The organism is Bacillus sp. M5A3_1b (assembly GCF_053345335.1).
Window position 1 is genome coordinate 57,672 of record NZ_JBKEZY010000007.1, and the last position, 55,299, is coordinate 112,970.

The 55,299-nt window shown below is 33.6% G+C and carries 68 protein-coding genes and 5 pseudogenes (2 of these 73 running past the window's edge); 28 read left to right on the forward strand and 45 right to left on the reverse strand.

The window, feature by feature from the left end:
• Together ACLBWW_RS19830 and ACLBWW_RS19835 are read left to right on the forward strand one after the other, a co-directional pair.
• Positions 1–993 carry the 3' portion of an ATP-binding protein gene (locus ACLBWW_RS19830; protein ID WP_098222841.1) on the forward strand. The gene continues 1,698 nt to the left of window position 1, outside the view, so 993 of the gene's 2,691 nt are visible here — the last part of the coding sequence; the start codon falls outside the window, past its left edge; the stop codon is at positions 991–993.
• 16 nt (positions 994–1,009) lie between these two features.
• A complete protein-coding gene (locus tag ACLBWW_RS19835) occupies positions 1,010–1,867 on the forward strand; it encodes a CheR family methyltransferase (protein ID WP_048545431.1) in 858 nt (285 codons plus the stop codon).
• Between the two features lie 38 nt (positions 1,868–1,905).
• Here the strand turns inward: ACLBWW_RS19835 and ACLBWW_RS19840 are convergent, their stop codons facing one another.
• From ACLBWW_RS19840 to ACLBWW_RS19860, 5 genes are all read right to left on the reverse strand, one after another.
• Positions 1,906–3,048, reverse strand: coding sequence for a fused response regulator/phosphatase (locus ACLBWW_RS19840; protein WP_048545433.1), 1,143 nt, complete (start codon positions 3,046–3,048; stop codon positions 1,906–1,908).
• 164 nt (positions 3,049–3,212) lie between these two features.
• Positions 3,213–3,653 (reverse strand): ferritin-like domain-containing protein, encoded by a 441-nt coding sequence (locus ACLBWW_RS19845; RefSeq protein WP_048545435.1) that lies wholly within the window; start codon positions 3,651–3,653, stop codon positions 3,213–3,215.
• A 70-nt stretch (positions 3,654–3,723) separates the two neighbouring features.
• Entirely contained in the window at positions 3,724–4,500 is a 777-nt protein-coding gene (gene sigB / locus ACLBWW_RS19850; RefSeq protein ID WP_098080712.1) for an RNA polymerase sigma factor SigB, read from the reverse strand.
• A complete protein-coding gene (gene rsbW, locus ACLBWW_RS19855; RefSeq protein WP_048545439.1) occupies positions 4,463–4,945 on the reverse strand; it encodes an anti-sigma B factor RsbW in 483 nt (160 codons plus the stop codon). Before rsbW ends, sigB begins: the two co-directional genes overlap by 38 nt.
• Positions 4,946–4,951: 6 nt before the next feature.
• On the reverse strand, positions 4,952–5,290 hold the full coding sequence (locus tag ACLBWW_RS19860) for an STAS domain-containing protein (protein WP_048545441.1): 339 nt from the start codon (positions 5,288–5,290) through the stop codon (positions 4,952–4,954).
• Positions 5,291–5,638: 348 nt separating this feature from the next.
• Here ACLBWW_RS19860 and ACLBWW_RS19865 point away from each other — a divergent pair, with 348 nt between their 5' ends.
• Entirely contained in the window at positions 5,639–5,839 is a 201-nt protein-coding gene (locus ACLBWW_RS19865) for a hypothetical protein (protein ID WP_064469173.1), read from the forward strand.
• Between the two features lie 181 nt (positions 5,840–6,020).
• On the opposite strand, the gene ACLBWW_RS19870 is transcribed toward ACLBWW_RS19865, so the two are convergent.
• From ACLBWW_RS19870 to ACLBWW_RS19880, 3 genes are all read right to left on the reverse strand, one after another.
• Entirely contained in the window at positions 6,021–6,272 is a 252-nt protein-coding gene (locus ACLBWW_RS19870; RefSeq protein WP_000522902.1) for a GlsB/YeaQ/YmgE family stress response membrane protein, read from the reverse strand.
• 75 nt (positions 6,273–6,347) lie between these two features.
• On the reverse strand, positions 6,348–6,548 hold the full coding sequence (locus ACLBWW_RS19875) for a CsbD family protein (protein WP_064469172.1): 201 nt from the start codon (positions 6,546–6,548) through the stop codon (positions 6,348–6,350).
• A 42-nt stretch (positions 6,549–6,590) separates the two neighbouring features.
• Entirely contained in the window at positions 6,591–6,980 is a 390-nt protein-coding gene (locus ACLBWW_RS19880) for a general stress protein (RefSeq protein WP_000448802.1), read from the reverse strand.
• 212 nt (positions 6,981–7,192) lie between these two features.
• Here ACLBWW_RS19880 and ACLBWW_RS19885 point away from each other — a divergent pair, with 212 nt between their 5' ends.
• Entirely contained in the window at positions 7,193–7,660 is a 468-nt protein-coding gene (locus ACLBWW_RS19885) for a hypothetical protein (protein ID WP_098801978.1), read from the forward strand.
• Between the two features lie 260 nt (positions 7,661–7,920).
• On the opposite strand, the gene ACLBWW_RS19890 is transcribed toward ACLBWW_RS19885, so the two are convergent.
• The 11 genes and pseudogenes from ACLBWW_RS19890 to ACLBWW_RS19940 form a co-directional block, all read right to left on the reverse strand.
• Positions 7,921–8,532, reverse strand: coding sequence for a DUF2812 domain-containing protein (locus tag ACLBWW_RS19890; RefSeq protein WP_098068738.1), 612 nt, complete (start codon positions 8,530–8,532; stop codon positions 7,921–7,923).
• A gap of 13 nt (positions 8,533–8,545) precedes the next feature.
• Positions 8,546–8,860, reverse strand: coding sequence for a PadR family transcriptional regulator (locus tag ACLBWW_RS19895; protein ID WP_048545456.1), 315 nt, complete (start codon positions 8,858–8,860; stop codon positions 8,546–8,548).
• A 142-nt stretch (positions 8,861–9,002) separates the two neighbouring features.
• Positions 9,003–9,941: pseudogene (locus ACLBWW_RS19900) on the reverse strand (transglutaminase domain-containing protein); the annotation flags it as partial.
• A 96-nt stretch (positions 9,942–10,037) separates the two neighbouring features.
• A pseudogene (locus ACLBWW_RS19905) lies at positions 10,038–10,470 on the reverse strand (hypothetical protein); the annotation flags it as partial.
• 98 nt (positions 10,471–10,568) lie between these two features.
• On the reverse strand, positions 10,569–10,712 hold the full coding sequence (locus ACLBWW_RS19910) for a hypothetical protein (RefSeq protein ID WP_000481197.1): 144 nt from the start codon (positions 10,710–10,712) through the stop codon (positions 10,569–10,571).
• Positions 10,713–10,749: 37 nt separating this feature from the next.
• The gene (locus tag ACLBWW_RS19915; protein ID WP_048545460.1) at positions 10,750–12,117 is read right to left on the reverse strand and encodes an HlyD family efflux transporter periplasmic adaptor subunit; all 1,368 of its coding nucleotides are present in this window, start codon (positions 12,115–12,117) and stop codon (positions 10,750–10,752) included.
• Positions 12,118–12,144: 27 nt separating this feature from the next.
• Positions 12,145–14,337 (reverse strand): peptidase domain-containing ABC transporter, encoded by a 2,193-nt coding sequence (locus ACLBWW_RS19920; protein ID WP_000051679.1) that lies wholly within the window; start codon positions 14,335–14,337, stop codon positions 12,145–12,147.
• A gap of 207 nt (positions 14,338–14,544) precedes the next feature.
• The gene (locus tag ACLBWW_RS19925) at positions 14,545–14,721 is read right to left on the reverse strand and encodes a class IIb bacteriocin, lactobin A/cerein 7B family (RefSeq protein WP_000849668.1); all 177 of its coding nucleotides are present in this window, start codon (positions 14,719–14,721) and stop codon (positions 14,545–14,547) included.
• 22 nt (positions 14,722–14,743) lie between these two features.
• Positions 14,744–14,950 carry a class IIb bacteriocin, lactobin A/cerein 7B family gene (locus ACLBWW_RS19930; protein ID WP_001089632.1) on the reverse strand — a complete coding sequence of 69 codons (207 nt, stop codon included), beginning with the start codon at positions 14,948–14,950 and terminating at the stop codon, positions 14,744–14,746.
• Positions 14,951–15,084: 134 nt separating this feature from the next.
• The gene (locus ACLBWW_RS19935) at positions 15,085–15,225 is read right to left on the reverse strand and encodes a hypothetical protein (RefSeq protein ID WP_000069043.1); all 141 of its coding nucleotides are present in this window, start codon (positions 15,223–15,225) and stop codon (positions 15,085–15,087) included.
• A gap of 530 nt (positions 15,226–15,755) precedes the next feature.
• Positions 15,756–16,037 carry an LCI fold-containing protein gene (locus tag ACLBWW_RS19940; RefSeq protein WP_048545461.1) on the reverse strand — a complete coding sequence of 94 codons (282 nt, stop codon included), beginning with the start codon at positions 16,035–16,037 and terminating at the stop codon, positions 15,756–15,758.
• A gap of 403 nt (positions 16,038–16,440) precedes the next feature.
• On the opposite strand from ACLBWW_RS19940, the gene ACLBWW_RS19945 reads away from it, so the two are divergent.
• The gene (locus tag ACLBWW_RS19945) at positions 16,441–16,551 is read left to right on the forward strand and encodes a YjcZ family sporulation protein (RefSeq protein ID WP_000540371.1); all 111 of its coding nucleotides are present in this window, start codon (positions 16,441–16,443) and stop codon (positions 16,549–16,551) included.
• Between the two features lie 460 nt (positions 16,552–17,011).
• On the opposite strand, the gene ACLBWW_RS19950 is transcribed toward ACLBWW_RS19945, so the two are convergent.
• A complete protein-coding gene (locus ACLBWW_RS19950) occupies positions 17,012–17,401 on the reverse strand; it encodes a hypothetical protein (protein ID WP_048545462.1) in 390 nt (129 codons plus the stop codon).
• Positions 17,402–17,693: 292 nt separating this feature from the next.
• Between ACLBWW_RS19950 and ACLBWW_RS19955 the strand changes: the two genes are divergently transcribed.
• Positions 17,694–18,245 carry a DUF4352 domain-containing protein gene (locus ACLBWW_RS19955; protein WP_098706460.1) on the forward strand — a complete coding sequence of 184 codons (552 nt, stop codon included), beginning with the start codon at positions 17,694–17,696 and terminating at the stop codon, positions 18,243–18,245.
• Between the two features lie 98 nt (positions 18,246–18,343).
• Here the strand turns inward: ACLBWW_RS19955 and ACLBWW_RS19960 are convergent, their stop codons facing one another.
• Both ACLBWW_RS19960 and ACLBWW_RS19965 read right to left on the reverse strand, forming a co-directional pair.
• Positions 18,344–18,514, reverse strand: coding sequence for a DAK2 domain-containing protein (locus tag ACLBWW_RS19960; protein WP_371411555.1), 171 nt, complete (start codon positions 18,512–18,514; stop codon positions 18,344–18,346).
• A gap of 191 nt (positions 18,515–18,705) precedes the next feature.
• A complete protein-coding gene (locus tag ACLBWW_RS19965; RefSeq protein ID WP_447614189.1) occupies positions 18,706–19,212 on the reverse strand; it encodes an RrF2 family transcriptional regulator in 507 nt (168 codons plus the stop codon).
• A 210-nt stretch (positions 19,213–19,422) separates the two neighbouring features.
• Here ACLBWW_RS19965 and ACLBWW_RS19970 point away from each other — a divergent pair, with 210 nt between their 5' ends.
• Positions 19,423–20,064, forward strand: coding sequence for an FMN-dependent NADH-azoreductase (locus tag ACLBWW_RS19970; RefSeq protein WP_098706459.1), 642 nt, complete (start codon positions 19,423–19,425; stop codon positions 20,062–20,064).
• Positions 20,065–20,138: 74 nt separating this feature from the next.
• On the opposite strand, the gene dhaK is transcribed toward ACLBWW_RS19970, so the two are convergent.
• On the reverse strand, positions 20,139–21,890 hold the full coding sequence (gene dhaK, locus ACLBWW_RS19975) for a dihydroxyacetone kinase subunit DhaK (RefSeq protein WP_098706458.1): 1,752 nt from the start codon (positions 21,888–21,890) through the stop codon (positions 20,139–20,141).
• Between the two features lie 178 nt (positions 21,891–22,068).
• On the opposite strand from dhaK, the gene dhaS reads away from it, so the two are divergent.
• The gene (gene dhaS, locus ACLBWW_RS19980; protein ID WP_000204220.1) at positions 22,069–22,635 is read left to right on the forward strand and encodes a dihydroxyacetone kinase transcriptional activator DhaS; all 567 of its coding nucleotides are present in this window, start codon (positions 22,069–22,071) and stop codon (positions 22,633–22,635) included.
• Between the two features lie 19 nt (positions 22,636–22,654).
• Positions 22,655–23,653: a DhaKLM operon coactivator DhaQ gene (gene dhaQ / locus ACLBWW_RS19985; RefSeq protein WP_048545465.1), complete on the forward strand. Its 999-nt coding sequence runs from the start codon at positions 22,655–22,657 to the stop codon at positions 23,651–23,653.
• A 313-nt stretch (positions 23,654–23,966) separates the two neighbouring features.
• Here dhaQ and ACLBWW_RS19990 read toward each other — a convergent pair whose 3' ends face one another.
• From ACLBWW_RS19990 to ACLBWW_RS20005, 4 genes are all read right to left on the reverse strand, one after another.
• Positions 23,967–24,596: a LysE family translocator gene (locus ACLBWW_RS19990; protein ID WP_098631432.1), complete on the reverse strand. Its 630-nt coding sequence runs from the start codon at positions 24,594–24,596 to the stop codon at positions 23,967–23,969.
• 181 nt (positions 24,597–24,777) lie between these two features.
• Entirely contained in the window at positions 24,778–25,431 is a 654-nt protein-coding gene (locus ACLBWW_RS19995) for a DUF2306 domain-containing protein (RefSeq protein ID WP_098633530.1), read from the reverse strand.
• A gap of 219 nt (positions 25,432–25,650) precedes the next feature.
• Complete coding sequence (locus ACLBWW_RS20000) at positions 25,651–26,274, reverse strand: hypothetical protein (protein ID WP_048545474.1); 624 nt, start codon at positions 26,272–26,274, stop codon at positions 25,651–25,653.
• 140 nt (positions 26,275–26,414) lie between these two features.
• Positions 26,415–27,065 carry a VanZ family protein gene (locus ACLBWW_RS20005; protein WP_098641936.1) on the reverse strand — a complete coding sequence of 217 codons (651 nt, stop codon included), beginning with the start codon at positions 27,063–27,065 and terminating at the stop codon, positions 26,415–26,417.
• A gap of 261 nt (positions 27,066–27,326) precedes the next feature.
• Between ACLBWW_RS20005 and ACLBWW_RS20010 the strand changes: the two genes are divergently transcribed.
• The 7 genes and pseudogenes from ACLBWW_RS20010 to ACLBWW_RS20040 all read left to right on the forward strand — a co-directional run bounded on the left by ACLBWW_RS20010 (position 27,327) and on the right by ACLBWW_RS20040 (position 32,030).
• The gene (locus tag ACLBWW_RS20010; RefSeq protein ID WP_048545477.1) at positions 27,327–27,767 is read left to right on the forward strand and encodes a hypothetical protein; all 441 of its coding nucleotides are present in this window, start codon (positions 27,327–27,329) and stop codon (positions 27,765–27,767) included.
• 5 nt (positions 27,768–27,772) lie between these two features.
• Positions 27,773–27,925: pseudogene (locus ACLBWW_RS20015) on the forward strand (DhaKLM operon coactivator DhaQ); the annotation flags it as partial.
• 362 nt (positions 27,926–28,287) lie between these two features.
• The gene (locus ACLBWW_RS20020) at positions 28,288–28,788 is read left to right on the forward strand and encodes a hypothetical protein (RefSeq protein WP_048545478.1); all 501 of its coding nucleotides are present in this window, start codon (positions 28,288–28,290) and stop codon (positions 28,786–28,788) included.
• 3 nt (positions 28,789–28,791) lie between these two features.
• Positions 28,792–29,271, forward strand: coding sequence for a hypothetical protein (locus tag ACLBWW_RS20025; RefSeq protein ID WP_002064076.1), 480 nt, complete (start codon positions 28,792–28,794; stop codon positions 29,269–29,271).
• Between the two features lie 286 nt (positions 29,272–29,557).
• Positions 29,558–29,869: an ArsR/SmtB family transcription factor gene (locus ACLBWW_RS20030; RefSeq protein WP_002140623.1), complete on the forward strand. Its 312-nt coding sequence runs from the start codon at positions 29,558–29,560 to the stop codon at positions 29,867–29,869.
• Between the two features lie 286 nt (positions 29,870–30,155).
• Positions 30,156–31,331, forward strand: coding sequence for an MFS transporter (locus ACLBWW_RS20035; protein ID WP_048545482.1), 1,176 nt, complete (start codon positions 30,156–30,158; stop codon positions 31,329–31,331).
• Between the two features lie 594 nt (positions 31,332–31,925).
• Entirely contained in the window at positions 31,926–32,030 is a 105-nt protein-coding gene (locus ACLBWW_RS20040; RefSeq protein WP_000505689.1) for a YjcZ family sporulation protein, read from the forward strand.
• Positions 32,031–32,135: 105 nt separating this feature from the next.
• Here the strand turns inward: ACLBWW_RS20040 and ACLBWW_RS20045 are convergent, their stop codons facing one another.
• The 6 genes from ACLBWW_RS20045 to licT form a co-directional block, all read right to left on the reverse strand.
• Positions 32,136–32,507 carry an ATP synthase subunit I gene (locus ACLBWW_RS20045; RefSeq protein ID WP_048545484.1) on the reverse strand — a complete coding sequence of 124 codons (372 nt, stop codon included), beginning with the start codon at positions 32,505–32,507 and terminating at the stop codon, positions 32,136–32,138.
• 22 nt (positions 32,508–32,529) lie between these two features.
• The gene (pssA, locus tag ACLBWW_RS20050; RefSeq protein ID WP_116442975.1) at positions 32,530–33,114 is read right to left on the reverse strand and encodes a CDP-diacylglycerol--serine O-phosphatidyltransferase; all 585 of its coding nucleotides are present in this window, start codon (positions 33,112–33,114) and stop codon (positions 32,530–32,532) included.
• Positions 33,107–33,565, reverse strand: a complete 459-nt coding sequence (locus ACLBWW_RS20055) for a MarR family winged helix-turn-helix transcriptional regulator (RefSeq protein WP_000167608.1) — start codon at positions 33,563–33,565, stop codon at positions 33,107–33,109. Before ACLBWW_RS20055 ends, pssA begins: the two co-directional genes overlap by 8 nt.
• A 156-nt stretch (positions 33,566–33,721) precedes the next feature.
• Positions 33,722–35,161, reverse strand: a complete 1,440-nt coding sequence (locus ACLBWW_RS20060) for a 6-phospho-beta-glucosidase (protein ID WP_098801913.1) — start codon at positions 35,159–35,161, stop codon at positions 33,722–33,724.
• 95 nt (positions 35,162–35,256) lie between these two features.
• On the reverse strand, positions 35,257–37,149 hold the full coding sequence (locus tag ACLBWW_RS20065) for a beta-glucoside-specific PTS transporter subunit IIABC (protein WP_098801912.1): 1,893 nt from the start codon (positions 37,147–37,149) through the stop codon (positions 35,257–35,259).
• A gap of 147 nt (positions 37,150–37,296) precedes the next feature.
• Positions 37,297–38,145 carry a BglG family transcription antiterminator LicT gene (gene licT, locus ACLBWW_RS20070; protein WP_447614190.1) on the reverse strand — a complete coding sequence of 283 codons (849 nt, stop codon included), beginning with the start codon at positions 38,143–38,145 and terminating at the stop codon, positions 37,297–37,299.
• A gap of 557 nt (positions 38,146–38,702) precedes the next feature.
• Here licT and ACLBWW_RS20075 point away from each other — a divergent pair.
• Positions 38,703–38,972, forward strand: a complete 270-nt coding sequence (locus ACLBWW_RS20075; RefSeq protein WP_048545492.1) for a YmzC family protein — start codon at positions 38,703–38,705, stop codon at positions 38,970–38,972.
• A gap of 149 nt (positions 38,973–39,121) precedes the next feature.
• Positions 39,122–39,232 carry a YjcZ family sporulation protein gene (locus tag ACLBWW_RS20080; protein WP_000505686.1) on the forward strand — a complete coding sequence of 37 codons (111 nt, stop codon included), beginning with the start codon at positions 39,122–39,124 and terminating at the stop codon, positions 39,230–39,232.
• A 67-nt stretch (positions 39,233–39,299) separates the two neighbouring features.
• On the opposite strand, the gene ACLBWW_RS20085 is transcribed toward ACLBWW_RS20080, so the two are convergent.
• The gene (locus tag ACLBWW_RS20085; RefSeq protein WP_131706354.1) at positions 39,300–39,677 is read right to left on the reverse strand and encodes a hypothetical protein; all 378 of its coding nucleotides are present in this window, start codon (positions 39,675–39,677) and stop codon (positions 39,300–39,302) included.
• A gap of 235 nt (positions 39,678–39,912) precedes the next feature.
• On the opposite strand from ACLBWW_RS20085, the pseudogene ACLBWW_RS20090 reads away from it, so the two are divergent.
• Both ACLBWW_RS20090 and ACLBWW_RS20095 read left to right on the forward strand, forming a co-directional pair.
• A pseudogene (locus ACLBWW_RS20090) lies at positions 39,913–40,092 on the forward strand (WXG100 family type VII secretion target); the annotation flags it as partial.
• A 21-nt stretch (positions 40,093–40,113) separates the two neighbouring features.
• Positions 40,114–40,329, forward strand: a complete 216-nt coding sequence (locus ACLBWW_RS20095) for a bacteriocin immunity protein (RefSeq protein WP_001086227.1) — start codon at positions 40,114–40,116, stop codon at positions 40,327–40,329.
• Positions 40,330–41,046: 717 nt separating this feature from the next.
• On the opposite strand, the gene ACLBWW_RS20100 is transcribed toward ACLBWW_RS20095, so the two are convergent.
• Positions 41,047–41,313, reverse strand: a complete 267-nt coding sequence (locus ACLBWW_RS20100) for a hypothetical protein (protein WP_048545499.1) — start codon at positions 41,311–41,313, stop codon at positions 41,047–41,049.
• Between the two features lie 200 nt (positions 41,314–41,513).
• Here ACLBWW_RS20100 and ACLBWW_RS20105 point away from each other — a divergent pair, with 200 nt between their 5' ends.
• Both ACLBWW_RS20105 and ACLBWW_RS20110 read left to right on the forward strand, forming a co-directional pair.
• On the forward strand, positions 41,514–41,639 hold the full coding sequence (locus tag ACLBWW_RS20105; protein WP_000540377.1) for a YjcZ family sporulation protein: 126 nt from the start codon (positions 41,514–41,516) through the stop codon (positions 41,637–41,639).
• A gap of 226 nt (positions 41,640–41,865) precedes the next feature.
• On the forward strand, positions 41,866–42,339 hold the full coding sequence (locus ACLBWW_RS20110) for a hypothetical protein (protein ID WP_098801911.1): 474 nt from the start codon (positions 41,866–41,868) through the stop codon (positions 42,337–42,339).
• 63 nt (positions 42,340–42,402) lie between these two features.
• On the opposite strand, the gene ACLBWW_RS20115 is transcribed toward ACLBWW_RS20110, so the two are convergent.
• Positions 42,403–42,570 (reverse strand): hypothetical protein, encoded by a 168-nt coding sequence (locus ACLBWW_RS20115; protein WP_016089077.1) that lies wholly within the window; start codon positions 42,568–42,570, stop codon positions 42,403–42,405.
• Between the two features lie 233 nt (positions 42,571–42,803).
• Here ACLBWW_RS20115 and ACLBWW_RS20120 point away from each other — a divergent pair, with 233 nt between their 5' ends.
• The 3 genes from ACLBWW_RS20120 to ACLBWW_RS20130 are packed head-to-tail and all read left to right on the forward strand — an operon-like array spanning position 42,804 to position 44,144.
• On the forward strand, positions 42,804–43,145 hold the full coding sequence (locus tag ACLBWW_RS20120) for a PadR family transcriptional regulator (RefSeq protein ID WP_098820650.1): 342 nt from the start codon (positions 42,804–42,806) through the stop codon (positions 43,143–43,145).
• A complete protein-coding gene (locus ACLBWW_RS20125; protein ID WP_262721070.1) occupies positions 43,138–43,620 on the forward strand; it encodes a hypothetical protein in 483 nt (160 codons plus the stop codon). Before ACLBWW_RS20120 ends, ACLBWW_RS20125 begins: the two co-directional genes overlap by 8 nt.
• Complete coding sequence (locus tag ACLBWW_RS20130; protein WP_048545509.1) at positions 43,617–44,144, forward strand: permease; 528 nt, start codon at positions 43,617–43,619, stop codon at positions 44,142–44,144. The genes ACLBWW_RS20125 and ACLBWW_RS20130 overlap by 4 nt, the downstream gene beginning before the upstream one ends.
• Positions 44,145–44,292: 148 nt before the next feature.
• Here the strand turns inward: ACLBWW_RS20130 and ACLBWW_RS20135 are convergent, their stop codons facing one another.
• Positions 44,293–44,448, reverse strand: coding sequence for a hypothetical protein (locus ACLBWW_RS20135; RefSeq protein ID WP_016136571.1), 156 nt, complete (start codon positions 44,446–44,448; stop codon positions 44,293–44,295).
• Between the two features lie 297 nt (positions 44,449–44,745).
• On the opposite strand from ACLBWW_RS20135, the gene ACLBWW_RS20140 reads away from it, so the two are divergent.
• The gene (locus ACLBWW_RS20140; RefSeq protein ID WP_098977585.1) at positions 44,746–45,633 is read left to right on the forward strand and encodes a DMT family transporter; all 888 of its coding nucleotides are present in this window, start codon (positions 44,746–44,748) and stop codon (positions 45,631–45,633) included.
• Between the two features lie 169 nt (positions 45,634–45,802).
• Here the strand turns inward: ACLBWW_RS20140 and ACLBWW_RS20145 are convergent, their stop codons facing one another.
• Positions 45,803–46,570 carry a TSUP family transporter gene (locus ACLBWW_RS20145; RefSeq protein WP_447614191.1) on the reverse strand — a complete coding sequence of 256 codons (768 nt, stop codon included), beginning with the start codon at positions 46,568–46,570 and terminating at the stop codon, positions 45,803–45,805.
• Positions 46,571–46,802: 232 nt separating this feature from the next.
• Between ACLBWW_RS20145 and ACLBWW_RS20150 the strand changes: the two genes are divergently transcribed.
• On the forward strand, positions 46,803–47,588 hold the full coding sequence (locus ACLBWW_RS20150; protein ID WP_098222595.1) for a TrmB family transcriptional regulator: 786 nt from the start codon (positions 46,803–46,805) through the stop codon (positions 47,586–47,588).
• Positions 47,589–47,684: 96 nt separating this feature from the next.
• On the opposite strand, the gene dnaB is transcribed toward ACLBWW_RS20150, so the two are convergent.
• The 7 genes from dnaB to ACLBWW_RS20185 form a co-directional block, all read right to left on the reverse strand.
• Positions 47,685–48,971, reverse strand: a complete 1,287-nt coding sequence (gene dnaB, locus ACLBWW_RS20155) for a replicative DNA helicase (protein ID WP_141538780.1) — start codon at positions 48,969–48,971, stop codon at positions 47,685–47,687.
• Positions 48,968–49,831: a DnaD domain-containing protein gene (locus tag ACLBWW_RS20160; protein WP_447614192.1), complete on the reverse strand. Its 864-nt coding sequence runs from the start codon at positions 49,829–49,831 to the stop codon at positions 48,968–48,970. Before ACLBWW_RS20160 ends, dnaB begins: the two co-directional genes overlap by 4 nt.
• A 196-nt stretch (positions 49,832–50,027) precedes the next feature.
• Positions 50,028–50,354: a nucleoside triphosphate pyrophosphohydrolase gene (locus ACLBWW_RS20165; protein WP_447614193.1), complete on the reverse strand. Its 327-nt coding sequence runs from the start codon at positions 50,352–50,354 to the stop codon at positions 50,028–50,030.
• A 52-nt stretch (positions 50,355–50,406) separates the two neighbouring features.
• Positions 50,407–51,150: a MerR family transcriptional regulator gene (locus ACLBWW_RS20170; RefSeq protein ID WP_447614194.1), complete on the reverse strand. Its 744-nt coding sequence runs from the start codon at positions 51,148–51,150 to the stop codon at positions 50,407–50,409.
• Positions 51,151–51,158: 8 nt separating this feature from the next.
• Positions 51,159–51,410 (reverse strand): hypothetical protein, encoded by a 252-nt coding sequence (locus tag ACLBWW_RS20175; RefSeq protein ID WP_447614195.1) that lies wholly within the window; start codon positions 51,408–51,410, stop codon positions 51,159–51,161.
• Positions 51,411–51,413: 3 nt separating this feature from the next.
• Positions 51,414–51,752 carry a DUF4870 domain-containing protein gene (locus ACLBWW_RS20180; protein WP_447614196.1) on the reverse strand — a complete coding sequence of 113 codons (339 nt, stop codon included), beginning with the start codon at positions 51,750–51,752 and terminating at the stop codon, positions 51,414–51,416.
• A gap of 569 nt (positions 51,753–52,321) precedes the next feature.
• A complete protein-coding gene (locus ACLBWW_RS20185; protein WP_447614197.1) occupies positions 52,322–54,637 on the reverse strand; it encodes an AAA family ATPase in 2,316 nt (771 codons plus the stop codon).
• 409 nt (positions 54,638–55,046) lie between these two features.
• Here ACLBWW_RS20185 and ACLBWW_RS20190 point away from each other — a divergent pair.
• Positions 55,047–55,299: pseudogene (locus ACLBWW_RS20190) on the forward strand (IS1182 family transposase); it runs 1,157 nt beyond the window's last position.

The window sequence follows — 55,299 nt, forward strand, 5'->3', positions numbered from 1 at the left end:
GTTATTTTTGAAGCAACGAATATAAGTGACATGGCAGCAAATATGCAGCAAAACTTTTTACATATAGCTGCACAAAAAAATGTCGAATTTACTATTGAAGACAGTGATGCTATTCCTGATCTGTTTTATACAGATGCAAAACGGATTGAACAAATTATTAAAAACTTATTATCCAATGCATTTAAATTCACAGAAAAAGGATCCGTTTCTTTACATTTCGATTCGATAGAAATAACCAATTTGAGTCATGAAATGCATTCTATAAGTAAAGATTGGATTACAATTTCAGTAAAAGATACTGGTATTGGTATCGCTACAGAACAGCATCAACTTATTTTCGAGGCCTTTCAACAGGCAGATGGCGCAACGATTCGAAAATATGGTGGTACAGGCTTAGGGTTATCGATTTGTAAAGAGTTTGCTAGATTGTTAGGTGGTTGGATTACGTTAGAGAGTCATGTAGGAGAAGGCAGTACTTTCACTGTATATATTCCTAATCTTCCAAATGGATTAACTGATATACAAGTATCCAATTTAGAAGTTGCAGCAACGATAGAAGATGTTATTCCTGCTGAAGTTGTGGAGGAAACTATCGTGACTCCTGAAACAAATAACGTCTTCCAAGAGAAAACCATTTTAATTGTCGATGATGATCACCGAAATATATTTGCATTACAAAATGCATTAAAAAAACAACATGCCAACATTATTACTGCACAAAACGGCATAGAGTGTTTAGACATACTAAAAAACAATACAAATATTGACCTTATTTTAATGGATATTATGATGCCGAATATGGACGGTTATGAAACGATGGAACATATTCGAATGAACTTAAGGTTACATGAAATACCTATTATCGCATTAACTGCGAAAGCAATGCCAAATGATAAGGAAAAATGTTTATCTGCTGGTGCTTCAGATTATATAAGTAAACCATTAAATTTACATCAACTCTATTCGGTAATGAGTGTATGGTTAATAAAATAAGTGAGGTTTAGTTTAAGTGGAAAATAAGTATTATAATTTTGATCCATCTGTAGATATGGATAAGCGTACGAACTTAGAAATTGAATTACTATTAGAAGCGGTATTTAAACTATCTGGCTTCGATTTCCGCCAATATGCTCGCACATCTATTTATAGAAGAATTTGTAATCGAATGCAGCTCTCTAATATACCAACCATTTCAAAATTAATTGAAAAAGTAATTCATGAGGAAGGCTTTTTAGAACAGGTATTAAATGATTTCTCCATTAACGTAACTGAAATGTTCCGTAACCCTAACTTTTTTAAAGCGCTAAGAGAGCATGTCATTCCTGAATTAAAAAAGTATCCTGAAATTAGAATTTGGCATGCTGGATGCGCAACTGGTGAAGAAGTATTATCAATGTCCATCTTACTTCACGAAGAAGGATTAAGTGAAAAAGCTGTTATTTACGCAACAGATATGAATACAAATGTGTTAGAAAAAGCAAAACAAGGCATCCTTCCGTTAAATAAAATGCAAACTTATACGAAAAACTATTTACAAGCTGGCGGTACACAAGCATTTTCTAACTATTATTCAACAGATAATCGTTTTGCTTATTTTAATCCATCTCTTTTACAAAACATTATCTTTGCGCAACATAATTTAGTAACTGATCAATCTTTTAACGAATTTCATATTATACTTTGCCGTAACGTTTTAATTTACTTTACAAGTAAACTTCAAAACCAAGTACAGCAACTATTTTATGAAAGTTTAGGCCACAATGGATTCCTATGTTTAGGAAATAAAGAAACTCTTCGTTTTTCAAATATAATGCCGCATTATATCCAGTTTAATCCGAACGAACAAATCTATCAAAAAATACAATAAAAGCGTATGAAATCCTCTGTTTGGATTTCATACGCTTTTTATTTCGCATTCGTTTGTATCATAATTAGGCACATATCATCTGATTGCTTTTTCTTCTGTTCTTCCTTATAAAACCCTTCTATCTCTTCTTCTAAATCTCCCCATTTTCTTTCTGTAAAAGCACGTAATTTCTCTTCAGACTCAAATTCATCATTTGCAATTGCTTCAAGCACACCATCTGTAAATAATAATATTTGAGCGTTCTTCTCAAAAGGTATAACTGTTTTTTCAACTTTTATTTCATCAAAAAATCCTACCGCACAACTCCCGCGATTTAGTTCCACTACATTCGCTTCATCGACTAAAACGTATCCAGAAGGATGTCCTGCATTTACATATTCAATTGTTCTCTTTTCTGTATCAACTACTAAGTATATCGCTGTAAAATAATATGGAATATTGTCATTCTCATTATGTAAAAGAGTCATATATTTATTTAAGTCTTTAATGACAAGTTCTGGATCGATTAAAGATTTAATCGTTTCACGTAATACAGACGAAATAAACATACAAACTAATGAAGCAGATATACCATGTCCCATCACATCTAATAATATAATACCGTAGCGGTTTTCATCGATTTTATACCAATAATACATATCTCCAGCTAGTTTGAATGAAGGTAAATAGCTTGCTTCAATTTTTATATGATCTTCTCTTAATGGGCTACTTAATAAGTTTCTTTGTACTTGTGTAGCTAAATCCAATTCATTACGAAGGTTTTCTTCTTGTTCTTTATGCCAATTTAATTCCGATTTCAAGCGTAATGCTACACGCATACGCGCTAACAATTCAACTTTATTTATCGGTTTCGTAATATAATCCATTGCGCCTATATCAAGCGCTTCAGCTAATTTATTCGCATCTTCTAAAGCTGTTACAAAAATAATAGGAATATCTTTACACTTCTCCTCATTTTGTAATCGCCTACAAACTTCAAGTCCATCAATTTCAGGCATCATAATATCTAATAGTATTAAATCAATTTCATTATGCCTGGAAGAATCTTTTCCAAATTGAATGTATTCGAAAAGCTCTTGTGCAGAATTAAGCGATACAAGATCCTGATATCCGGCTTGTTTTAAAATTTTTTCAATTACAAAGATGTTAACCGGATTATCATCGACAATTAAAATGGACACAAGTTATTTCCCCTTTTCTTATATAAAATGTAAATCTATGATCATTTTCTATTTTTCTAGTATTACATACTCAGTTACAAAATGAAAATTTCCTACTCAAACATATTTATACAGCAAAAGAACAAACCCCCTAGAAATGAGAGTTTGTTCTTTCACTCTATAAATTAATTTAACACCATTGCTTTGTCACTTAAAAGACGATCTAATTCTTCCATATGATTTGTTTCATCTGCGATCATATCTTCTAACTTTACAACTAACTCTGTCATATTTAATTTCGCTGCCTGTTCTTTTCTCGTTTCATAACGCTTAATTGTTTCATATTCTGACTTCCTAGCTTCTTCTAACATTTCTCTAACATCTTCTACTTGTTTCACTGGTAAAGGGATCGTAGTAGGTGTACCACCTAACGTCTTAATTTTCTCCGCTAAATATAGGGCATGTCCTTGTTCATCACTAATTTCAGACTCAAAGAAAGGTTTTAACACTTGTCTATATATACCAGAAACTGTAGCTGCATTATGGTTATACATAATAATTGCTGCGTATTCTCCTGCTAAATCTTCATTCAATCCTTCAATTAGTTCTTTCACATCGTGTGACATTTTTATATCTCCTCCTATACTTAATAACTACCCCTTTTCTCATGTTTTAAACATAATTATTTAAAATTTTTTATGTATCTAAAAACGCTGCTTGCTTCAATTTACTTATCGCTTGTCTTTTAATACGAGAAACGTGCATTTGTGAAATACCTAATCGTTCCCCTGTATCCTTTTGATTTAAATTTTCACCAAATATATAATGAATAACACTCTTTTCCGTATCATTTAATACGTTAAAAATATCATTTAAAACGAGACGTCTTTCTGTCTCTTCATATCCTTGCTCTACTTCACCTACAGATTCAATTCTCGCTACCGAACTTCCATCAGATGAATTTTCAACTACATCATCTAAGGAAGATACTCGATAATTATTTTTCGCATCCATAATTTCTAGCACTTCCTCTTCGGATAGTCCTAAGTGATCTGCAATCTCTATAATCTTCGGTGAACGTTGTAGATGATCTGTTAGCTCCTCTATCGCAAGTTTAATCTTCCCGCCTAAATCTTTAATCCGCCTTGGAACATGAATACCCCAAGTTTTATCACGTAAATACTTCTTTATTTCCCCTACTATCGTAGGTATGGCAAACGGCTCAAAAGCATTTCCTATCGAATAATCATACCTTCTTATTGCGCCTAAGAGCCCTAACATCCCTACTTGTATAATATCCTCATGCATCGGGCCACCTTTTGAATAGCGATATGCAATGGAATGTACGAGATTTTTATAGTGATGAACTAACCTTTCCTGCGCTTCATCACATTGGTTTTGTTGAAATTCTGCAATTAGTTTAATAACGTCTTCTTTAGCAAGATTTGTAGGTTGAGATTGGATTTCCATCATTCTCCACCTGCTCTCTTTGTATATATTTTGTCATTAAAACTGTCATGCCCTCATCATGCATAATTTGTATATCATCCATTAACGTATTAATTAAATATAAACCTAAACCATTTTCCGGCAAATGTTCTACTGGTTTACTAATATCATACGGACCAACTTTCCTTTTTAAGGTGCTAAAATCAAAGCTAACCCCATTATCAGCAACCATAATTTCTAATCGATCTTCATATAGCCCAAAGACAATTGCAATTTCTCCAACGTCTTCTTTGTATGCATGTTGTACAATATTTGTACAAGCTTCACTAATAGCAATTTTCATGTCTTCTATATCGTCATAAGCAAAGCCCATTCGATTCGCAACACCAGCCATTGTTAAACGAATAATAGCCACATATTCTGCTTTTGCAGGAATTTTCATTTCTATCTTTTCAAATCTCTCCATCATCCCTAGTCACCTTCTTTCTACTTTTTCAAAATCGGAATTCAAATTTAATATTTCTGTTAGCCCTGTAATATCAAACAATCTTTTTAGTCGTTTAGATACGCCAATAAACTCTAGCTTTCCATCATTTTTCTTAATTGCTTTTAAAAGAGCTATAAACACGCCTAAACCTGTACTATCCATATAATCTACCTTATTAAAATCTACTATAATATAAACCTCTTTTTCGCTTGCAATGGGCATCATCTTATTTTTCAAATCTGATGCCGTATATGCATCAATTTCACCATTAAGTTGTACTGTATAACCTAAATCATTTTGCAAAATATTTACTGCCAAATTCATCATTTACGCCCCCTTATCTCAAACTACTACTATTTAATTACCCGTAAAAATTAGTTTTAAACATATTTTTTCATTTTAATTATAAAGTGAAACTTTAATCAGTGGGGGTTTTCTTCATCCCCCACTGATTATTAGTTGAACCAATCGGACTTTTATGGGCAGTTGATTCCCCACCTAAATTCTTTGCTTTCGCTGAATTTTGAGGTGGGGGTCTTACTGCCCATTAAAGCGGGATAAATAAATTTTCTACACCTTTCTCGGCTTAACACTTAAATCGTACTAATAAATGTTTAAAACTTATAATTTTGTGTATGTATAATGTATAAACATTATTTTTAGGGGGATGTATCTATGGAAGAGCACAACTTTAAAAAGGGAGATTTTGTTCAATTTTCTTATCGACACGATCATGCTACAAAATTAATTGGTTCCGTTATTAACATACTAAGTAATACAATTGTAGTTGATATAGGTAATAGCGAGGACTTATCTCATATAGAACCAAGGCAGGTCGTAAGAATAAATAATTGTGAAAAAGTAACAATGGTTTAATACATAATAGAAAGTGTAACGTTAATGAGTGGGGGTTCTTCATCCTCCACTCATTTCTATGCAGATTACATGAAAAAAACATCCAAATTAGTTTAATTGGATGCTTTTTTATGTATATTTATCAGTTCATTTACTTTATAGCTATATATAATAAACTTAAGATTACTATTTATTATCATACTTACGCTTTCCGCAGCATTCTAGAAAAGAATGTAACGATTAAAATAAAGACGATTGCACCTAATAAAGCTGGAAGAATAAAGATGCCTCCCCATTCAGGACCCCAATGACCAAATAACGCACTACCTACCCAAGATCCGATTAATCCGGCAATAACGTTACCAACTATACCTAAAGGGAAGTCCTTTCCTGTAATCATTCCAGCTAACGCACCAATAAGTCCACCTACAATACACGTAATAATAAGTCCCATAATTAAACCTCCTATATTATTTTTATAATGGATTTATCAAGCTTTGGTATGTAACCAAAGCTTGATAAACATGTATTATTCTTTATGATCCAATTCATCACTTATCTTTTGTTTCACTTTTCCGACTTTTTCTTTTATCGTTCCCTTCGTTTTTTCCCACTTCCCTTCATTTTTCAACTCTCTATCTTCTGTAATTTCACCAATTCCTTCTTTTACTTCGCCCTTTTTCTTTTCAACCTTACCAGTAATTTGTTCTTTTAGCCCGTTCTCACTCATATTTACAATCTCCTTTTCGTAATAGATTTATAGGATACAAATTTAAATAGAATACATGCATCTTCTTTCTTGTAACCATTCACCGACTCTTTCTAAATCCTTAACGAATAACAAGATTTTTCCTTCATCCAGTTTTTCTTCATAAAAGTTAGCTTCTTCCTCATTAAGTCCTAACTCTTGCATCTTATTTCTTAACTGATCTCCCGTTTTTTGAAAGACGTTAATAATACTTGTCCCAAGTCCCTCCTCTTTTATTCCAATTGTATTCACGTCTGCATTGTCTGCGATTCTATCTGTCCTATCTTTCTCATGTGTTAATACGTAAATATCTTTTTGGTCTATCCCTTTCTTCACTAGATCATTCGCCGCATTCATGACCTCTTTCTCCGTAATAAATTCATATACAAAAGGTTTACTATACTTCGTTTCCATCTTTAACTTCCTCCTCTAAAATGAATTATTTGTTATATTATATGTAGTACACCCATTTTCGAAATGTTAAACATAAAATATGAAAAAAGTTATGTGAATTTTGATTTTAATAGAGAATGAACAACATAATTTACCACTTTAAAACATTTTCCCTTACAATAACTACCTTAATTAACAGAAAATTGTTATAATTAAAAGTAAGGAGGGATACTATGAAAAAAATCATATCTATATGCGCTCTAACCGCTCTATCTTTCACTTTAATAGGCTGTGCAAGTACCTCAGCTACAGACAAATCTCCACAAACTAAACAAGAACAGAAAAAAAATGCCTTTCAATTAAACTCCGCAAATATTACAGATATCGAAATACTTCAGACAACCAACAACACTACTTCTAAATCTCAAACAGACAACGAAGAAATGATACAATCAATCGTTTCAGCAGTTCAAAAAGGCAAACCTAAACAAATCACACTAAATCAAAAAAAGAGAGAATCTGCGCATTCTACTATTACCGTTACATATAAAGATGACGCAAAAGAAGAGTTTCTTGTGTGGGTTGATAATAAAGAGCAAGTTACGATTGCTAAAGATGAGAAGAAAGATAAGGTGCAAGGCGTGGTAGTGAACATAAAAGATGTGAAAATGATGAAGGATTTCTTTAAGAAGACATCTTAGAGGATATCTTTTCTTTATATATTAAAAAGGCCCACCTATTTCCGTAGGCGGGCCTTATCTTTATTACACAATAAAAAAGTATACTCTCTTTTCTCTTGAATTTTTATGTAATTATACATATTTACAACAATGAATATAGTAAATTCTAAATTGTAGGCATGCTCTATAAAGCATCCTTTTCCTTTACTCGTTTTAAAAAGGTACCATTTACAAACTCAAAAAATCCCCTCAAAGCGTCAGCTTTAAGGAGATCTCTTCTATCATCTTCTCGCCTCATACAACCGATTTGCTTTATACGAGCAAACTAAATACATAACAATTGCAGCAGGGATAAACAAACATGCAAAACCTCTCATCAATGCAAATGGCGTTTCAAATAAGAATGACCATAGAAATGATACACCTTGCTTATCCCATAGTCCTGGCGTCAAATATAGTTCTTTCGGATTTACAAGTGCTCCTAAATGAATCGTGTCATTAAACATAAATAGGAATACTATCGGCAAATAACAGATCGCTAATTCTAAAAATGTTTTAGATAGACGTTTATACTTCCCCGCTCGTGACATTTGATCTGAGAAAATGTCATCTTCACTTTCTTCATTTATCTTTTTAAAATAGTACGTACCTGACCACCGATTACCAGCTATATGCTCCCAGCCACTATCTTCAAATAACGTGCAGTAATTCATAAATTCACTTTTTCTACTAAATACTCTATGGTCTATTCTAATCGTCGCATCTTCCGGCTCTGTATATCTAAATGTATAACCAAATGTAGTGCTTTCTAGTTGATAGCCTTTCCAAGCCATCTCTTCTAACCATTTTTCCTCTTTCTCAAAGTCTAAAAAGAATTTCAATCTCCACATCATCGTTTCCCCCTAACTATACGTGTAATAAACTCTTTGTAACCTCAATAATGTGCTGCATTCTCATAAAGTCTAAGCGCAATACTTCTTTCCCACGTTCCGTAATGACATACACTTTTCTTCGTTTATCTTCACTTTTTACCGATTCTATTAACCCTTGTTTTAATAAATTTTCAACCGCACCATACAATGTACCCGCTGCGATCTTTACTTGTTGATTACTTAATTCCTCCACCTTTTGCATAATTAAATATCCATGAGCTGGCTCTAATAACGCTAAAAGAACGTAATACGTTGTTTCCGTTAATGGTAAATTTTTATCTCTATTCATAAAGACCTCCAATGTAACGATAAATATATAGCTAAACTATATAGTTCAACTGTATAGTTTGATTTTATACAGTTGAACTGTATATGTCAAATTAAGTTATAAAAAAACAACCTAGATCCAACATGGGATCTAGGTTACTTTTTTACATAAACGTAATCGTCACTAAAGAATATCCTTCTTTCGCATTATACGGCTCAGCTTTATAAGAAACACGGTTTGCCCCTTGCGGATAACCGATTTCCCCAATTACTTTTTTCACATCTTGCAATGCGCCATCCATTGATTGTTTATAAAGGATTTCAATCTTTGGTAACTTTTCGTTATAACGTTGCTGCATTTTATTTTTGAATTCATTATAGTTATTTGCGATGTATTCATTTCCTAAATAATTCAACTTTGTATCTTTTAAAATTTGCTGATATGTAGGAGTTTTCGTACCTCCTGCCGCAATTTTATTTGTTAATGTACTATAATAATTTGTTGTAGCTTGCGGATAGTCCCCGCGGTTCCACACATGATTTCTTGCGATTTGCTCATCTGATAAGTTGAAATAAGAATATGTTACGCGGCCTTGTTCATCGAATGTTGTATCAAGGTGATACCATTTGTTTTCAATTTTCACTAAGTTCCAAGCATGAGGCTGTCCGTCTCCAGTTCCTACTACAAAATGATTCTCAATTCCAGCTTCTTTTAATAATTGATAAGTTAATAGTGCGTAACCTTGGCAAACTGCAGAACGATTTACGAGTGCTTCATATGCTGTGTAAGCTTTATAAGATGTATCATAAGAAACGTGTTTTACGACATAATCATGAATCGCCTTCACTTTTTCATGATCATCCATTCCAACTTGCGTAATCGAAGAAACGATTGCCTTTGCTTGCTTCATTACATATTCCGTTTGTTCTTTCGTTTCACGATATGTAATCTTTAACGTAAACGTATAATTTCCAGGTGATCCAGAAATTCCATATGAAACATTCGACCTATTATAATTTGTATACTCATTTTTACTTGCCACTTCTTTATAGGCGTTGAAAAGTGTCTTCATTACTTCTTCCTGATTACTATTTTTCGTTCTAGCGCAAACACCATGGAGCATGTAAGTAGTACTACCCTAAACTTGACCATACTCCCACGATTACTTTAACCAAGGTTTTCACTAGAACCTTCTACACTATTTAACTGACTCTACTTGTTTCTCTAATTCTCTTCCAAGGAATGTAGCAAGTTCAAGCATACCAAATTGATTCGCTACAGACTCTGCGTCAGAATTATAGTTTGTATTTGTATTAATATCATACGTATAAAGTGAAACTTTAATCAGTGGGGGTTTTGTTCATCCCCACTGATTATTAGTTGAACCAATCGGGCTTTTACGGGCAGTTGATCCCCCACCTAACTTCTTTGCTTTCGCTGAATTTTGAGGTGGGGGTCTTACTGCCCGTTAATGCGGGATAAATTGTTCGATCCGCACTACGAATAAATTCAATACCAGCGACAGTTATTTCATTTTCTTTCAAAAACTCTTTGTATTGTTCAATAATTGGCTCGTGGAAGTCTGATATAATTTCAAATTTTGTTGGTACTTCTTTCTTACTCTCTTCTCCTCGGGCTATTGATAGAGAAAAGGCATTCTTATGAATGCCTTTTCTCTCTTATATATGCTCTTCTTAATTTAGTTTGTGATAAACCACTGGACATTTAATTATGAAAAAGTACCAATAACAAAAAAAGTTAAAAATAATGATACATATCCAAGATACATAAAACGTTTATCGTGTGTTTTAAAATATAACGTAATACACAGTAAAGTGACCAGTAAAAAAACTGCTGTAGACACCATGAACATGAATGTTCCTCCTAAAAAGCTAATTTATTATTCTTTGTCAGTTAAGCACATCTAATTTTTCTAATATTAATGAAAGAATATTTCTTTGATCTACTACAATTGCAGCTTTTCCAGTAGAACCTGATCGCAACTTCTTTTTCCCTTTATTTTCAATTGTTCCTTCTACAACAAAGAATGTAGTATCTTTATTCTTGCTAATAACAGGGTCATGATAAATTTGAACTACACTTCCATAATAAGTTTCCGTCGTTCCCACTTCAAAAGTATATTTAATTTTATCGCCCGATTTAATTTTATTAATCTCTTCTGAATTAATATATAATAATACCCTATTCGCATTTTCATCAGGTGATATTGATAATATCTCTTTATCTTGTTCAATCGTGTCCCCTACTTTAATACGATTCGGCATTTCAATTACACCATCTTTCGGAGCAATAATTAAAGTTTGTTCATAGCTCAAATTCATATTATTAATATCTTGTTGCAACAAAAACAATTGTTTTTTCTTTTCATCAATCTCCTTTGAAATATCCGAGACTTTAGAAATTCTAAGACTTTCAACAGAATCTTGAACATTAGACTCTTGAGTTCTTATATTCTCATTGATAACCTTTTTCTCCAATGCTATTTCCTGGGTCCTATTTTTTATTTGCTCTTGTTTTATTAAAATACTCTTTAGATTCCCCTCAATCTGAGAATCTAATTGATTCACCTTATTCATATTTGCTTCAGTTTCTTGATTAATATTTTCATCCTTAATAATCTTATTTTGTTTAAGAAATCCCTCTTTTTCAATTTTCAAGATATTATTTTGATTTTTTATAGCTTCAATTTCAAATTCCAGATTATTTATAACCTCATCTTTTACATGATTTAGGCCATGAAGGCGAAAGTTAAAATCAGCAATCTTATTTTTATTTTCATTATTTAATAAGTGTTTTTGCTTTAAATAGCTATCTAACTCATTTTTTATACTTCCTTCAACATCTACAGGCAATTTTGATTGGTTCTTTTCAATAACATCTTTAAGAATGTTTAAATCCTTAATTTCCGCATCCAATTTATCTCTATTTTCTTCTAAGTGTTTTTTTTCCTGCTCTAACTGTTTATTAGTTATACCTATTAAAGGATCTCCCCTATGTACTTTTTCGCCTTGTTTAATCTTAATATCATTAATTTCTCCTGATACTTTTGGTTTAACAGCTACTGCAGCCGTAGAAGATTGGATAGTAGCAGACCCTTTAGTTGAGATATCTATTTTACTAAAATAAGACCAAATCAAAGCACTAACTATTATAGCTAGTACTAGATAGATAAATAGCTTAATAAATTTCGGGGGATTTTTCTCAAGCATTTCAACGCTATCAGTCAGCTCTGTTATGTCTCTTATTGGTTGTGACATTTATGTATACTCCTCTTATGCTCCTTTTTATCGGGTGATCTCTAATAATTCTTGTGGTAGCTGATTATTCCACAACACTCTATATAAACCATCTTTATTTATTAATTCTCCATGCTTGCCTTCCTCAACAATTTCTCCTTTGCTCATTACAAATATGTTATCACAATGCATAATTGTACTTAATCGATGAGCAATTGTTATGGTTGTTAGTTTACCTGCTCTATATTCCTTTAAGTTTTCAATTATTTTTCTCTCACTAGTCGAATCCAGATGACTTGTAGCCTCATCTAAAATAAGTACGTCTGCTTCTTTTAATAGAGCACGGGCAATTGATAACCGTTGCCGTTGACCACCAGATACATTAGAAGCATTTTCTTCTAATAATGTGTCATATCGGAGTGGCAAGGAACTAATGAATTCATGGGCATCGGCCAATATACATGCCTCTATTATTTTGTCCATTGTTACCTCTCTATTCAAACCAAATACCAAATTATCAAAAATACTACCACTAAAGAAAAAAGATTCCTGAGCAACATAAGCTATTTTATTTCTTAAACCTGTCCTATTCATATCTTTAATATGATAGTTATCATAATAAATGTTACCTTCGTTTACGTCATAATATCTCATTAATAATTTAGCAATTGTTGTTTTACCTGAACCACTTTCCCCTACAAACCCAACACTATATCCAATTGGGATTTCAAAACTTAAATTATTAAATATATTTTGCCTAGTTCCATATTTAAAAGTTATATTATCCAATCTAATTTTGTGATGAAAAGAAGTAGGTGAAAGTTTTTTATCTTCTTGATCATTCTTTTCTAAATCTAAATCTAAAATCTCAGTCAATCTTTTTGAAGCAACAAAAGCAGATTGTAATGTTGGCTGTAAATCTACTAGGTTTTTTATAGGATCTAAGAAATACACCAATAGTGCATTATATGCAACTAGCTGACCTATTGTCATTTCCCCGTTTAATATAGCAATAGCTCCAACCCATAAAATTACAACACCCCCTACTAATTCCACAATTGTTTTAATAGATTCTTGACTATTTGTAATTAGAAACCGTTTAAAGAATTTCTGCAAAAGACTTATCAATCTTTTTTCAGTTTGAAATTCTGCTTCTTTTTCAGCATTATAGGATTTTATTGTTGATATCCCATTTAGCGATTCTACAATATAAGAAGTTAATTCAGCATTACTTTCCATTTCTTGACGATTAATTTTTTCATAAGAGCTTTGAAACATCCAAATAATAAGGATGTATATAGGTACGTGTAATGCTGTAATGAAAAATAAAGTAGAACTTTGTGTATACAACAAAATAGAGCCAGCTATTACCATGATCGTATCAATCATCACAGTTAAAGTTGTTGTCGCAAGTGCCTCCCTAATTTTAGCAGCATCTTGGAACCTCGAAATAATTTCACCGACTTTTCTTGTTTCAAAAAAGTTCATCGGTAAGGATAAAACATGTTTATAGTAACCAAACATTAACTTTATATCTAACCGACGACTCAAATATAAAATTAAATGCGACCTAAACAACTCTAAAAGAACTTTAAAAATGTATAATACGATGATCCCAATAGAAAGATATGTTAGCGTATGCTTTAAATTCTCAGTAACAATATTATCAATTACAATTTTGAAATAAAAAGCACCCAAAACTCCAAATATGGTTATTAAAATTGATGAAAGAAAAATAGGAATTAAGAGACTTTGTTGATTTTTTAAAAGAAACATAAATCTACTGAATGTATTTTTCTCTTCATCTCTTGATTGAAAAGATTCATTAGGTATTAAAAGAACTAAAACGCCTGTCCAAATCTCATTAAATTCCTTAATATCATATTTAATAATCCCTTCTCCAGGATCAGCAACAATCACTTTACCCTTTTTGGTGATTTCTAAAATAACAACATAATGTAATAACTTCCCATCAATTATGACATGTGCAATAGCGGGTAATGGAATCTCTTTTAAAGATTCTACATTTCCCCTTACTCCTTTAGCAGAAAAACCTAACTTTTCAGCCGCTTGAATTAAACCATAAACATTCGTTCCATTTCTATCAGTTCCAGCATATTCTCTGATTTTGGAGATAGGTATATGTAATCCATAATGTTTAGATACAGTAGAAATACATGCTGCACCGCAATCTTTAATATCGTGTTGTCTCACCCAATGATATTTTTTAAATAAAGACATACTTATTTAAACAACCTCTCATATTTAACTTTTAAATGCATTCTCTCCCACATATGTTAATAAACACAGGAGTTTCAAACTTATTGTACTTAAAGATAACAATAAAATTTGTTAGCCTTTCAAAAATTCCATATCGAAAGGCTTTTTATAAAGAAGAAAAGATTGTACTATTAAGCGCATACAATCTTTTCCTCTTTATAAAAATGTTTATTTTTTCTTCTTTTTCTTTTTTGCTTGACTCTCTTCGTAAGCATCCCACAGTCCAGCACCAGCTCCAACAACTAGTAAGCCACCTGCTACTATTACAGGACCAAGTCCACCATTTGTATCGTACAACTCTTCTTCAGTTAGACTTTTGTACTTTTCTAAAGTAATCGTTTTCATTTTAAGCACTCCTTACTACCTCTTATTTGAAAATCTTTTTACCAACCCATTTTCCGCCTACATAACCTGCTCCAACAACTCCAGCTCCAGCTGTTATTGCACCAGCTACTTTTGTAAAACCAGCAACTCCAGCAATTGCTAAAGGAACCACTCCACCATCAATGTTTTTTAATTCCTCATTACTTAATACTGCTAAATTAGGCATTTCTTTTTTTAATACTGAATTCATAATAATATCTCCTATTCTTAATTTAATTATATTACATTTAAGCAATATGAATTTTATATTAATACACCTTTTAATAAAAATCTACACTTTTTTGAAAAAATTCTTTTTTCTTGATTAAATTACATTATTTTACTTTAGAATACAACAGAACCCACCCACTTACCTACAATGTAACCAATATAAATAAGCAGAGCTCCTGTTAAGATATAAAAACAAGATTTAAAATACATACTCCTTTCAATCGCATCACCAATTTGATGAAACATGTTTGACATAAAGAAAACACCACCTTTTTATAATTATTAGAGTAGAACACACAGAGATGTTATCAGAAAACAACTAACCAATACAATACTTATTGGAATAATTATATATAAAATAATAACAGCGTTCACAAAAATTTAAAATTTATGAAATGAATTACTCTATAGTTAATATTTAGAATTCAAAAGGTTTATTAGGTAAAAAACACGTTATATTACAACTAATTATTTCTATTTAATAAATCCCCTAACCCTTATGACAACGCTTGAGCATACCCTTCTATAAAGTTGAGGAATAATAGGATTATTAAATGATGTATCCTCTCATTCCTACTCTCAATTAACATAATTTTCAAATAAATACTAGTAATTATTATAGTTCCCCGTTATGAATAATGAGATAATTTATGTGTCACTTATATTTGCTTTAACCAAAAAGAGAACTTGTAGTGATTTCTACAAGTTCTTTTTTCCTTTTTATGGAGGATCAGTTTAAAAACTAAAAATAAAAGAACCTCAATAAATGAGGTTCAAAAAATCTACTATTTTAAATTACCTTCGTAAAAAGCAACTCCATTTTGAACATGTTTTAAATACCACGTAATCGTTCCACCACAAACATTTTCAGTAAAACTATTAGCATATACTCCATTTGAGTAATAAAGAGTTCTTTTGAATTTACCATTAGAATACTCATAAGGAATTGAGCATGTTGCTTGCTTCGGAGAGCTCACATCTTTTTGTATATCAGCTGAAGCTGCCCCAATTCCTCCTGTTAATGCAATACCAGTTGCCAATAGCCCTACTACTAATTTCTTAAACATAATAAATCCCCCTTTAATAGTTTTTATAGCTTACAACTCAACTGTATCACTTTTGTAAATTATGTAAATATCTTGAATATGTAGAAATATTTATTTAACTTTTGGTAATATTGGGATTTTATTTTATCAAATAGAAAATAGAGGGAGTTAGAAAAGTATGTAACAATGCATAATAAATCAATCGGATATTATGATATACTCACAAAGAGCTGATACAAAATTTCTTTAGATTGGAAAACTAAAGTCTTATCTACCTAACAGGAAGGCGCCTAATGGCGTCTTTTCTATATTTTCAAAAGGACCTGCTCAATTCATTCTTTAAAACATAAGGTAAAGTGAACCCGTTAAAATCCATGGAATGAACCCTAGTTTTACCCTTTTATCTAAAGGAGGCACTATTGTTATGGGATATGGTGGTAGTTGCGGCGAAGGCTGCGGTTTCGCTGGAGGATTTGCTTTACTAGTTGTATTATTTATTCTATTAATCATTATCGGATGTAGTTGTTTCTGCTAAAAAACTATTAGAAAAGGTACCTTTTCTTTATGTGCCTTATTCATTATCTGGTTCCAAACTATTAACTACATTTTGTTTAGAATGTGGTGAGGTGAAATCATTTAGAGTGGAGAAGCCGGAGATATTTGAAGAGTAGAATAATACTAATTACATATTATAAAGATGTTTATTACTGATGGTAACATTCAAGCATTTCGCCTACCTTTAGAATTGGAATATTGAGTACTTTCATCTATAGGTGCTACTTCACTAGGAAAAATCCGTTCCTCTGTAAATTTACTTTCGAAATAATAGACACGAAATTTCATATAAAATGCAAATAAACAAGGAACGTATTAGTCGGTTCCTTGTTTATTTAGCTAAAGCAGACTTCTTTGGAAAACCCAAATAAAAGTTAAATCAACTCCTATTTAACATTTCCCTTCAGATATATGACAGTAAAGAATACATCATCACGGTGTCAGCAAGCAAAAGTGTATTCTGCATTTCTAAAAACAGTAGATGGCAGATTGTGACCTGCTGAATCTGCTAAGAAAGAATATACAAGCACATCCTTAACATCATCTTTATTTCCACTAATGATGACATCAAGAAAATCTTCTATTTGGAATTCTGGCGTAAACAACACAATCTTAGTTGTTCTGTTTGGTTCTAAAGAAACAAAAGTACGAGAGATTTCAACTAATTCATTTTGAATTGGGAAAGAAATGTTTCGACTTCTCTTAACAGTTACCGTTACATTACTAGTATGACAGCGTGAATCATTGTTTAACATAATGTTGAGAGCAGCTGGAATAATCCCATTTTCAGAAACTGGAACTCGAAACACTCCAGTAGATTTATGAGCCATATAATCACATCCTTTCAAAATAAAATATATTTACAATATATTAGATGCAAGAAACGTTCATTTTGATAGGGACAAATTATATGATTAATATATCTATAATAACCCTCGGTATTACTAAGACAATGATTTAAAAGATTAACAAATATCGTGAGACCCAATCGAATGTATATGAAAAGGAAAAAGAATAAGGCGTCTAAAAAATTACCTATTTTGAGCCAATAATGAGACATTATGTTAATCTTATATGTATAGTTGCACAAAATTGAGAAACTTAAGGAGACAGATTAATTTTATGAGAAAATCATTCATATTACTTACTTTCATTCTAGTATTAGTCAGTGTTACGGCTGCTTGCACACAAGATAAAAAAGATAGTGCCGTTGAAAATGGTCCAATAGAAGAACCAACCGCAAAAAATGAAAATGAAGAATTAATAAATCTTGAAGAAAAAGAAGATATGAGCCGCTTGGAACAAGGTATTTTATTAGTTGGTGAGAGTGTTAAGGGAGGCTATTACTTGACCGCCGTTCAAAATGCATATTTAAATGCTAGTAACGATTCCGTCGTTGTTAATGTCTCTGTAAAAAATGTACGAGGTCAAACGATTGGACTATCAGAATTAAAATATAACCTAAAAGATGAAAAAGCCGGAAAGGCCTATGAAGGAAAGGTGCTTGATCAAACCCCTTCTGATATACAAGTTAAACCAAATGAAACGGTAGAATTAAAAATAGCTTTTGAAGTACCAAGTACCGCAGATGAATATATGTTTTATATTGAAAGCTCTTTAGATCCTCTAGGAGCACACTGGAAAATCGATAAGCTACAATCACAAAAAAACTAAGTCTCAAATAAGCAAAAAGCAATGAAAAATTTGATATAGATACAAATGAATAATATATAAAAGTCCCTCCACCTTAAGGCAAAGGGACTTTCTAACGCCTATTTCAAACTACCAGCAATTTCCGTAAAGATAACTCCAAGCGCATGTGCACCTGCATCTGGGTAGCCTAAACTTCTCTCACCAACTGTACCGGCGCGGCCCATGCGAGCAACGATTTCTTTCGTGTACTCTGCTCCTTTTTCAAAGGCAATTTTCACTATGTTTAAAATATCTGAACACATAAATTCATTTACTTTTTACAAAAATAAAATTGTATTTTTTAGAATTTCAATGTTAATCAATTTGAAACTTTATGAGTTAATTAAATGTGATATTTAAAGAAATAATTTGTGATGAAGTACTCACATGATGGAATTAATGTTAAAAAACAAAAAAACTCTAACTAATTCGTCATGGCGATTTAGTTAGAGTTTTTTTGTTTGAAGTATTCACGAGTATCTACCCTTATCTTTTCAGGTAAAACAATATCAAGTTCTTTATCTAACCATGCAAGAGTCTTTTTACGAAGAAACTCACGCATGTGTTCTTCTGCTTCAAGCATTACTAAGTTAATTGTACAAGAAGAATTGCTAGGCTCACAAGAATTACAAGCTTTGTCTCGATATAGTAGACCATTTTGTACAATATTTTTACATTGAAAAATAGGTTTTGGGCCTTCGACGGCTTCTATTACATCCCAAAAAGAAATATCTTCTGGAGACTTAGCTAACCTGTATCCTCCTTTTACACCTGGGACAGAATTCACAATGTCAGCTTTAGATAATTTACCGAAAACTTTTGAAAGAAATGTTTCAGAAAGTCCTTGAAACTCTGCCAAATCTTTTATTCCAACACTTTCCTTGGAAGGAGCATTGATTAAATAAACTAGGCAATGCAAGGCATATTCAACCCCAACACTATATTGCATATACAAATCACCTGCTTTTTATTTTAAGGGTTATCAAATTGTATCTTAGGACCATTTAGAATTTTAGTCAAATAAAAGAAGGCTCTTTTAGAATAGTATGTATTTCATTTGACAAAAATAATTTCAGAGATTATATTAAAGACAATATTGATCGACGATTAATATTGTCGACAATTAAAACGTAAAAACTTTTAAAAAGGGGAAATACAAATGAACAAAACACTTATTATAAACGCAAATCCGAAAGTGGATGATACATCATCAGTCAGCATTAAGGTTCTTAACCACTTTTTAGTATCTTATAAAGAATTAATTCCTAATAATGAAACGATTGAACAGATTAATTTATACGATGATGTAGTACCAATGATAGATAAAACTGTTTTAAGCGCATGGGAAAAGCAAGGAAATGGACAAAAGTTAACTGATGAAGAACAAAAAGTAATAGAGCGTATGTCCGAAATTTTACAACAATTTAAAAGTGCAAATACGTATGTGATCGTATTACCTTTGCACAACTTTAATATTCCATCAAAGTTAAAAGATTACATGGACAATATCATGATTGCACGTGAAACATTTAAATATACTGAAACTGGATCAGTGGGACTACTTAAAGATGGAAGAAGAATGCTTGTTATACAAGCAAGTGGAGGGATCTATACAAATGATGATTGGTATACAGAAGTGGAATACTCTCATAAATATTTAAAAGCAATGTTTAATTTCCTAGGTATTGAAGATTATCAAATCGTTCGTGCACAAGGAACAGCAGTACTAGATCCAAATGAAGTATTACAAAATGCATATAAAGAAGTTGAAGACGTAGCTTCTAGATTAGGTAACAAATAAATTTTTTCACTGGAAGAATGATGGTTATAAATAAAAACCCCCTCCACCACAAGGCAGAGGGGATCTTCACATTCCTATTTCAAACTACCCGCAATCTCCGTAAAGATAACTCCAAGTGCATGTGCACCTGCATCTGGATAGCCTAAACTTCTCTCGCCAACTGTACCAGCGCGGCCCATGCGAGCAACGATTTCTTTCGTGTACTCTGCTCCTTTAACCGCTGCTTCTGCTCCTTTTTCAAAGGCAGTTTTCATGTCTTCTTCGTTTGAAGCGCTACCTAACCAAGAATCTACACATGGAGCAAGTGCGTCAACAAGTGTTTTATCACCAACTACTGCTCCTCTGCCAAATGATCTTTCACCGATAGATTGTATGCCTTGCAGTGCTGCTTGCAACATTTCAGCGAATTCTTTCACTGTTAGCTCACGTTTTTCGCCAGCTGCTTTACTAGCTGCTCGGAATGCTCCGCCCCAAATTGGACCAGATGCGCCGCCGCAATGTTCCATAATAATCATCGAACAACCGTCAAGGAATGATCCGATCGTTACGTTCTCTTGTTCTACAATAGAATGCCACTCACGTTTTAATTGCTTAAATCCTTTTGCCACACTCATTCCGAAGTCCCCGTCACCAGCGTGCGTGTCTAACTCACAGAACGATACTTCATTTTTAATAATAATGTCGCTCATTTTATCAACGAGATAAACCATATTGTTTAATGTGATGACATTATCTTTTATAACAGCGTGCTCTTCAGCTGTTTCTATTTCAAATGAAACTTCCTTCTCTTCTACATCTTCAAGTACATTCACGTACTCTACACTTTCAACTGGTCCATCTACTTTAAACGCTGGTGTATTACATTCTTTAGATAGTAATGTTTTTAGCTCATCGTCTAGTTTCATTACTGTTAAAGACATACCCGCCATATCAATACTCGTCATATAATTACCGACGAATACTCTATTAATTTTAATGTTTCTAGCAGCTAATTCTCGCGTAACTGCGTTATTAAATAGGTAAAGTTCTTGCAGTGGTGTTCCGCCAAAACCGTTAACTAGAAGCGCAATTTCTTCGCCGTCTTTTACTTCTAAGTCTTTTACAAGATCGTTTGTCATACGGTTCGCTAATTCATCTGCTGATAACATTTTTTCACGTTTAATTCCTGGCTCGCCATGAATACCTACGCCATATTCCATTTCATCTTCCGCAAGTGTGAAAGTAGGTGATCCGCTCGCTGGAACTGTACAAGAAGTTAACGCTAAACCGATTGTACGCACGTTAGCCGCTGCTTTTTCCGCCACAGCTTTCACCGCACCTAAATCCATACCTGCTTCCGCTGCTGCGCCGGCAATTTTATGAACGAGAATAACGCCCGCAACGCCGCGGCGTCCTACTGTATACAAACTATCTTCTACCGCAATATCATCGTCCACTTTTACGTAGTCGACTTCAATTCCATCTTCCGTCGCTAAATGTGCACCGTTTTTGAAATTCATAATATCGCCGCTGTAATTTTTAATAATTAATAACGTACCTTTTTTACTCGCTGTCTCTTTAATTGCTTGATACACCTGAATTTGTGAAGGCGAAGCAAACACATCTCCGCACACTGCCGCATCTAGCATTCCTTTTCCGACTAATCCTGCATGCGCTGGCTCATGACCACTACCGCCGCCACTAATTAACGTTACTTTATTTTCGTTCATTTCTTTCTTCTTAATTACTTTATATTTTTTCAAAAGCTCAAGCTCTGGGTGAGCCATAACCATTCCGTTACACATTTCCATTACTAATGTTTCTGGTTTGTTTATAATCTTTTTCATTGTGATTCTCCCTCAATTCCTTTAATATATTGTGATATATTTGAAATCTTCTTCTTACTACTTATGTTAAAATGAAAGCGTTTTATAGTAAACGGACAAAATGGACAATTTGTCTAAAGACACCGCTCTCATTTATGGATAGGATTTTCATATTAATAACATTCTAGGGATGATTCACATGACCTCTTCTATAATTTCTAAAAAGATAATCGCAAATTCATTGAAGTATTTAATGGAAACAGAATCATTTCATAAAATATCAGTGAGCGATATTATGTTACACTGTCAAATGCGCAGGCAAACTTTTTATTATCATTTTAAAGATAAATTTGAACTATTAAGCTGGATTTATAGAGAAGAAACGAAAGAGAACATTATCGACTTTCTCGACTATGAAACGTGGGAAAACATTTTCGATTTACTATTTGATTACTTTTATGAAAATCAAAAATTTTACCGAAATGCTTTTAAAGTCATTGAGCAAAACTCGTTTAATCACTATTTATTTGAGCATACGAAAAACTTATATATGAAAATTATTGATGAATTATCTGTGAGCTGTGGATTCAGCCTTTCTGACGAGACAAAAAATACGATTGCCTCTTTTTATAGTCACGGCTTCGTTGGAACGATAAAAGATTGGATTGAAAGCAAATGCGAAGTAGATCCGTCCATTATGTCTTCACTCATGAAAAATATGATAAATAATCAATTACTACTATTATTGGAACAATCAGCAAAGTAATTAAAGGGTGGCAAAAGCAATGAAAAAGATTATGAATGATGTACAAAATATCGTTCAAGATATGATGCATGGTTTTTATTTTGAACATAACGACAAAGTAAATTACAACGAAACAAATAACATCATTTATGTAAAAGATATAGAAAAACTGAAGCAAAACGTCGCTATTATAAGCGGTGGTGGTAGCGGACATGAACCTGCTGATATTGGTTATGTAGGAAAAGGTATGCTTACAGCGGCCGTAAACGGCAATATTTTCACTCCGCCTACAGTGGAACAAATTATTACGGCAACTCGCCTCATGCCAAAAAATAAAAGTATTTTATTCATCATCAAAAACTTTAAAGATGACGTAGCAAACTTTCTTGCGGCTGAACAAATTGCTAAAGAAGAAGGAAGAAAAATTGACCATATCATCGTAAATGACGACGTTTCAATTGAAGATGATGCTTCGTTTAATAAAAGAAGACGCGGCGTCGCTGGTACTGTTTTCGTTCAAAAAATACTCGGTGCGGCCGCTCTTGCAGGTCACTCTTTAGACGAACTAACAACACTCGGCCATTCTATCACTGAAAACTTACACACATTAGGGGTCGCACTTTCACCTGCAAACGATCCGGTGAAAGGAAAAGCTTCATTCACATTAAACGACGATGAAGTATTTTACGGCGTCGGCATTCACGGCGAAAAAGGTTACCGTAAAGAAGCACTATCCTCTTCTGAAATATTAGCGATCGAACTAATGAACAAACTAAAAAGCATTTACCGCTGGAGAAAAGGCGACAACTTCGCCATCCTCATTAACGGATTAGGCGCAACTCCACTAATGGAACAATACATTTTCGCAAATGACATTCGCCGTTTATGTGAGCTGGAAGGATTACAGATTACATTCGTAAAAGTTGGTACATTGCTAACTTCTTTAGATATGAAAGGTGTTTCGCTTAGTTTGCTTAAGGTGGAAGATTCTGATTGGGTGAAGTGGTTGAAAGAAAGTACGGAAACTGCTAGTTGGTAATACAAATAAAGTGAAACTTTAATCAGTTGGGGGTTTTGTTCATCCCCACTGATTATCAGCCCTCACCAATCGGACTTTTACGGGCAGATCGATCCCCACCTTGAAATATCCGCTGTGCTTACCCCATTGCTATCAAGTTAAACTCGCACAACGTCAATTAAAGTATAGGTTGTTTCTTGAAATGAATTTTTAAATAACTCAAAATAACAAGCAAAAAGTCCCTTCAAAGTTAAAGGGACTTTTTAGTATGTAGAAATTAGCCTAAACCTAAGATTACATCTCTTGAAAGGGGGCATTTTTATGTTATTCAGGTTTATTGAGGAGCTTTTGTTTGAAGCAACTTTAACCCCATACCAATAAAAATCAGTCCTGTTATCTTATTTAGAATCATTCCTACCTTTTGGTTTCCTCTTAATTTTTTTGTAACATATGAAGAGAAATAAGCAACAAATAAACACCATAATAGTCCAGTTACTGTAAAAGTAAGTCCTAAAATGATAAAAGGCATAGGACCTGAAGCCTTTGTATCTATAAATTGCGGAAGAAACGCAATAAAGAATAAAGAGACTTTTGGATTCGTAAGACTTGTTAAAAGCCCTTGTATATATATTTTTCTAATGTTCAATTTATTGGATGAGGCCTGGAAAGCTACATTTGTCTTATCAAGTGTCATTTTAATCCCTAAATATACAAGATAGATAACACCTATAACCTTAATAGTGTTAAATAGCACAATGGATTTTGTAAGTATAATAGATAAACCAAAAGCAACCAATAACGTATGAACTAAAGAACCAGTAATAATACCAAAAACAGAATACACACCTGCTTTTCTACCTTGTGAAATACTTCTTCCCACAATATACATGGTGTCCGCACCAGGAATTAAATTCAATAAAATTCCTGTTAGTAAAAACACTTCATAATTAATAATACCGTACATTCTAGCACCTCTATCTAATTTTTTGGTGCCCTTATTGATATTAAATTAAATAGACGGAAAAAGAAAGTATTTTCTATTTATTCAATAAAGTTAGTGGATTTTTGAATCTACAAACGAAATCCAGCTATTAAAATATTCAATTACTGAAGAATTCTGCACTCAATATTACAGCAAATTTATATCAAAAATGTAAATTCTCATTTCCCTGGTACTTTCCTTTATTAAGTCTTTTTCTTATGAATAATTCTGCAACAATTAAATTAGGTACCCACGCTAACCAAGCAATAATAGCGTAACTAAGTTCAAACCGCTCTATTCCAAATAGAACGATAAACAACGGTAGCCAAATTCTTAATGTAACTGCTCCAAAGGTTAAAGAATAATTTCTAATCATCCAATTCCGATGCTCTTTAATTTTTTTATTCTTAACTCTATGTAACGCTTCATATGCTGATGTTAGCCAAAATACAGATAACAAACCGAAACCTAGCTTCGCTACCAATCCTCCCGTAGCATAAAAGGATAGATATAGTCCAGAAACGCCTCCTAATAATATACCAACCATATAGATTCTCCCAACTATTCGATGACGGTTGATATTCCTTTCTCTAAATCTAGTGGATAATGTAAAAGGACCAATTACTAATGCTACTATACTAGTTGTAATATGTATAAATAGCATCATATACCAGAACGCACTTAATTTAGATCCAAACATAAGCTTCACTTTTACAAGCCCTGTTTGAAATCCATCCATAATAAAATATTGGACAACAATATAACTAGCTACTAAAAAAGCAAAACAAGTAACTACAAACCAAATTTTCCTGTTCAAATTTTACTGCCTCCTTATTACATGAAGGAATTAGATTATTCATTACTGTTCATTCTAGGGAAAAATAGAAAAGCCTTCTTTACTGATCTATTCGACACATTGTTTTTATAAACCGAATGACTTACATGGAACGACGAATAAAATATATGATATAAGAGCCTTCTTCATACATAAAAACCCTCAAGTATATCGTTCTATACTTGAGGGTTTACTCATCTCTCATTTTCTTACATCAATATTCAGCTCATCTGTAATCTGCTCAAGATGAAAAAATCTTTTTATATAATGGATATCAGACCATTTCTCTTCCCCACCAATAATAAATAATTCTTGCGCATCATACATAAATGAAAAGCTTGGATAGAAACTGTCAGCCTTTATTTCAATCTCACCAGTACGATTACTGATAACCTTACAGTCTGCTGAATAGCTTAATAACGTATAGAGAGAATCTTGTGCTGATTGGAAGAAATACTTCATAAGTGTGGTTATAGTAATGAACACGTTAAAAAAGTTCGTATCCCTTTTCTTATTAGTAAAAACTAGCTCAAAATGGAGTTTATTCTCTTCTAAAAAACCTTCAATAAAGTTTCTACATAAATACGTTTCAAATAACATATACATAGGAAATTTTTTATTTGCACCTATCAATCCTTTAATGATTTCTTCGAATCCTGTATGCTGATTCCAATTTGTTCCCACCCCTATCATAATAGGACGATTTAAATAGATAGGATACGGTGATAATCCTTCATCTTTTAACATATACACTCTTTTTCCATCTGTATGAAGAGCTGGTTGATACTCTTTTAGTACGTATTGGGATAATTGAACATGTAACACATTTACACCTGCCTATCATGTCATACATAAACTATATCTATTAAATTAGAAAAAAGGATGAACCATTCACATTTTACCGTGTTTAAGCGAGGAGAACTAGAATCATTTTATAAACGAAATCGCACAAGGGCATAATCACCTCACTGAAGGATGACAGGTCTTCCAAATAAAGCTGGATAATAAATGAACATCGCACCTACAAATGAACAAACTAAACAAAAAACAGCTTCGTATTTTATGACTAAAGAAGAGTTCGTATCAAGATTTTTGCCCTCTCTTTTTAATATCATTTTAAATAATGCTGTATATAATATTTTATATAATACATACCCAACAATCGCCCCGAGGGTATTCGTAAATACATCATCAATATCTGTAATTCTATTATTTAGTAATTGATTTAACTCAATTGCCAATGAAAAAAAGAATCCCGCACATACGGTGTTTTTCATTTTTCTAAACTGCGGCCAAATAGTCGGTAGTAAAAAACCGAACGGCATAAACAGTACAATGTTTAAAAGATACGTCGTACTACCTGCCGTATCAAATAGAGTCAAATTAATTTGATTTACACGAATCCACGTTTCATATCTACTTATATCCCATACAGTCGCGATTTGCGTCACCTTATACACGAGCGAAAGGTAGAACAGAAAAACATATACCCACAAAAAATGCAGAATAGATATAGCTCTTTTCACTTTAAAATAAAATCCAATTTGAAACACAATACAAAACATAATAGTAAAAAAATAAGTATACAAATAACTCATCAAAACTCCTGTATCCATGTAGAATCCCCTAACTTTACAATTTCATCTATGACTTTGTTGTTTATAGGATAGGAAAAACTTTTAAAATAAAAAGTGGGGTAAACATAAAATTTTTCTTAAATCTTCACATGCAACCTTGTAGTATTTTCATCCATACAGTATATATAAGTTAAAGTCTGACTCAACCAGATATACTTATTCTGACAAGAGGAAAACAGGAAGCATGAATGAAAGGGTACTTGATAAAATAAGAATTCATGATGCGTGGGTGAATACATAATGTTAAAAAAGCTAGAAAATCTAATCACTTCGGCCGCTTTCGAAGAAGCTGAAAAGTTATTTAAAAACAATAGCTTTAAGGACTTCTCAGAAGAAATGCTATATGTTACTTATGAAAACAGCAGTATTACCAATTATAGTTTTATACATTATTTATTAACGAAAAAAGAATCAAGTGAGTTACATGATCTTGCATTTGATTTATTAGTAAATCCTTTATACCATATTGAAGGAGCATATCATTCTGCTTTGTATCATGCTAAAAGATCCGTGGATTTAACAAAGGAAGAAAATGTGGATAGTTTATTGCAATTACTGTTTCTTCATTCCGTACCAGATAAATTAATTTCTGATCAAAAGGCAATTGCAATTTGTAATACAATTTTAGAGCTGGATGCTTTTAATATAATCGCTACAGAAACTATTAAGGAATTATATTAATTAAGGGCGTCGGCATCCACAATGAAAAAAGGGTACCGTAACGAAGTACTGTCCTCTCTGAAATATTAACGATCGAACTAATGAACAAACTTAAAAGTATTTACCACTGGAGAAAAGGTGATAACTTTGCCATCCTTATTAATCGACTCGGCGTAACTACCACCATAATCTCTCCTTTGAGTCGGAGTGGAAATGCAAGGTCACACATGTATTTTAACGGATTCAGTTTACTTTATATTTTTAAGCATTAATTGAGCAGGCCCTTTAAGAAAAAAAGAGCAGAAACCCTAAGTCCCCTTCCTCCTACTTGATAACCACATTTTATGTATTAAGCTGCTATCCAATATTATTGTAGTTCAAATTATTTTTCTGAAAATTCATAACCGTACACTTCATTAAGTTTACATTTATTGACAAGGTAATCTTATCAAAAAAAAACATAAAAAACTATACTTGTAATAAATACCTATTAAACTTAAAATTTGGTTGTACAGTAAAAAATTACAAGGGGATGAATTAATTGAAAAGATTTATTAAACCACTTCTAATCGCTTCAGCATTTGCTTTAGGGATTACAACAATTGCACCTGAGAAGGGGTTTGCAGAAGTATCTAATTATGAAAATAAAATTGAAAGCACTTACGAATTAGAGTACAATAACGATGTTTCATTTGAAAATAATTTTGAAGTGAAGGATTACAGTGAGTTAGAGCAATCTAATCTACAAGGTACTGAAGGTCTTCCTGAACATGGCGTACAGTATGCACTACCTTTAATTCCAGTTGCTATTGCTGCGATTATGCGCCTTGTTCCAGTGGCATTAAAAGCTGGATCTAGACATATTAATATGTCTAAGTTTACTCAAAGGGTATCAGGTCAACTATTTAAAGATCCTAAATCAGGATGGTCTATTTCTAAAGAAAGGTCTGGTAACCCTCATGGAGGAAGTGCATGGAAGTTGATAAGTCCAAAAGGAAAAAAGGAAGCTACTTTAGATAGTAAAGGAAAGGTTCTTAGATAAAAAATGTGTGAAATCAAAGATTTGTTTCAAAAGTTAATTGAAGAATATTATGAGAAAGAAGATACCGATTTTTACGTTGTAGATACTTTTCCAAAAATAGTAAAGAGTGAAAAGTATTTTGATTTTGAAGAGAATATATTGCTACAGAATAAATATAACATTTTAAACAAAAGTGTTTTAGCTTTAAGTAAGTTATATTTATATGATGAGAATATTTACATTTTGGATAATGTAGAATCCCTAAATTATAGCAAATACACAAAATCTATAACTGAATTTAATGATGATGTGTTGAAATTTTTACCGTGTACAGAAGTAGATAAGCTCATATTAGTATTTTCTGATTTAAAAATAGGCGTAATAATTGGTGATGGTTGTTTTGCCTATGTAAGTTTTGAATCGAAAGATTTAAAACTAGTTGAGCAACTTTGTATATCTGAAGGCTTATTTGTAGCACACACTAAAGACCCTGACAGAAATTAAAAAAGGAATGCTGGTATTAATATCAGCATTCTTTTTTAATTTGAATATTTTATGTATATTCGAAAATATTAGATGAATTTAAATTCCTGCGAATGGCAGCCAATTTAATATTATTGTCCTGCTACTTCTTGCCGTTGACAAACATACTATATAACAGCAAACGAAGAAAAAACAAGCCCTATTACTAGAGCATCTCATTCAGATTTAAAAGAATCTACATATACCTTCTCCCCTTAAAATCACTAAAACCCATTTACAAATCTATAAAAGTAGATATAATATCCTTATGGAACCTTTATTAATTTATAAAGCATTGTCAAATGAAACAAGATGTCAAATTTTATCATGGTTAAAAAATCCAGAAAACCATTTCGACGAAAAACCTTATCTAGAACAAGACCTTAACTTTCAAGTTGGCGTATGTGTAGGAGATATCCAGCTTAAAACTGGCTTAGCTCAATCGGTTATTTCTAGTTATTTATTAACTATGAAAAAAGCAGGCTTACTAGATTCTGACCGAATTGGAAAATGGACCTACTATCGTCGAAATGAAAAAACAATACGAGAGTTTTCTGAATACGTCCAAAACGAATTATAAAATGAAAGCTAATAATCAATCAGCATACTAATTGATTATTAGCTTTCACACATTCTGCTTTTTTACAGGTATTCAATTACTTTTTATAAATTGCACTGCCTATAAAAGCAAGAAACATCGAAAGGAGAATTTTTTTTAATATATCATATCTAGTTATTTAGATATCTGTTATTGTATTTAAGATTACATACTCCTGATAATATTGGCATCCAATCATGCTTATAATAATGCTTCTTTGTTAATAAATTTATTTTCAAAATACTGATACGAATGGGGAGTTTTATAAATGAAAAAAGTAAATCCTTTACTTATTCTGACACTCGCAATAGGTGTGTTCGGAATTATTACTACCGAGATGGGTATTGTCGGCGTATTACCACAAATCACTGAAAAATTCGGAATTTCAACTACACAAGCTGGATTTTTAGTAAGTATATTTGCACTAGTTGTTGCTATTTCTGGTCCATTTTTAATTCTGCTCGTCTCTAGTATGAATCGCAAAATAATTTTATTAACAGCAATTTTTATATTTGTTATTTCAAATTTAATCTACGCTTATACAACACAATTTGAAATCATGCTTATTTTTCGTATTTTACCGGCAGCGCTTCATCCACTCTTCTTTTCAATCGCTCTTGTAACAGCTGCTAAACTTGTCCCTCCAGAAAAGAGCGGTCAAGCAGTTACAAAAGTTTTCATGGGAATTACTGTTGGCTTTGCTTTAGGTGTACCACTAACCTCTTACCTTGCAGACCAATTTTCACTCCAAATGGCTTTCTTATTCGGAGCATTCGTTAACACTGTTGCATTCATTGGAATACTACTCCTACTTCCTTCTATGCCTGTTAAAGAAAAAATGTCTTTCGGCAAACAAATTCGTATACTCGGCAAACCAGGATTATGGTTAAATATTTTAACCGTCACATTCCTTTTTGCAGCCATGTTTTCCGTATACAGCTACTTCGCTGAGTACCTTGCAAAAGTAACTTCCATGAATGGATCTCTCATCAGTATCATGCTATTCATATTTGGTATAGTTATGATTTTAGGTAATCATTTATTTGGTGGTCTCCTACAAAAAAACATAATAAACACTGTAATATCATTCCCTATTCTATATTCTATTGTTTACATATTGGTTTACTATTTAGGTTCCTACCTTGTTCCAATGATTTTTATAGTATTCGTTTGGGGAATCGTACATGCTGGTGGGTTAATTGTTGGTCAAACATGGTTAATAAGTGAAGCTAAAGAAGCACCCGAATTTGGTAACAGTCTATTCGTTTCGTTCTCAAATCTCGGAATTACTTTAGGAACCACTATTGGAGGCTGGTTCATTTCAAACTTAGGTATTCACCAGCTTATTTGGAGCGGCTTTATATTCACACTACTCTCATTTCTATTAATTATAATAAAACTAAAATTTTTCAATTCTAATAGCCAGGCTTCATTATCAAGCTAGTACATTTTCAGTTCCAAATTCGATAAAAAACATTATAAATTCTTCTTATAAGATTTTATTAACTAAAAAGTATAATGCTCAAAGCCTTTAGCCATAATTACGACTAAAGGCTTTTTTGTATATAAAAATAATTCTAAAAGGAGCTAATTTTATGGAACATAATCAAAATGGAGTACTTGCTTTAATTGTTTTGTTTTTAGGATTAGTGTTTTTTGTTAGTGGAATGGTTTATCATTTATGGGGTTCTTTTTAATGGTATGATTGTAATCACTCATAAAAACCCTCAAGTATATCGTTCCCTTATTAATTTCAACGTTTAGACAGATACATAATTCCAAAACTAAACCGTTTATTACAATTATCGATATGGAACATTTCCAAAAACAACTTAACATGGTAAAATAATATTCGGACGGGAGTCCAATATTATTAAAATTAAGATGGTTCAAGTCGGAGAAAGGCACCTTAGGGTGTCTTTTCTTTATTTTCAAAAGGACCTGCTCAATTATTGTGTAAAAAACATAAAGTAAGTTGAATCCATTAAAATACATGAGTGACCCCTTGTTTTCCCCTCTTATTAAAGGAGGAACTATTATGGGATTTGGTGGTAGTTGTAGTAGTGGTTGTGGCGGCGGCTTTGCTTTACTAGTTGTATTGTTTATTTTATTGATCATTGTTGGAGCTTCTTGCTTCTGCTAAAAAACTATCGGAAAAGACACTCTTATATGGGTGTCTTTTCTTTGTAATAAAAAGCTCTCTATAAAGGAAAATTTTCACATCCAAATTAGTGATTTACACAGCACTTTATTCCTTCGCATCCCTCATACTGTAATACCCTAAATTAATAATAATTAAGAAATACCCACCCATAATTCCAGCTGCAAATGTCCACATGTACTCACGGTGTTCAATTTCATACATAATAATCGCTCCGAGTATGGCGGCTGCAAACCGATTCATCATGCCAAGCATTGGTGCTTTTTCTTTTTTTACGATGCTATCTCCGAACTTTTCGATACGCCTTTCTAAAATCCAGGCGCAGTACATACTTACTAAAAGGCCAATGCTTATCCCTACAAACTGGGCTCGAAAAGGTGTCATCAGCCATCCCAATAACATCACGCCTAGCAAACAATATATTTGTATGTTGAATGATCTTAATGCCATACGAATCATGTTATGCTCCTTATCTTTCCTATTAATCCCATCTTTCGGACTTCAAGCTTTCCGATACATCCTTTTTAAAATGGGGGAATTTGATTTTGCTCACCATTAAATAAGCGAGTACGCATGTGCCAAACGCCACAGAAACTGGATTATTTAAGAGGCATAAAATGAGGAGACACATTGCCGCAAATGGAATGGGCATTCCAATGAATGTTGGGAGTTTACTTTGTTGCGTGTTAAATCTTGCAAGCCGAAGCATTCCGCAAATACTATACGCGAGTGCACATATCATCCCGATAGACTGCAAATCTTTTAAAGCGACACTATAGGCAAGAATAGATGGTGCCACACCGAAGGTAACTAAATCCGCAAATGAGTCTAACTCTCCGCCAATTTCCGAAACAGCATCAAGTTTCCGAGCAACCATGCCATCAAACAGATCAAATACCATCCCTGTAATAATGAACATAACTGCACCATACATATCGTGAACGAAAACAGCGTGAATAGCTAAAAGCCCACACACAAAATTTGCTATCGTAATCATATTTGGTATGTAACTCATCACACGCTTCTCCTCCTTTCTACTAATTGCTTCAACTTGCTTCTTACTCATTAGACTCAAGTTCCTTCTGTTTTTCTTCCAATATCACTTTATTTATTTTCGTTAACGTATCAGTCATTTGCTGCAAAGCTCCGATATCAATTTTCGAGAAATATTTCTCAATCAATACATCATCTAACTCGGACAATCTTTCGATATATTTACTACCATTTGGACCGATCGTAAGGAAATACTCCCTTTTATTATTCGGATTAACTTGTTTTGAAATCATCTGTTGCTTTTCCAATTTCGATAAAACTTGGCTCACCGCACTTTTCGTTATATTAAAAGTACTCGCAATGTTATTCGCTGTCGTATTTTCATTTAAATTAATATGAAATAACATGCTCTCTTGCTGCCCAGTAAGACCAAACTCATCCTTTAAATCTTGAAATAGTAAAATGTAAAGTTCCGTGTAGGCTCGATTCATTTCATTAATTACTTCTTTATATGATTTAGTCATAGCGTTCTTCCTCCATGCTGCTCTTTCATCTTATCTAATAGTTTAGTTCACTTAACTAAACTATATTACACCTTTATGTTTGTGTAAAGGGAAATGTCGCTTTATCATTCACAATGAAAAAAAGAAGACATCAATTAAGATGCCTCCTTTTCATACTTAAGACTCCAAACTCTCACCATTCGTCTTAATTACTTCCTTATACCAATCGAAGCTTTTCTTCTTCGATCTTTTTAATGAACCTTTTCCTTCATTATCTTTATCAACGTATATATATCCGTAACGTTTTTTCATTTCTCCAGTAGAAGCACTTACAAGATCAATCGGGCCCCAGCTTGTATAACCGATAATATCTACTCCATCTTGGATTGCTTCGGACATTTCAATCATATGTTTTTGCAAGTAATCAATACGGTATTCATCATTCACTTCGTCTTCACCATTTAATTGATCGATTGCACCGAGACCATTTTCAACGACAAATAAAGGTTTTTGGTAACGATCGTACAGTTGGTTCGCTGTAATACGGAAGCCTTTCGGATCAATTGTCCATCCCCACTCTGATTTTTCAAGATATGGATTTTCAACAGAACCGAATACATTCCCGCTCGTTATACTTTTTAACACTTCTGGATCTGTACTTGTTGCTCGGCTTGAATAGTAGCTAAAGCCAATATAATCAACTGTATGCTCTTTTAAAATTTCCTCGTCTTCTTTTTCCATTTCAATTGTTACATTGTTATCTTTAAAGAATCGTCTTGCGTATCCAGGATATGCTCCTCTTGCTTGTACATCAATGAAGAAGAATGATTCACGGTCTTGTTCCATCGCACGAAGTACATCATCTGGATTACATGTGTACGGATACGTCGCACCTGCCGCAAGCATACAACCGATTTTTGCATCTGGAATGATTTCATGACACGCTTTTACAGCTAACGCACTTGCGACAAGTTGATGATGCGCCGCTTGATACTGAATTTGTTTTTTATTATCACCTTCTTTAAATGCTAGACCTGCTCCCATGAAAGGTAAATGTAAAAGCATATTAATTTCATTAAACGTCATCCAATATTTCACTTTATCTTTATATCTATTAAAAATCGTTTTTGCGTACGTCTCGAAGAAGTTTACAAGCTTTCTACTTCTCCAGCTTCCATACTTTTCTACTAAATGAACAGGTACATCGAAGTGAGCCATCGTAACAACTGGTTCAATACCGTGCTTTAACAGTTCATCAAACAAATTATCATAAAACTGTAATCCTGCTTCATTTGGCTTTTCATCTTCACCACTTGGGAAAATACGCGTCCACGCAATAGACACACGTAACGCTTTAAATCCCATTTCTGCAAATAGAGCAATATCTTCTTTATAACGATGATAAAAATCAATTGCTTCATGTGATGGATAAAACTCTCCTTCTACGGGCGTAAAGGAATGAATATTTCCTTTCATAATATCCCAGCGGTTTTCACCAGTTGGTAATAAATCAACCGTCGTTAATCCTTTTCCGTCTTCTGCATACGCTCCTTCAACTTGATTGGCTGCAGTCGCTCCACCCCATAAAAATCCTTTAGGAAAAATAACTTTAGACATATAGAAAAACTCCTTTATATAAGATTTAACGAGGAAAGGTATTATGCTTCTCAAAGAATACCTTTCTTCGTGTGAACCAATATGAAATATAACTACTATTTAACTCCTAACTCTAATAAAGAATCTCCTGCTTGAATCTTTTCTACTTCTGTTTTTTTGATGCTATATTTATCATAATTTGTAACAACAACTGGTGTTGTCACAATGTAACCCGCCTTTTGGATTTCAGCTATATGAAACTCAATAAGTAATTGTCCTTTTTCTACTCTTGCTCCTTGTTCAATATGAGAAGAGAAAAATTCGCCGTTTAATTTCACAGTATCCATTCCAATATGGATTAAAATTTCAGCACCTGAATCCGCCGTAATTCCTACCGCATGATTCGTCGGGAACAGCGCAGCAATCGTACCTGAAACTGGTGAAAACAACTTTCCTTCTGAAGGCTCAATCGCAACTCCTTCACCTAACGCACCTGATGCAAATGCAGCATCATCAATATTTTGAAGCGGCATAACAGCGCCATGGAAAGGACTAAAGATTACTTCATCATCGTTTGATGCAGCGATTTTATTAATTGTTTCAGTTGTTTCTGTAGATGTTTGTTTTTTCGTAAAACCAAATAAGTAAGTTAGAATAAAACCTACTATTAAAGAAACAACCATCGAAATAATTGCTCCCCAAAATCCAGCTGTAATCCCATCTTTCGGACTAATAAATGTCGGAAGCGTAAATATACCAAGGCCACCTGTCATATAAACTTGTGTACCAAATACGCCAAGTATTGCGCCGCCAGTTCCTCCAGCGATACAGCTCATAATAAACGGCTTTTTTAGCGGAAGTGTAATACCATAAATCGCTGGCTCTGTAACACCGAAAATACCTGAAATAAAAGCTGGAATGCTAAGTGTTTTTGATTTCTTGTCTTTCGTTTTAATCCAAACGCCAAGCACAGCACCAATTTGAGCAAATGAAGCGGCAAATATAAGCGCTAGTATCGGATCAACACCGTTTACCGCTAAATTGTTATAGCCAATCGGAACGACGCCCCAATGAAGGCCAAATATGACAAGTACTTGCCAGAAAGCACCGAGTAAAGCACCCGCTACTAATGGGCTTGCATGATAAACCCAAAGCGTCGCCTGTCCTAAAAACTGCCCTGCCCACGTCGCAATTGGGCCAATAACGAGAAATGTAACTGGTACAACGATTAATAATGTGAAGAATGGTAATAAAAATGTTTTCACAACATCCGGAATCACTTTCTTTAAAGACTGTTCTACTTTTGCTCCAAAATAAGCAGCAAGAATAATTGGAATAACAGATGATGCATAGTTCATTAAAATAACTGGTATGCCTAAAAACGTAATATGAATTGGTGATTCAAACATCGTCCCTGCAAATAACGTATATAATGGCTCACTTGCTTTTAAACCTAATAAAGCCGGATAAACTAAAGCTCCCCCAATTGCCATACCGATGAATGGTGATCCTCCGAATTTCTTACTTGCTGTATATCCAAGGAAAATCGGGAAGAAATAAAATAATGAATCGCCAACTGCATTTAATATTTGATACGTTCCTGACTGTGTACTTAACCAGCCTAACGCTACAAATAGAGCATTAAATCCCTTAATCATCCCTGTTGCAGCTAGCACCCCTAAAATAGGAGTAAAAATGCTAGAAAGAATATCTATAAGACTACTCTTTTTCTTCTCACTCGTATTTTCTTCCTCAGCTTCCTGAAATCCTCCAGCAGCAATAACCGCTTTATACACGTCGGATACATGGTTACCAATTACAACTTGATATTGTCCGCCGCTTTTCATAACAGTCACAACATCTTCCATGTTTTTCAGTACTTCTGTATTTGCTTTCTCCTCATCTTTTAACTGAAATCGTAAACGAGTGATACAATGTACAACGCTATGTATATTTTCTCTCCCGCCAACATTCTTCAGTATGTCTTTTGCTAATTTTTCATACTTCATAGTAATTTCCCCTCCCTACAATCATCCCATTTATTATTTTTTATAAAAGAAAAAACCTAAACTAACCATAACGGCGTGATACATACGAATCACTCCATTACAAGTCAATTTAGGTTTTGCCTGCCAAACAGTAACAATCCCGTTTATTCAATTACATAATTCATTGCGTTTCGTTACACGATGAATGTGCAACGTTACATACACTTTTTCATCTTTTGAAAGATGACTATTATGTGCTTTTTGCAAGTATGCTTCAATCTTTTCTGTACAACAATATGCCTCTTCGTACTTACTTTTTACTTGCTCGTATAAAAAATCATCATCGGCCGAGTTCAATTCCTTCTGCATTAAACGCTGAGCGAAATATCGTAAATGTATTACAAACCGGCTATAATTAAATGAACTTTCATCTAAGTTCATCTTATAGTGGTACTTTACAACATTTAAAATATCTTGGACGATTTTCGTCATCGCTACCGTTTGTTGCATCGCCGGCTCTCCTTGCTGCGCATTCACGAAATGTAGTGCAATTGACCCTGCTTCATCTTCAGAAAGTCTAAACCCAGTCTCTTCTTCAATGATGTTCAAAGCTTGTAGACCAATTTCAAACTCTTTCTGATAGAATCTCTTAATCTCCCAAAGCAAAGTATTTTTGAGATCCATTCCTTCTTTATGCCGAGTTAAGGCGAAACTTAAGTGATCCGTTAATGTAAGATAAATATAATCACTTAAAGTCCCCGGCAAAACAGTCTTAGCAAACTGAATAATTCTCTCTGTAATCTCTAAATTTTCTACAGGAATTTCAGTAAGTAACCTAGCAAGTTTCTCTGACAATTCTTTTGTTTCTAGCACAAAGGTTTTTTCTATCTTAGATTCATCAATCGCATCGCCAACTTTTTTCTGAAATCCCAAACCTCTGCCCATAAGTACAACTTCTGTCTCATTATCCTTCATCGTACAAACAACATTGTTATTTAAGATTTTATGGATTCTCATATTGTTCCGCCTTCTTCTTCTTAAAGTCACAAAAGGTAATAAAAAAACCTAAACTGATTCCAAAAGCTACACTACACCCGTAGCCTCTAGATCAATTTAGGTTTTGCCTGCCGAACAGTAACAATCCTTTTACTTATTAACTTACCTTTATTATACACAAAGAGTAAGCGGTTGCAATGATAAATTATTGAATATTTTTTTACAAAGAAAATACTAACAATCGATCAGCTGTTGCTTACATTCATTACAAGACTAGTTATATACATCATTATATTTTACAATTACTGTAGGTAACGTATACCTTTCACTACATATATCATTCTGAATAATCAAACATAATTATCTATAAAATTCCATATAGACCCATTACTGGTTAAAATGTTATAATTTAATTACCCTACATAGTTACTCATATCCGGAATGAGGAACTAGCGTCTTATTAAGTAATGCGCATAACTCAAATAAAAAAGACACTTGAAAGTGTCTTTTTTATTTATTTTCATAATAATTATCTCTTTTATAAACAAAATCTATTAAACAACGAAGGAGACTATTAAATGGAGAATACTGTATCGAGAGAACTACGTAACATACGTATATGCCTTATCATCTTGATCATTGTCATTGCGTTTTGGGATCGTGAGAAAACTGTGGAAATCACTGACCATGGTAATGACCCTATCGTAAACACCAGCAATATGACCCAAGTTGGCGATAATACATTTGCCTATAAAGACGAATCTAATCAAATTAAAATATTTAAATTTAACCCAGATACAAATGAAATAAAACTAATAAAAGAATTTTATACTAACGAATATGAATGAAATACATGGGACAAAAGGCACCTCAAGGTGTCTTTTTTATTTTCAAAAGGACCTGCTCACGTTTATACGTCAAAACATAAAGTAAATGGAATCCGTTAAAAAACACGAGTGACCCTTTGTTTTCCCCTCTTATTAAAGGAGGAACTGTTATGGGATTTGGTGGTAGTTGCGGCGGAAGCTGCGGTTTTTCTGGAGGATTTGCATTATTAGTTGTGTTATTCATTTTATTAATCATCGTTGGAGCTTCTTGCTTCTGCTAAACAAACTATCGGAAAAGACACTCTTATATGGGTGTCTTTTCTTTATTTTTGCATAAAAAAAGATTATTTATATTCTATCACTAACATCGGATACTTTTTCGCCGACGGCAGACATTTCTTTTTTTAGATTTCCTATTCCCTCTAATATTTTATCATGTCTTTCCTCTTCTTTATAAAGCTTTACACATTCCTTTAGACTATCAGCTTGATATGTATCTAAATACTCCATAAATTTATCAATTATTTTAGTTTCGCAAAATAATTGAGGTAATTGTGTAGAATGAATAAGTTGATCCAACTTATGTGACATTTCTTTCTTTAGTCTTTTTTGTTTATTTAATAAAAAGCACTTGCCTATGAAATAAACATAAATCTTAGTGACTTGTTTAATAATTGGAAAAAACAAAAGAATTAATGCTATGATTACGTTAATTCCTATCAGCATAGGCCATTGACCTGTATTAGTTATAAAAAGTTCTTTTAATATAAGAGTCATAGATATAATTTATTTTAGTGATATAACAATTATTTCTAAAATAACTAAAATGATTACTAGTAAGGCTCCACTTAAAAGAATAGGTCTCTTTGCCCTATTATATTGCCTATTTCATTCTTCATATTCTCCTGCTAGTTGTTTACCTTTTGTTAATACTGCTCTAAGCTGTTCCTTCTCCCCAAACAAGCCCTCCATTATGTTTGCAAAAACTTCAAGTGCAGTAAAAAGAAAGACACCAGGTACAGTGACCTCAAGTTTTAACCTCGAACGAAGTTTAGGTACCCAAAAGAAGTTAATGTATAATGATGGTGCTATTGGTATTATTCCGCAAGAAGTTCGAGAAGAATTTTGGAAAAAAGGCTATAAATGATAGGAGGAATATAACATGAATAGTAAAATGACTAAAGAAGAGCTTATTAAACTTGTAGAGCAAATATGTGATCCTAAATTGCCAGATGAGTTAGGTAGTAAGTATATTGATATCTTAAAAGAGAATGTACCCCACCCAGCTCCAAGTGACTTAATCTTTTGGGATTTTAGAGACTTAACACCTGAAGAAATAGTAGAGATTGCATTGAATTACAAAGAGGAAAAAAAGTAGAATACTATGTCCGTAATAAGGTCGCTCTTTTATGGAGCCTGTTTTATTTTATAACCAGAAAATCTAATCGTTACCATGCCCCTTAAAGAAAAGACACCATAAGGTACCTTTTCTTTAAAAACTAAAAAGTATGAGAAATGGAACCTTTAGCCATAATTACGACTAAGGGCTTTTTGTATGTACATAAAAAAAGGAGCTGACTGTATGGAACATAATAAAAACGGAATGCTTGCTTTAATTGTTTTGTTTGTAGGACTAGCATTTTTTGTTATCGGCATGGTTTATCACTTATGGGGAACAGTTTAAAAACAAATAGTAATCCATTTAGAAGAAATTCAGAAGCAACATCCAGGTCTTCACCTCATTAAACACCAGTAACCATTTTCCTAGTCATGTAACCCCTCCTTATGCTTGAGGGGTTTCCGCTTTAACACAATTATAAAAAAAGGCCCCATCACTGGGGCGCTCCAAAAATAATATAAGTAAATGAATTAAAAAAAATAACAGACAACTAAAATATATACGATTAAAATTATATATTCTATATATATGCAATATTACATAAAAAATTTCATCATTACATGCTATACTAAAACAGGAGTCGACAATCGTTATTTTCTTCTTATTTTTAAAGCAATATGGATATACCTTCTTAACTCATTTGGATTGTACAAGTAAAAGAAGACATCTTACTAGATGTCTTCTTTTCTTATATTTTTATGAATTCCTTTGAGCAGATGCTCTCCAAGCACGAAAAGATGTTGGGTGTCCAGAATGAGCTCTTTGCTTTGCAGCAGCAACAGCTGGTTTTTCTTCAATAGTCGTTGGTTTTTCTTCAATAGTCGTTGGTTTCTCTTCCACAATCGCTGATTTTTCTTCAAGAGTAGTCACAGCAGTTTGTATTTTTTCCAACTGCTCTTTTAAAGCTTGCTGTTCAATCTTTAAATCCGTAAGTAATCGTAAAATCATTTCAGAATTGGCCATAAAGATCCTCCTTCCCCCAATACACAGAATAAAATACAATATGTCATCAGCATAATACCCGTGACAAAAATAAGGTCGTCAACTCTTTTAAAATCTAAGCACTTTTTATTTTTCAAAAGGACCTGCTCAAGTTTATCCGTAAAAACATAAAGTAAATTAAATCCATTAATTAAATGGTCTATATGGAAGGAGGAGTTAATATGGGATATGGCGGTAGTTGTGGTGGAGGCTGTGGTTTCGGCGGCGGATTTGCTTTACTTGTTGTGCTCTTTATCTTATTAATCATCGTAGGAGCTAGTTGTTGGGGCGGCGGATTCGGCTGCTAAGGAGAGGCACTCTTGAGAGTGTCTTTTTTTTGTATTTTTTGATGTAAAACTCCTATCTTCTGTAGATAGAATGTGGAACAGACGGATAAGAACCTTTCGTATTTTCCCACCTAAATACGGCATCCTAATATGATTGATAATTATAAAAATTCTCTCTATTCATATGGTTAATTTTTCTATATTTGTTATAATTATTTTATATAAATAAATTGGAGGTGAAAAAATAATGATACTAATATTACCTATACTGTTATTCTTATTATTTATCCTTTATAAGATTTCTAAAATGGTTAGTAGAACCGTAGCTGTGTTAGTTGATTTTTTATTTTTAGGAGGATTCACTGCTTATTCATTACATAAACTCATATCGGTAAACATAGCTAGTGGGTATGCCGTTTATTTTTGGGATATTATATTTTTTATCCTTTCTTGTGTTCTATATTACATTGTTTTAAATTATCTAGTTATTAACTTCCCTAGAATAGCCGCATTTATTAATTACATTATTTCTTGGATTGGAACATTTTTAGTATATACAACAATCTGTATTATCTTGATAGGAAATTTACCGCATTTATTAAATAATGAGTTTTTCAGTCAGCTCACTAATATTATTATTATTTCTATACTTGCGATCATAACATTTAATATTAGAAAAACCATGTTTGCCAATGAAGAGAGAAATGAAGAAATTTATTAGTTTATTATTAACTACATATCATAGTGTGGTAATAAAAAAGGCATACTAAGGTGCCTTTTTTATTTATTTGAATTGGATTAATCCATAACCTTCTTGTGTATTTGGAAATCCTAGTCGTTGAGAATAAACAATTAGATAGAATTTCACCAGATAAAGAAGTATTTCTATTTCTTGTTTACCTATCATTTTTATTATAAGCGCTATTGCCCCTGTTGCATGAAGTGCGGCCATAGATGTACATCCAATAACCCTCATACCAATTCTGTTGTACACTTCATTTTAAATATCCTACCCTTCCTTTATTTTAGTTTCCATTTGTGCTTTGCTCGTAGCAAGTTTTCTTACACCGTTTTCAGTACATGTAACATTACAAATTGACATAACACTTCATGCACCATATACTGTTAACAACAGTATACTGTCATTAACAGTATAAATCCTAATTCATTCAAGGAGGTATATCCATGAAACATACAGGAAGACATACAGGTGCATTTCTTTTGTTATTTTTAGCAGAAGATGATAACTATGGCGGGCAATTACTGCAAAAGTGCGAGGAAGAACTTCCCGTCAATCCAATCGATAGTGCCATTTTATATCGTACGCTAAAAAAATTAGAAAACGAAGGTGCAATTGAATCTTATGTAAGTACAGATCATCAAGACAAACCGAGAAAGATGTACAAAATTACGCCTGCTGGAAAAGGACAATTGGCAGATTTCCAAATGGATATTGAAGAAAAAATGAAGAACTTATCCTTTTTCATAGACAAATATAAGGAATTAAAGGATTCCGACCATGATTAATGGCGTGATCCTTTACACTTTAGCCATTATGCTTACGGGGATTTCTTTTATGAAGGACCGCACGAAAACGAAAGAAGCTCTAATGAAGTCATGGAAAATGTTTCGCAATCTTCTACCTGCGATGCTTTCCATCATGCTCTTCGTTGGCTTATCGCTTTCTATATTAACACCGTCTTTCATCTCTTCTATTATTGGGGAGCAATCTGGATTGTTAGGTATTATTTATTCAGCGATACTCGGCTCCGTTGCACTTATTCCAAGCTTCGTCGTATTCCCACTTGGTAATACGTTAGTACAACACGGCGCAGGCCTTCCTCAAGTTGCGGCACTTATGTCTACACTCATGTCAGTAGGAATTACAACATTACCGATGGAACAAAAAATATTTGGACGAAGCTTTGCTTACGCACGTAATGCATCTGCATTACTCATGTCACTCCTATTCTCCTACATCATTTGGGTGGTGATGGTATGAAGGAACTAAAAAGATATCGCTTCTTTTTCATCTTACTACTAGGACTCTTTGCCTTAACTTTTATAAATCAATCTTTAGGATGGAGCGCATTACAACTAACAGGAAATAGCATTTTAGATATGTTGTTTCTACTCCCCCCTGTCCTAATATTTGTAGGATTACTTGATCAATGGGTGAAGAAAGAAACGCTCATGAAATACATGGGCGAAAAATCCGGCATATACGGAATCTTATTCTCTCTATTATTAGGCGGCATTGCAGCTGGTCCTCTCTACGTTGCCTTCCCAATTGCAGCACTACTCCTAAAGAAAGGCGCAAGTATTCGGTATATCGTCTTTTTCTTAGGCGTTTGGACAACTGCGAAATTGCCAATTCTCGTGTATGAATTTTCTTCATTTGGAGCTACTTTTACACTCATTCATATTGGTTTCGGGCTAGTATTCTTTTATGTAATGGGGGTTCTTTTTGAGAGGTTTTATGATCAGGGGCAGTTGCTTCGGTATGATGTTACGGAGGAAATGTAATCAAATTGACCATAAAATAGGAATATGATATATTTTCGGTAGAATACTATATAAGTATGACATCAAATAAAATGGCATATAATAAAAGAAGAGATGCGCTAACATCTCTTCCCTAACTGCTACCGTATAGGGTGGTAGTTATTATAAGTTATTTCTTTTTACGAAACCCACCCTTCTGCTTCCTACGGCGCGGAGTGGGTTTTTTGTTGTCCTTATCTAGAAGTTGCTTCCGCAAAAAATACGCTGAAACTTCGCGCACAGTCGCTTTCAGAAACTCTTTTACAAGATCAATCAAAAACTCCATATTATCACCTCCTTTCCTTCCGAATAGAAAGAAGGGATAACCATCCACCCTCACAATATGCAGTTACATATATTCTATCAAATGATTGTAAAGATATTATGTAAACAAAACAGATGAAATTTTACATAGAAAAAAGCCCCTCCCAACTGGGCTTTTTATATACATACTATTACTTCCCAATTGTTCTGAAAAAACCGTCGGTAAATTTATGTTTTAAATATTCAGAATTAATATTAAAATAAAAAATGGGGATAGGGGTATGGGATTTAAAATTTTATACATAACGAGGGAATAGAAATGAAACTACAATTAAAAGCGGATTTAGGGCTACTACTAGTTACATTCTTTTGGGGTGCATCCATCTTACTTACAAAGGTTGGACTTGAAGGCATCGAAGAATACAGCTTAATTGCATTACGATTTATCATCGCCTTTCTTTTATCAGGTTTAATATTTTACAAACATTTATTCAAAATCGATTTTAAAACGGTAAAATATGCATTTATACTCGCTTCTGTCTTATTTATCGTTTACATTTTCGCTACTTTCGGCACAAAGTATACGAGTGTTTCTAATGCTGGTTTCTTACTATGTCTCACAGTCATTTTCATTCCGATATTATCAGCTATATTTTTAAAACACATTCCGGAAAAGAAAGTGATAGTAGGAATCTTTTTAACGATAATTGGAATCGGCTTATTAACATTAACGAGCGAATTCAAGATCGGTAATGGCGATATATTTTGCATATTGTCTGCCTTATTTTATGCGATTCACGTCATCATTACTGGTAGCGTAACGAAACATGTGAACTCCATTGCACTTGGAGTCATACAACTCGGTTTCGTCGGCCTATTTAGTCTTATTTTTTCATTCATTATCGAAACGCCAAAACTGCCTAGCACAACCAACTCATGGCTCATCATCCTAGCCTTAAGCATATTTTGCACCGCAGTCGCTTTCATCGTGCAAGTAATCGCCCAGCAATACACGACGCCTACACATACAGGACTTATTTTCTCATTAGAACCTGTCTTTTCCGCAGGCTTCGCTTTCGTTTTCACAGGTGAAACACTCACTGGAAAAGGATATTTAGGGGCGACACTTATATTAGTGAGTGTTTTGATTGCTGAGGTGGATTTTAAGGGGTTGTTGCGGGTTAATTATAAGAAGAATATGGAATAGTTACTTCGCTAACGTACATAAACATACCCCGAAAATATTCGTTTATATTATTTTCACCCTATTACCTTAATTTTTTTAGATGCTATCTTTGAATAAGGTAGCATCTAAAATATGTTACAAAGAATTATTATATTTATGTAGCCTGCATAGTTAACCTTTTCTACATTACTTACTGCACATAGTCATACAGATTTTTCGCTAACAATAAACAAGTTACTGTAATGAAAAGAGCACGAACATATCCGCTGCCTTTTTTTATAGCAAATTTGGAGCCAACGACTCCTCCAGCAATTTGAGCAATCCCCATTATAAAACCATACGCATAGTTTACTTGCCCCACATACATAAATATTAACAATGCACCAACATTACTTCCTAAATTAAGAAACTTCGCATTACCTGCTGCTTTTAAAAAATCATACCCAATAAATAAAAGAGCAAACATTAAAAACGAACCTGTGCCAGGACCTAGAAATCCATCATAAAAACCAATAGCAAAAATACAAAAGGTAAAAATAATGACGTGTCGACCAGATAATTTCTTATGAGTAGAAATACTACCCCAATCCTTTTTAAATATCGTATAAATAGCGACTGCACCAAGCATTACCAACATCAATGGCTTCAGTACTTCTGGGTTCATTAAATGAACGGTCCATGCACCTACTATAGAGCCTATAAAAGTGATTGGAAATAATTTTAAAGCCGATTTCAAATCAAGATTACCAGAACGATAAAACACAATATTACTAGTTGCACTCCCCATTGTTGATGCTAATTTATTCGTGGCTACTGCACTTGCTGGATTCAGCCCTGTAAATAATAAAGCTGGTAAGGCAATCAATCCACCACCACCTACAACTGAATCAATAAATGCAGCTACAAATCCAAAAACAATCAAAATAATTAATATAGATGGGTCTAAATACAAATCCATACGAGTAGCCTCCCCTTTAGTCACTATTGTAATAGTAACTATCAATTTGCTAAATGTAAAGAGTTATTGTAACGTTGAAATATAAAGTGAAACTTTAATCAGCCCTCACCAATCGGGCTTTTACGGGCAGCCCGACCCCCCACCTAACTTCTTTGCTTCCGCTGAATTTTGAGGTGGGGTCTTACTGCCCGGCAAATAGCGGGATAAAAGCAAACATCGGAGGACGAAAAAAGTGGACTACATCGTACAACAGCTTAAAAAAATTGGTTTTAATGAATATGAAGCTAAATCTTATGTATCTCTTGTTAAACAGGGGCCTGTCACAGCCTACCAAGTGAGTAAGGATTCAGGGGTCCCAAGAGCACGAATTTATGAGATTTTAGGTAACCTTGTAGAAAAAGGAATCGTCATGAAGGAAGAAATAAATGACACCACTCGCTATTCACCTCTACCTGTTGAAATCTTTTTACAGAAAGCTCAATCAGAATGGCAGTCTACTTATGAAGGAATTAGTGATTCATTAAAAAAACTCGAAACTTCCGAGGAAAAAACGGATAATCGCGTGATTACTTTAAAAGACAACAAAACAATCATTAGCTATTGTCAGGCATTAATAAAAAAAGCAGAACACCGTATTGTCATTTCAATGTGGGATGAGATGTATGAAGCGTTAAAAGAGGAACTATATGAGGTAGCTGATAAAGTCACAGTACAAGGTATTACCTTACATGTTGAAAATCCAATTAAAAATCTAGAAGCTCATCGTATCACACCCTATACAGAAACTCTGTCTACAGAACATTGGTTTATTTTATCGATAGATTCTAAAGAGATGATTTATGGACCATCAATTGAAGAGCGTAATATTGCTTTTTATACAGATGACCCCGTTCATATATACTTACTAGAGGATTATGTATGGCATGATGTTTTAGTAAATCGACTTGTCCGACGTAGCCAAGATGATTTGCAGCAATGGATCACTGCAGAGAGAAAATCCTTCTTTATGGGGAAATAAGAAACATATTTAAAGAATCAAAGAATAAAGCATAAGTTAATGAAATGAAACACTTATGCTTTATTTTATTTGCAAAGCGATACTCGATCCTTTTCACTATTTCCCCTCCACAAACCTCCCAAACTCCTTCAAAAACCGCAACTTAAAACTCCCCACAGGCCCATTCCGATGCTTCGCCACATGAATCTCCGTCATCTCTTTCTGCATCGTTTCCTTATCGTAATAATCTTCACGATACATAAGCATAATGACATCCGCATCTTGCTCAATTTGTCCTGTCTCTCTTAAATCAGATAAAAGAGGGCGCTTATCTTGCCGTGCTTCTACGGAACGAGACAATTGCGATAATGCTACTACACAAACATTTAATTCACGCGCTAATACTTTAAGTTTACGAGAAATTTCACTAATCTCTTGAAATCGATTGCCCTTATGCTTCGGATCGCCCGTAATAAGCTGCAAGTAATCTACAATGACTAAAACCTTCTTATCACCGTGCTTCCTCTTTAACTTACGAGTTTGCATCCAAATATCTTGCACCGAAATGCCTGCGTTATCGTAAATCTCAAATGGTAATTCCCCAATCTCCGCAAACGCCTTGCTCACCTTTTCCCAGTCCTCTATCGCAAAACGATGCTTCGGATTTTTCAGCCTACCTCCTGACACTTCACCTACGCAAGACGCCATCCTTTTTAACAATTGCTTACTACTCATCTCTAATGAAAACAATCCTACCGCCGCTCCAGACTTCGCCGCATGTAGTCCGACATTTAGCGCAAACGCAGTCTTCCCCATAGAAGGACGCGCACCAAGAACGACAAAATCACCTTCCTGCAATCCGCACGTCATTTTATTTAGTGATGTATACCCCGTCTCAATACCAGTAATCTCTTTCGCATCTTGATGAAGCTCTTCATATAAATCAACTAGCGCATCCTTCAAATCAAACTCACATACACAATCCTTTTCCTCTAACTCACAAAGTGCCGTAATTGTCTCACCAATAATTTTCTCATTCTTCTCCGCAATAAGACGCTCGCCCATCTTGTGCCCGAGAACACCCGCCTGATACATTTTCCAAGCACCTCGAACAAGCCCCTCATAATAAGAGAAGTTGGCAATTGTAGGCACACCATCCATTAACCCTATAAAATACTCCATTCCCCCGATCCCCTCTAAAAACTTCGGATCTACCCTAGAAATGAACGTCACAAGATCAATCGGTTGCCCCTCTTCTTCCATTTTCCGCATTAACTGAAATATAGACTTGTGCACTGACAGAGAAAAATACTGCTCCGTCAAACGGCACTCCTTAATAAGCTCTCCATCAAGTAATAGAGAACCTAACACCGTCTTTTCCGCCTCCACATTTTGAATACTCATGGCCGCCACCCGCGCTCCGCTAAAAAGCGCTGCAACTCTTCCTCAGACGGTGCATTCTTCTCCCACTCCTCACACCTCGCCAAAAACTCCTCCGTCTCCCCCGTGCTAACAGACGACTCCTTCTTCCTAAAGCTCGCCGTATCCACCTCAACCTCAGATACTTTCGTAAATCCTTTCCCGTGCCACCCTCTCAAAATGCCCTTCACATAAGCAACCGTCCGCTTATTATTCTCAAATGCAATTTGAAGAGCCTTCAGCACAAGCTCCTCTGACAAATCATCCATCCATGCACTCAATTCCTCCACAGTATGAGGAGACAAACTACCAAAATGTTGCTCGTAAAAAGAAAACACGCGACTTCCCGTTTCTTCCTCTATAACCTCTTCTTCCGCCTCTGTCTCCTCACAAACTGGCTCAACATCATCCACAGCCAAATCACTCGGCATACCGAAATGCGCTAAAAGCATCGGAACATTCAGCTCCTCCTCTACGCACTTTTGAAGAAACATATGTACAAACTCCTTATTCTTCACACCCTTAAGCTCACGAAGCACACACTTCTCCACATTCGTATTCGTCACAGGATTATAACGAAGCCAATTCAAAACGAATAACTCCCGCGTATCCGCATCATAAAGAATCTTCCCATAATCAATGAAGCGCTGCACAAGCTTATCAACAGTCTCCCGATTATAACCCGTCTCCATCTCAGCTAACCGCTTTGGAAAAGGAAAAATCCCACACTGCGTCGTCTTCGAACAAGTTAACAAATAAACATAAAAATACCGCTCCTCCGGCGTCAAATCCAAAACAAAATCATCCTGCCAAAAATTCACCTGCACAGTACGATACACCGCCATCCCAATTCCTCCCGTCCTAATTCAAAAATGAAAATTTCCTCTTTGTACTATATATAGGAAGGAGGGCCGGGTTTTTGGCGTGTTATTTCAAATTTTTTTCGACGCCTACTACGGTGTTTGTTGGTGTTTTTGTTTTGTTATGTTTTTTCTTAGTGATTTATTACTTGGTAGGGGCTTGTAAGGGGCTTAGGAGGGGCTAGTTATCGGTTACTTCGATTAGGAAGACTCGATCTGAGAAGCCGCCTCGTTCTTCTGCTTTCTTTTTACGGATGCTGTTGATTTCTTCTAATGTTGCGCCTTCGTGTTCGGCTAGGGCGTTGATTATTTCTAGTAGGTCGGATAGTTCTTCTAGTTTATGTTCTTTTGTTGTTGCTTCTAGATATTCGGTTAGTTCTTCCTCTGTTTTCTTGTAGATTTCTTTTATGTATTCTTCTTCGGGTAGGATTCTTGTTGTAGGTATTTTTCCGTTAGCTTTTATGATTTGTGGGATTTTATTTCGGATTAGTTTGTTGTAGGTTGGCATGTGGGTTTCCTCCGTTTGGTTTTTCTTCTATTATAATGGAAAAGCAGTTTAACTAGGTGTTAAACTGCTTCATTGCTTCTTTTATATAGTTTTCTTCTTCGGTTGTGAAGAGGGTTGGGAATTCGGATAGTGGAAGGTTTGATTTTTGGATTATATCCTCTATATCGCTTTGGGGTGTATCAAGATAATTCGTTACTTCTTCTATTACATTGAAAAATTCCTTCAAGGTAACTTGAACGTCTTGATGACCCGGATCTTTCTCTTCTACCTTATACTTTTTCAACTTCCCTATCACATCCATAAATCGCTGTTCAAACTTTTCTTTTAGTTCCTTATTATTATAAAACGCTCGAACACTATCCGTTGAAAAGTGTTCCTCTAGCCATTCCTTATTTTCTTTCTCCCATATAAAAGTTTGCAAAAACGAAGAAAACAAAGCGACATCCACTCGTTCTTCCTCTTGAAATTTCTTCTTCATCTCATCCATTTGCGAAAGCACCTTCGCAATTCTTTCTTGCTCCGCCAAAAGCAATTCCCTTTGAAAATGCATCTGTCTTAAAAAATCTTTAGTCTCTATATCACGCTGCAATATAATATTTTGAATTTCACCAAGCGAAAAACCGAGATGCTTAAACGATTGAATTTGCTGTAACACATACAAATCATCTTTCGTATATAACCGATGCCCGCCTTCAGTATAATCACTCGGCTTTAATAAATTAATCTTGTCATAATAACGAAGCGTCCGCACCGTAACCTCCCCAACACTTGCAAACTCACTAATCATCCACGCCATATCATCACCTACTCCGCTAACTTCTCTTTCACATACTGAAGCATATGAGAAAAACTCATCTCATTTTGTCTATAATATTGAAACAACCCTAAAACAAGCAATACAAAAGGAACACTCCCTCTATAACGATGTTCATACTCGCTAATACCATCATAAAAGTACTCATATTTTCGTCTTCGTAAAACGATATAAACTGCAATAAACAACAATGCAATCATAACGAAAAATCGCTTTCCCCTTATCTCCACTTCTTGTTTCATCACCTATTCCCCTTCCAATCCGTACTTATCTTCTTTAAATAAAGGAATCCGAATGAAATAACGATATGGTTCATCGCGTATTACTTTCCACGCAACAAAAATCACTTGAACGATCTCAAAGGCAAACACAATCCAAAACAAAACATCACTAATACGCGAACTAATATTAAATAGAAGAAAAATTAATAAATGAAAGTTGAACGCCTTTCGGCAATGATATTTATACACCTCATTTTTACGTGCCAGTGTGATGTACATGAGTAGTGGTGAAAAGATTCCTATTGCAGCTGAAAGTAGTAGCATGATGATGGTGTTTCTTTTTTCTTTTCTGGTGGTTTTCATGAGTGGTTTGGTCCCCCCTTTTTGATTTGTCTTCTTTAGGTTAGGGGGTGACGTTGGGGGAGGTGCAAGGGGATTGTATAGAAAAAATTGATTAATATCAATATAGATAAAATTAGACTTTTACCTTGACAGGGTGGCGGTCGCTAGTGCGAGACCAGTCGGGATCATATGAAAAACCCCTTGATAGTCAAGGGGTTTTCTTTATATGGAAAACTTTTGGCTCTTTTTGAAAGACAAACTTTCTACTGTTTGGTCAAGATTTGATCAATAACTCCTTTTTCGATCAATAGTTAGTTTAAATGAATTTTAATTAATGACCTACATTACCAATAACGCCACTAATTTTGAAATATATGAAATATAATAGAGCAAAAAATAGATTCTCTAAAGATACGAGTATAGCGATTAAGGATTCGTCCCCTTATAGTCTATCAATAAAAAACGCAAAAAAAACTTGAAAAATTAAGTTTTTTACCTTCCTCTACTCTACTGCTCAAAATGATTACATTTCTAAAATCTAAAAAATATCTCATTGATTAAAATTATCCTGATTCCCTACAAAAGTTACTTTATTTTTTTATACTATTGTAAAGAGCATTATACTGTTCAATATCTTTTTTTTGAATGGTATCTAGTATTAACAGCGCATCCTTTTGAAATTCCGGAATATCGATCGGCTTCGATAACCGATCAAACTGTTCTTCACCATGTGAGTATTCATTATTAATCCTTTGCATAAAAGCAACTTGTTGTGACGATTCTCCAAAGAACCTATTTATTCTATCATCATTTTTAATCTTAATATCTGGGTACTTAAAAAACAGATAGCTTTCTAAGAATTTCCGTGCATTGTTAGGAAAATTATAGAAGACATGATAATTCTCCTCACCCTGTACCTCGTTTGCCACTCTATAGATCTGTTCAAAGAGAAAAACAAATTCCGTAACATACTCTCGCATATATTTTGGCATATCTACTAACTTACTATTGGCATTACTCTTATCTGTTAATAATCGTTCAATCATAAAATAATTCTTCCTTCTACTTGCTCTACGAAGGTACTTTAGAAAGTCCATATTGTGAGTAGATATAAAGATTTGTTTATATTTATCTTGATTGATTTCAGAATCAATTAAGCTAAATATAGAAAAAATATTGCTAGAATCCAAGCTACAAATTGGATCATCAATAAAAATTATGTAGTCATCTTTATCACTAGCAGGAATATCTTTTAATTGAGCTAAGAAATAACTAAATGATATTAGCGTTTGTTCTCCCTCACTTAAATTATAAGCAATCTCCCCCTCCCTTTTAATCACAAAAGTACTTTTACTACCTACTTTTTCAACTTCAAGAGTAAGCTCTGGGTGCCCTAAAGAAACCCTAAGATATTCATTAACTTTTTCTGCTGCTTTCAGTTCATCATTTAAAAGAGTTCTTAAATACGCAATGTTGGACTCTATTTCTTTTATACTTTTTTTCACCGTACTTAACTCTTCCTTTTTCTCTTTTAAAAGTTCTCTTTGATGTTCAATTCTCTTTAATTCTTCACCGTATCTTATTTCATCAATGAAGTTTTTAATGTTATTTAATCGCAACTTTCTAACAGCTTCTTCTTTTTTATCAGTTATACTGTTACTATAATCATTATTTTGTTTAATAATGTTATTCATCTCTACTATGCAACTAACTAAAAGTTCCTGCGAATTGTTTAAAGCACTCTTATCAAGACTATACTCATTGTAGATATTATTAAATCTTAGCCTTAGTAAACCTAATATATCATCTAAATCACTCAAGTATTTATTTTTTAGTTCGTTCCATTCATTTATTAAATTTTGATAACCACTTTGAAATTCAATATAAAAATCATTTATATGGTTAGGCACTATATATTCTATTTCATCTCTGTGCCCTTCCATTTGTTTTACTAATTTATTTATTTCTGTTTTATGAGATTCAGCTTCTTTTGTAAAGTGTTCACCTAACTTTTCCCAAAGAAATGTAGTCAGCTCTGAATCACAAAACGCACATCGGTCTCTCTTATTTTTATGATGATCTATCCCTTCTCTAACCCAATTTTGCAAATCCGAGTTATCAAGCAAGTCCTTAATTGATTGACTGGGACTAATGGATTTTCTTAGCCGTTCATTGCTTGCCTCAATATATTCCTCTAGTTTAAATACAGGCTGTTTTATTTCAGCTAGTGAATTTTTATGTTCTTCAACTAAAATTTTCTTCATTCTATCTGATTCATCAACTGATAATTCTTTTGCTAATCTCAATTCAGCTTTAATATCTCTAATATTATAGTCACTTTTAACCCCTATCTTAAATAATGTTGAATCCCTTTTTATATTTCTCGCTCTTTCACGGAGCTTATCATCTAAAGACTTTTCAAGGTCTTCTAGTCCTTTTTTTAAAGTTTCGCACTTACTTATAATCCCTATTTTTTCATTATTACCATTAAGCTTAAGCTTGTTTGACTGTAACTCGATATTAGCTTCTGAAATTTTTCTTTCTGTTTCGACATTTTGTTCTCCTAATATTGCGAAAGGTATAATTTCACCTTCTTTGTTAGAAAGAAAACTTAGATTTTCAGTTTTAAAATCATAATTGTATACACGTAACTTTAGGTCTGAACTAGCTAACTGTAAATGACTTAAAGACCTTTTATCCAATAATTCAACATTAAACTTTCCATCTTCAAAATCTGCATGTAATTTCTTCTGCTCTAAAGACCTAAATATTCTAGACAAAGTGGTTTTACCTGAATAATTTCTTCCGTAAATAATATTAAATGTACCTAGTAATGAACTAACATTTTTGGTCCATTTAAAATCTTTGAATGGTCCAAAACTTTCAATATTTATTTTCTCAATCAAAATAGTACCTTCTTTCAATATATTAATTAAACGTATAATGAATTTACAAACATGTTCAGACCGGATCAAATGTAAAAATGGAATTGTCAACGAAATACATTTGATGCCCTTTCCATTTAATTTACTAAAAAAATTATCCATTGCCTCCATTTAGGATGGGCTTATGATCTTAAGTTCAACTGCATTTAATAAGATATTTTTAATATCCTTGTAATGGTTAGAATAAATATTATTTAATAGTTTCATATTCTCTCTCCCTCACATGGACCTGTAACAAATTTCCTATTTCAGTATACATTATTTAACACATACCTTCCATTTTAAAAAGCGAAAGCTTCCTCGATGAAATCGAGGAAGCTTTCGCTTTTTTCATGTATAATGATTGTACTAATTCTAGGTGGTGTCTCGGATGATTTCTAACCAACAATCTCTTAACCTCAGTCCATTTATGGCGATTTACGATATCGTTGTACCAAAGGATAATATGCTTCGTCAATTCAATGAACTGGTAGACTTTTCTTTTGTTTTAGAAGAACTACAAGATAAATATTGTCTCGATAACGATCGCAACGCAGTGCCCCCTGTTCGTATGTTTAAATACTTATTACTAAAATCTATTTTTGATTTATCAGATGTAGATGTTGTAGAACGCTCAAAATACG

What these genes read in the sequence shown, in the direction of transcription:
- ACLBWW_RS20170 (WP_447614194.1), bottom strand. Translation starts at nt 51,150, where the DNA reads ATGGCGTGGATGATTAGTGAGTTTGCAAGTGTTGGGGAGGTTACGGTG.
- ACLBWW_RS20180 (WP_447614196.1), bottom strand. Translation starts at nt 51,752, where the DNA reads ATGAAAACCACCAGAAAAGAAAAAAGAAACACCATCATCATGCTACTA.
- ACLBWW_RS19865 (WP_064469173.1), top strand. Translation starts at nt 5,639, where the DNA reads ATGGAAGAGCACAACTTTAAAAAGGGAGATTTTGTTCAATTTTCTTAT.
- ACLBWW_RS19890 (WP_098068738.1), bottom strand. Translation starts at nt 8,532, where the DNA reads ATGATGTGGAGATTGAAATTCTTTTTAGACTTTGAGAAAGAGGAAAAA.
- ACLBWW_RS20115 (WP_016089077.1), bottom strand. Translation starts at nt 42,570, where the DNA reads ATGGCCGCACTTCATGCAACAGGGGCAATAGCGCTTATAATAAAAATG.
- ACLBWW_RS19940 (WP_048545461.1), bottom strand. Translation starts at nt 16,037, where the DNA reads ATGTTTAAGAAATTAGTAGTAGGGCTATTGGCAACTGGTATTGCATTA.
- ACLBWW_RS20010 (WP_048545477.1), top strand. Translation starts at nt 27,327, where the DNA reads ATGTTAAAAAAGCTAGAAAATCTAATCACTTCGGCCGCTTTCGAAGAA.
- ACLBWW_RS19920 (WP_000051679.1), bottom strand. Translation starts at nt 14,337, where the DNA reads ATGTCTTTATTTAAAAAATATCATTGGGTGAGACAACACGATATTAAA.
- ACLBWW_RS20025 (WP_002064076.1), top strand. Translation starts at nt 28,792, where the DNA reads ATGTGTGAAATCAAAGATTTGTTTCAAAAGTTAATTGAAGAATATTAT.
- pssA (WP_116442975.1), bottom strand. Translation starts at nt 33,114, where the DNA reads ATGAGTAAGAAGCAAGTTGAAGCAATTAGTAGAAAGGAGGAGAAGCGT.
- ACLBWW_RS20135 (WP_016136571.1), bottom strand. Translation starts at nt 44,448, where the DNA reads ATGGAGTTTTTGATTGATCTTGTAAAAGAGTTTCTGAAAGCGACTGTG.
- ACLBWW_RS19860 (WP_048545441.1), bottom strand. Translation starts at nt 5,290, where the DNA reads ATGATGAATTTGGCAGTAAATATTTTGCAAAATGATTTAGGTTATACA.
- dhaK (WP_098706458.1), bottom strand. Translation starts at nt 21,890, where the DNA reads ATGAAAAAGATTATAAACAAACCAGAAACATTAGTAATGGAAATGTGT.
- ACLBWW_RS19955 (WP_098706460.1), top strand. Translation starts at nt 17,694, where the DNA reads ATGAGAAAATCATTCATATTACTTACTTTCATTCTAGTATTAGTCAGT.
- licT (WP_447614190.1), bottom strand. Translation starts at nt 38,145, where the DNA reads ATGAGAATCCATAAAATCTTAAATAACAATGTTGTTTGTACGATGAAG.
- ACLBWW_RS20100 (WP_048545499.1), bottom strand. Translation starts at nt 41,313, where the DNA reads ATGGCCAATTCTGAAATGATTTTACGATTACTTACGGATTTAAAGATT.
- ACLBWW_RS20005 (WP_098641936.1), bottom strand. Translation starts at nt 27,065, where the DNA reads ATGGATACAGGAGTTTTGATGAGTTATTTGTATACTTATTTTTTTACT.
- ACLBWW_RS19935 (WP_000069043.1), bottom strand. Translation starts at nt 15,225, where the DNA reads ATGTCAAACATGTTTCATCAAATTGGTGATGCGATTGAAAGGAGTATG.
- ACLBWW_RS19930 (WP_001089632.1), bottom strand. Translation starts at nt 14,950, where the DNA reads ATGAATTCAGTATTAAAAAAAGAAATGCCTAATTTAGCAGTATTAAGT.
- ACLBWW_RS20120 (WP_098820650.1), top strand. Translation starts at nt 42,804, where the DNA reads ATGAAACATACAGGAAGACATACAGGTGCATTTCTTTTGTTATTTTTA.
- ACLBWW_RS19870 (WP_000522902.1), bottom strand. Translation starts at nt 6,272, where the DNA reads ATGGGACTTATTATTACGTGTATTGTAGGTGGACTTATTGGTGCGTTA.
- ACLBWW_RS19925 (WP_000849668.1), bottom strand. Translation starts at nt 14,721, where the DNA reads ATGAAAACGATTACTTTAGAAAAGTACAAAAGTCTAACTGAAGAAGAG.
- dnaB (WP_141538780.1), bottom strand. Translation starts at nt 48,971, where the DNA reads ATGAGTATTCAAAATGTGGAGGCGGAAAAGACGGTGTTAGGTTCTCTA.
- ACLBWW_RS19910 (WP_000481197.1), bottom strand. Translation starts at nt 10,712, where the DNA reads ATGTTCATGGTGTCTACAGCAGTTTTTTTACTGGTCACTTTACTGTGT.
- ACLBWW_RS20055 (WP_000167608.1), bottom strand. Translation starts at nt 33,565, where the DNA reads ATGACTAAATCATATAAAGAAGTAATTAATGAAATGAATCGAGCCTAC.
- ACLBWW_RS19965 (WP_447614189.1), bottom strand. Translation starts at nt 19,212, where the DNA reads ATGCAATATAGTGTTGGGGTTGAATATGCCTTGCATTGCCTAGTTTAT.
- dhaQ (WP_048545465.1), top strand. Translation starts at nt 22,655, where the DNA reads ATGAAAAAGATTATGAATGATGTACAAAATATCGTTCAAGATATGATG.
- ACLBWW_RS19970 (WP_098706459.1), top strand. Translation starts at nt 19,423, where the DNA reads ATGAACAAAACACTTATTATAAACGCAAATCCGAAAGTGGATGATACA.
- ACLBWW_RS20030 (WP_002140623.1), top strand. Translation starts at nt 29,558, where the DNA reads ATGGAACCTTTATTAATTTATAAAGCATTGTCAAATGAAACAAGATGT.
- sigB (WP_098080712.1), bottom strand. Translation starts at nt 4,500, where the DNA reads ATGATGGAAATCCAATCTCAACCTACAAATCTTGCTAAAGAAGACGTT.
- ACLBWW_RS20060 (WP_098801913.1), bottom strand. Translation starts at nt 35,161, where the DNA reads ATGTCTAAAGTTATTTTTCCTAAAGGATTTTTATGGGGTGGAGCGACT.
- ACLBWW_RS19945 (WP_000540371.1), top strand. Translation starts at nt 16,441, where the DNA reads ATGGGATATGGTGGTAGTTGCGGCGAAGGCTGCGGTTTCGCTGGAGGA.
- ACLBWW_RS20110 (WP_098801911.1), top strand. Translation starts at nt 41,866, where the DNA reads ATGATACTAATATTACCTATACTGTTATTCTTATTATTTATCCTTTAT.
- ACLBWW_RS19885 (WP_098801978.1), top strand. Translation starts at nt 7,193, where the DNA reads ATGAAAAAAATCATATCTATATGCGCTCTAACCGCTCTATCTTTCACT.
- ACLBWW_RS20075 (WP_048545492.1), top strand. Translation starts at nt 38,703, where the DNA reads ATGGAGAATACTGTATCGAGAGAACTACGTAACATACGTATATGCCTT.
- ACLBWW_RS20040 (WP_000505689.1), top strand. Translation starts at nt 31,926, where the DNA reads ATGGGATTTGGTGGTAGTTGTAGTAGTGGTTGTGGCGGCGGCTTTGCT.
- ACLBWW_RS19990 (WP_098631432.1), bottom strand. Translation starts at nt 24,596, where the DNA reads ATGTACGGTATTATTAATTATGAAGTGTTTTTACTAACAGGAATTTTA.
- ACLBWW_RS19875 (WP_064469172.1), bottom strand. Translation starts at nt 6,548, where the DNA reads ATGAGTGAGAACGGGCTAAAAGAACAAATTACTGGTAAGGTTGAAAAG.
- ACLBWW_RS19915 (WP_048545460.1), bottom strand. Translation starts at nt 12,117, where the DNA reads ATGTCACAACCAATAAGAGACATAACAGAGCTGACTGATAGCGTTGAA.
- ACLBWW_RS20035 (WP_048545482.1), top strand. Translation starts at nt 30,156, where the DNA reads ATGAAAAAAGTAAATCCTTTACTTATTCTGACACTCGCAATAGGTGTG.
- ACLBWW_RS20145 (WP_447614191.1), bottom strand. Translation starts at nt 46,570, where the DNA reads ATGGATTTGTATTTAGACCCATCTATATTAATTATTTTGATTGTTTTT.
- ACLBWW_RS20065 (WP_098801912.1), bottom strand. Translation starts at nt 37,149, where the DNA reads ATGAAGTATGAAAAATTAGCAAAAGACATACTGAAGAATGTTGGCGGG.
- ACLBWW_RS19895 (WP_048545456.1), bottom strand. Translation starts at nt 8,860, where the DNA reads ATGAATAGAGATAAAAATTTACCATTAACGGAAACAACGTATTACGTT.
- ACLBWW_RS20175 (WP_447614195.1), bottom strand. Translation starts at nt 51,410, where the DNA reads ATGAAACAAGAAGTGGAGATAAGGGGAAAGCGATTTTTCGTTATGATT.
- ACLBWW_RS20140 (WP_098977585.1), top strand. Translation starts at nt 44,746, where the DNA reads ATGAAACTACAATTAAAAGCGGATTTAGGGCTACTACTAGTTACATTC.
- ACLBWW_RS20125 (WP_262721070.1), top strand. Translation starts at nt 43,138, where the DNA reads ATGATTAATGGCGTGATCCTTTACACTTTAGCCATTATGCTTACGGGG.
- ACLBWW_RS20045 (WP_048545484.1), bottom strand. Translation starts at nt 32,507, where the DNA reads ATGATTCGTATGGCATTAAGATCATTCAACATACAAATATATTGTTTG.
- dhaS (WP_000204220.1), top strand. Translation starts at nt 22,069, where the DNA reads ATGACCTCTTCTATAATTTCTAAAAAGATAATCGCAAATTCATTGAAG.
- ACLBWW_RS20095 (WP_001086227.1), top strand. Translation starts at nt 40,114, where the DNA reads ATGAATAGTAAAATGACTAAAGAAGAGCTTATTAAACTTGTAGAGCAA.
- ACLBWW_RS19880 (WP_000448802.1), bottom strand. Translation starts at nt 6,980, where the DNA reads ATGGAAACGAAGTATAGTAAACCTTTTGTATATGAATTTATTACGGAG.
- ACLBWW_RS20130 (WP_048545509.1), top strand. Translation starts at nt 43,617, where the DNA reads ATGAAGGAACTAAAAAGATATCGCTTCTTTTTCATCTTACTACTAGGA.
- ACLBWW_RS20105 (WP_000540377.1), top strand. Translation starts at nt 41,514, where the DNA reads ATGGGATATGGCGGTAGTTGTGGTGGAGGCTGTGGTTTCGGCGGCGGA.
- ACLBWW_RS19845 (WP_048545435.1), bottom strand. Translation starts at nt 3,653, where the DNA reads ATGTCACACGATGTGAAAGAACTAATTGAAGGATTGAATGAAGATTTA.
- ACLBWW_RS19950 (WP_048545462.1), bottom strand. Translation starts at nt 17,401, where the DNA reads ATGGCTCATAAATCTACTGGAGTGTTTCGAGTTCCAGTTTCTGAAAAT.
- ACLBWW_RS20160 (WP_447614192.1), bottom strand. Translation starts at nt 49,831, where the DNA reads ATGGCGGTGTATCGTACTGTGCAGGTGAATTTTTGGCAGGATGATTTT.
- ACLBWW_RS20080 (WP_000505686.1), top strand. Translation starts at nt 39,122, where the DNA reads ATGGGATTTGGTGGTAGTTGCGGCGGAAGCTGCGGTTTTTCTGGAGGA.
- ACLBWW_RS20085 (WP_131706354.1), bottom strand. Translation starts at nt 39,677, where the DNA reads ATGCTGATAGGAATTAACGTAATCATAGCATTAATTCTTTTGTTTTTT.
- ACLBWW_RS20165 (WP_447614193.1), bottom strand. Translation starts at nt 50,354, where the DNA reads ATGCCAACCTACAACAAACTAATCCGAAATAAAATCCCACAAATCATA.
- rsbW (WP_048545439.1), bottom strand. Translation starts at nt 4,945, where the DNA reads ATGATGGAGAGATTTGAAAAGATAGAAATGAAAATTCCTGCAAAAGCA.